52 protein-coding genes, 2 tRNA genes, 2 rRNA genes, 1 pseudogene and 1 riboswitch (1 of these 58 cut by a window edge) are annotated in these 57671 nt (G+C 67.7%); of the genes and pseudogenes, 17 read left to right on the top strand and 40 right to left on the bottom strand.

From position 1 onward, the window contains the following. Nucleotides 1–997, top strand: the 3' portion of a protein-coding gene (locus tag BLV94_RS42855) for a FecCD family ABC transporter permease (RefSeq protein ID WP_072941795.1). Its footprint begins 77 nt before the window's first position; 997 of the gene's 1074 nt are visible here — the last part of the coding sequence; its start codon lies off the left edge, out of view; the stop codon is at nucleotides 995–997. Further along, on the top strand, nucleotides 994–1863 hold the full coding sequence (locus BLV94_RS42850) for a heme ABC transporter ATP-binding protein (RefSeq protein ID WP_072941963.1): 870 nt from the start codon (nucleotides 994–996) through the stop codon (nucleotides 1861–1863). Before BLV94_RS42855 ends, BLV94_RS42850 begins: the two co-directional genes overlap by 4 nt. Before the next feature lie 10 nt (nucleotides 1864–1873). Here BLV94_RS42850 and BLV94_RS42845 read toward each other — a convergent pair whose 3' ends face one another. Continuing rightward, nucleotides 1874–2227 carry a hypothetical protein gene (locus BLV94_RS42845; RefSeq protein WP_072941965.1) on the bottom strand — a complete coding sequence of 118 codons (354 nt, stop codon included), beginning with the start codon at nucleotides 2225–2227 and terminating at the stop codon, nucleotides 1874–1876. Nucleotides 2228–2411: 184 nt separating this feature from the next. Between BLV94_RS42845 and BLV94_RS42840 the strand changes: the two genes are divergently transcribed. The 3 genes from BLV94_RS42840 to BLV94_RS42830 are packed head-to-tail and all read left to right on the top strand — an operon-like array spanning nucleotide 2412 to nucleotide 4743. Then, a complete protein-coding gene (locus tag BLV94_RS42840) occupies nucleotides 2412–3422 on the top strand; it encodes an NHL repeat-containing protein (RefSeq protein WP_072941797.1) in 1011 nt (336 codons plus the stop codon). Further along, entirely contained in the window at nucleotides 3423–3662 is a 240-nt protein-coding gene (locus BLV94_RS42835; protein WP_072941800.1) for a DUF5703 family protein, read from the top strand. A gap of 10 nt (nucleotides 3663–3672) precedes the next feature. Further along, complete coding sequence (locus tag BLV94_RS42830) at nucleotides 3673–4743, top strand: quinone-dependent dihydroorotate dehydrogenase (RefSeq protein WP_072941802.1); 1071 nt, start codon at nucleotides 3673–3675, stop codon at nucleotides 4741–4743. A 75-nt stretch (nucleotides 4744–4818) separates the two neighbouring features. Here BLV94_RS42830 and BLV94_RS42825 read toward each other — a convergent pair whose 3' ends face one another. Continuing rightward, nucleotides 4819–5349, bottom strand: a complete 531-nt coding sequence (locus tag BLV94_RS42825; RefSeq protein ID WP_072941804.1) for a YbhB/YbcL family Raf kinase inhibitor-like protein — start codon at nucleotides 5347–5349, stop codon at nucleotides 4819–4821. A gap of 33 nt (nucleotides 5350–5382) precedes the next feature. After that, nucleotides 5383–6735, bottom strand: a complete 1353-nt coding sequence (locus tag BLV94_RS42820) for a M20/M25/M40 family metallo-hydrolase (RefSeq protein ID WP_072941807.1) — start codon at nucleotides 6733–6735, stop codon at nucleotides 5383–5385. A gap of 111 nt (nucleotides 6736–6846) precedes the next feature. On the opposite strand from BLV94_RS42820, the gene BLV94_RS42815 reads away from it, so the two are divergent. The 9 genes from BLV94_RS42815 to BLV94_RS42775 all read left to right on the top strand — a co-directional run bounded on the left by BLV94_RS42815 (nucleotide 6847) and on the right by BLV94_RS42775 (nucleotide 17365). Continuing rightward, nucleotides 6847–6932 (top strand) — tRNA-Leu (locus BLV94_RS42815). 72 nt (nucleotides 6933–7004) lie between these two features. Then, the gene (locus BLV94_RS42810; protein WP_072941810.1) at nucleotides 7005–8459 is read left to right on the top strand and encodes an SDR family oxidoreductase; all 1455 of its coding nucleotides are present in this window, start codon (nucleotides 7005–7007) and stop codon (nucleotides 8457–8459) included. A gap of 106 nt (nucleotides 8460–8565) precedes the next feature. Continuing rightward, nucleotides 8566–8982 carry a universal stress protein gene (locus BLV94_RS42805; RefSeq protein ID WP_072941812.1) on the top strand — a complete coding sequence of 139 codons (417 nt, stop codon included), beginning with the start codon at nucleotides 8566–8568 and terminating at the stop codon, nucleotides 8980–8982. A gap of 87 nt (nucleotides 8983–9069) precedes the next feature. Further along, complete coding sequence (locus BLV94_RS42800; protein ID WP_072941814.1) at nucleotides 9070–9480, top strand: DUF2784 domain-containing protein; 411 nt, start codon at nucleotides 9070–9072, stop codon at nucleotides 9478–9480. Nucleotides 9481–9515: 35 nt separating this feature from the next. Then, a complete protein-coding gene (locus BLV94_RS42795; RefSeq protein ID WP_072941816.1) occupies nucleotides 9516–10760 on the top strand; it encodes a saccharopine dehydrogenase family protein in 1245 nt (414 codons plus the stop codon). A 262-nt stretch (nucleotides 10761–11022) separates the two neighbouring features. After that, nucleotides 11023–11988, top strand: coding sequence for a sulfite exporter TauE/SafE family protein (locus BLV94_RS42790; RefSeq protein ID WP_072941819.1), 966 nt, complete (start codon nucleotides 11023–11025; stop codon nucleotides 11986–11988). A 133-nt stretch (nucleotides 11989–12121) separates the two neighbouring features. Further along, entirely contained in the window at nucleotides 12122–14302 is a 2181-nt protein-coding gene (locus tag BLV94_RS42785; protein WP_072941822.1) for a malate synthase G, read from the top strand. Between the two features lie 124 nt (nucleotides 14303–14426). Further along, entirely contained in the window at nucleotides 14427–16214 is a 1788-nt protein-coding gene (locus BLV94_RS42780; RefSeq protein ID WP_072941825.1) for a substrate-binding domain-containing protein, read from the top strand. After that, nucleotides 16211–17365, top strand: coding sequence for a metallophosphoesterase (locus BLV94_RS42775; protein WP_072941828.1), 1155 nt, complete (start codon nucleotides 16211–16213; stop codon nucleotides 17363–17365). The genes BLV94_RS42780 and BLV94_RS42775 overlap by 4 nt, the downstream gene beginning before the upstream one ends. 43 nt (nucleotides 17366–17408) lie before the next feature. Here BLV94_RS42775 and gcvP read toward each other — a convergent pair whose 3' ends face one another. From gcvP to BLV94_RS42700, 15 genes are all read right to left on the bottom strand, one after another. Beyond that, complete coding sequence (gene gcvP, locus BLV94_RS42770) at nucleotides 17409–20261, bottom strand: aminomethyl-transferring glycine dehydrogenase (RefSeq protein WP_072941831.1); 2853 nt, start codon at nucleotides 20259–20261, stop codon at nucleotides 17409–17411. 175 nt (nucleotides 20262–20436) lie between these two features. Next, nucleotides 20437–20560: riboswitch (glycine riboswitch) on the bottom strand. Between the two features lie 69 nt (nucleotides 20561–20629). Continuing rightward, nucleotides 20630–21250 carry a MerR family transcriptional regulator gene (locus tag BLV94_RS42765; protein ID WP_012687890.1) on the bottom strand — a complete coding sequence of 207 codons (621 nt, stop codon included), beginning with the start codon at nucleotides 21248–21250 and terminating at the stop codon, nucleotides 20630–20632. A gap of 281 nt (nucleotides 21251–21531) precedes the next feature. After that, nucleotides 21532–22005, bottom strand: coding sequence for a bifunctional nuclease family protein (locus BLV94_RS42760; RefSeq protein ID WP_072941833.1), 474 nt, complete (start codon nucleotides 22003–22005; stop codon nucleotides 21532–21534). A gap of 150 nt (nucleotides 22006–22155) precedes the next feature. Then, nucleotides 22156–22896 (bottom strand): transcriptional regulator FtsR, encoded by a 741-nt coding sequence (ftsR, locus tag BLV94_RS42755; protein WP_012687892.1) that lies wholly within the window; start codon nucleotides 22894–22896, stop codon nucleotides 22156–22158. Continuing rightward, the gene (gene odhI, locus BLV94_RS42750) at nucleotides 22893–23417 is read right to left on the bottom strand and encodes an oxoglutarate dehydrogenase inhibitor Odhl (RefSeq protein ID WP_370183841.1); all 525 of its coding nucleotides are present in this window, start codon (nucleotides 23415–23417) and stop codon (nucleotides 22893–22895) included. Before odhI ends, ftsR begins: the two co-directional genes overlap by 4 nt. 297 nt (nucleotides 23418–23714) lie before the next feature. Next, nucleotides 23715–24119, bottom strand: a complete 405-nt coding sequence (gene gcvH, locus BLV94_RS42745) for a glycine cleavage system protein GcvH (protein WP_072941836.1) — start codon at nucleotides 24117–24119, stop codon at nucleotides 23715–23717. A 42-nt stretch (nucleotides 24120–24161) separates the two neighbouring features. Then, nucleotides 24162–24908, bottom strand: coding sequence for a DUF881 domain-containing protein (locus BLV94_RS42740; RefSeq protein ID WP_072941838.1), 747 nt, complete (start codon nucleotides 24906–24908; stop codon nucleotides 24162–24164). A gap of 7 nt (nucleotides 24909–24915) precedes the next feature. Continuing rightward, entirely contained in the window at nucleotides 24916–25278 is a 363-nt protein-coding gene (locus tag BLV94_RS42735) for a small basic family protein (RefSeq protein WP_072941841.1), read from the bottom strand. 32 nt (nucleotides 25279–25310) lie between these two features. Further along, nucleotides 25311–26174, bottom strand: coding sequence for a DUF881 domain-containing protein (locus BLV94_RS42730; protein WP_072941844.1), 864 nt, complete (start codon nucleotides 26172–26174; stop codon nucleotides 25311–25313). Beyond that, nucleotides 26174–26797, bottom strand: coding sequence for a CDP-alcohol phosphatidyltransferase family protein (locus BLV94_RS42725; RefSeq protein WP_072941847.1), 624 nt, complete (start codon nucleotides 26795–26797; stop codon nucleotides 26174–26176). Before BLV94_RS42725 ends, BLV94_RS42730 begins: the two co-directional genes overlap by 1 nt. A gap of 133 nt (nucleotides 26798–26930) precedes the next feature. Continuing rightward, complete coding sequence (locus BLV94_RS42720; protein ID WP_072941849.1) at nucleotides 26931–27989, bottom strand: SMP-30/gluconolactonase/LRE family protein; 1059 nt, start codon at nucleotides 27987–27989, stop codon at nucleotides 26931–26933. Between the two features lie 41 nt (nucleotides 27990–28030). Further along, nucleotides 28031–28648 (bottom strand): NUDIX hydrolase, encoded by a 618-nt coding sequence (locus tag BLV94_RS42715; protein ID WP_072941851.1) that lies wholly within the window; start codon nucleotides 28646–28648, stop codon nucleotides 28031–28033. 81 nt (nucleotides 28649–28729) lie between these two features. After that, a complete protein-coding gene (locus BLV94_RS42710; RefSeq protein ID WP_072941854.1) occupies nucleotides 28730–30250 on the bottom strand; it encodes an acyl-CoA synthetase in 1521 nt (506 codons plus the stop codon). Nucleotides 30251–30284: 34 nt separating this feature from the next. Then, nucleotides 30285–31406 carry a DUF5938 domain-containing protein gene (locus BLV94_RS42705; RefSeq protein ID WP_072941858.1) on the bottom strand — a complete coding sequence of 374 codons (1122 nt, stop codon included), beginning with the start codon at nucleotides 31404–31406 and terminating at the stop codon, nucleotides 30285–30287. Nucleotides 31407–31449: 43 nt separating this feature from the next. Beyond that, entirely contained in the window at nucleotides 31450–32253 is an 804-nt protein-coding gene (locus tag BLV94_RS42700) for an SDR family NAD(P)-dependent oxidoreductase (protein WP_072941967.1), read from the bottom strand. Nucleotides 32254–32463: 210 nt separating this feature from the next. Between BLV94_RS42700 and BLV94_RS42695 the strand changes: the two genes are divergently transcribed. After that, complete coding sequence (locus BLV94_RS42695; protein ID WP_072941861.1) at nucleotides 32464–33099, top strand: TetR/AcrR family transcriptional regulator; 636 nt, start codon at nucleotides 32464–32466, stop codon at nucleotides 33097–33099. Between the two features lie 6 nt (nucleotides 33100–33105). On the opposite strand, the gene BLV94_RS42690 is transcribed toward BLV94_RS42695, so the two are convergent. Continuing rightward, entirely contained in the window at nucleotides 33106–33546 is a 441-nt protein-coding gene (locus tag BLV94_RS42690; protein WP_072941864.1) for an SRPBCC family protein, read from the bottom strand. Nucleotides 33547–33701: 155 nt separating this feature from the next. Between BLV94_RS42690 and BLV94_RS42685 the strand changes: the two genes are divergently transcribed. Next, entirely contained in the window at nucleotides 33702–35174 is a 1473-nt protein-coding gene (locus tag BLV94_RS42685) for an MFS transporter (RefSeq protein WP_072941866.1), read from the top strand. Nucleotides 35175–35189: 15 nt separating this feature from the next. Here the strand turns inward: BLV94_RS42685 and BLV94_RS42680 are convergent, their stop codons facing one another. Continuing rightward, a complete protein-coding gene (locus tag BLV94_RS42680) occupies nucleotides 35190–36068 on the bottom strand; it encodes a sigma-70 family RNA polymerase sigma factor (RefSeq protein WP_072941868.1) in 879 nt (292 codons plus the stop codon). Nucleotides 36069–36250: 182 nt separating this feature from the next. Here BLV94_RS42680 and BLV94_RS42675 point away from each other — a divergent pair, with 182 nt between their 5' ends. Next, nucleotides 36251–37012, top strand: a complete 762-nt coding sequence (locus BLV94_RS42675) for a L,D-transpeptidase (RefSeq protein WP_072941871.1) — start codon at nucleotides 36251–36253, stop codon at nucleotides 37010–37012. Between the two features lie 65 nt (nucleotides 37013–37077). Here the strand turns inward: BLV94_RS42675 and BLV94_RS42670 are convergent. The 20 genes and pseudogenes from BLV94_RS42670 to BLV94_RS42575 all read right to left on the bottom strand — a co-directional run bounded on the left by BLV94_RS42670 (nucleotide 37078) and on the right by BLV94_RS42575 (nucleotide 57397). Further along, nucleotides 37078–37154, bottom strand: a tRNA-Pro gene (locus tag BLV94_RS42670). 86 nt (nucleotides 37155–37240) lie between these two features. Then, nucleotides 37241–38668, bottom strand: a complete 1428-nt coding sequence (gene der / locus BLV94_RS42665) for a ribosome biogenesis GTPase Der (RefSeq protein ID WP_012687907.1) — start codon at nucleotides 38666–38668, stop codon at nucleotides 37241–37243. After that, nucleotides 38665–39354 (bottom strand): (d)CMP kinase, encoded by a 690-nt coding sequence (cmk, locus tag BLV94_RS42660; RefSeq protein ID WP_072941873.1) that lies wholly within the window; start codon nucleotides 39352–39354, stop codon nucleotides 38665–38667. Before cmk ends, der begins: the two co-directional genes overlap by 4 nt. Further along, on the bottom strand, nucleotides 39351–40403 hold the full coding sequence (locus BLV94_RS42655) for a pseudouridine synthase (RefSeq protein ID WP_072941876.1): 1053 nt from the start codon (nucleotides 40401–40403) through the stop codon (nucleotides 39351–39353). Before BLV94_RS42655 ends, cmk begins: the two co-directional genes overlap by 4 nt. Nucleotides 40404–40419: 16 nt before the next feature. Continuing rightward, nucleotides 40420–41133 (bottom strand): SMC-Scp complex subunit ScpB, encoded by a 714-nt coding sequence (scpB, locus tag BLV94_RS42650; RefSeq protein WP_072941879.1) that lies wholly within the window; start codon nucleotides 41131–41133, stop codon nucleotides 40420–40422. Continuing rightward, nucleotides 41130–41990, bottom strand: coding sequence for a segregation and condensation protein A (locus BLV94_RS42645; RefSeq protein WP_072941881.1), 861 nt, complete (start codon nucleotides 41988–41990; stop codon nucleotides 41130–41132). The genes scpB and BLV94_RS42645 overlap by 4 nt, the downstream gene beginning before the upstream one ends. Further along, entirely contained in the window at nucleotides 41991–42995 is a 1005-nt protein-coding gene (locus BLV94_RS42640) for a ParA family protein (protein WP_072941884.1), read from the bottom strand. Nucleotides 42996–43053: 58 nt separating this feature from the next. Next, nucleotides 43054–43203, bottom strand: a pseudogene (locus BLV94_RS42635) (tyrosine-type recombinase/integrase); the annotation flags it as partial. Nucleotides 43204–43311: 108 nt separating this feature from the next. After that, a complete protein-coding gene (locus BLV94_RS42630) occupies nucleotides 43312–43980 on the bottom strand; it encodes an NUDIX domain-containing protein (protein ID WP_072941887.1) in 669 nt (222 codons plus the stop codon). A 13-nt stretch (nucleotides 43981–43993) separates the two neighbouring features. After that, nucleotides 43994–45766: a CTP synthase gene (locus BLV94_RS42625; RefSeq protein WP_072941889.1), complete on the bottom strand. Its 1773-nt coding sequence runs from the start codon at nucleotides 45764–45766 to the stop codon at nucleotides 43994–43996. A 141-nt stretch (nucleotides 45767–45907) separates the two neighbouring features. Further along, on the bottom strand, nucleotides 45908–46858 hold the full coding sequence (locus BLV94_RS42620) for a copper transporter (RefSeq protein ID WP_072941891.1): 951 nt from the start codon (nucleotides 46856–46858) through the stop codon (nucleotides 45908–45910). Further along, nucleotides 46855–48039 carry a putative cytokinetic ring protein SteA gene (gene steA / locus BLV94_RS42615; RefSeq protein ID WP_072941893.1) on the bottom strand — a complete coding sequence of 395 codons (1185 nt, stop codon included), beginning with the start codon at nucleotides 48037–48039 and terminating at the stop codon, nucleotides 46855–46857. The genes BLV94_RS42620 and steA overlap by 4 nt, the downstream gene beginning before the upstream one ends. 101 nt (nucleotides 48040–48140) lie before the next feature. After that, nucleotides 48141–49913, bottom strand: a complete 1773-nt coding sequence (recN, locus tag BLV94_RS42610; RefSeq protein WP_072941895.1) for a DNA repair protein RecN — start codon at nucleotides 49911–49913, stop codon at nucleotides 48141–48143. A gap of 2 nt (nucleotides 49914–49915) precedes the next feature. Continuing rightward, nucleotides 49916–50878, bottom strand: coding sequence for an NAD kinase (locus BLV94_RS42605; protein ID WP_072941897.1), 963 nt, complete (start codon nucleotides 50876–50878; stop codon nucleotides 49916–49918). Beyond that, nucleotides 50875–51705, bottom strand: coding sequence for a TlyA family RNA methyltransferase (locus tag BLV94_RS42600; RefSeq protein WP_072941899.1), 831 nt, complete (start codon nucleotides 51703–51705; stop codon nucleotides 50875–50877). The genes BLV94_RS42605 and BLV94_RS42600 overlap by 4 nt, the downstream gene beginning before the upstream one ends. A gap of 1 nt (nucleotide 51706) precedes the next feature. Beyond that, on the bottom strand, nucleotides 51707–51934 hold the full coding sequence (locus tag BLV94_RS48960) for a hypothetical protein (RefSeq protein WP_043943807.1): 228 nt from the start codon (nucleotides 51932–51934) through the stop codon (nucleotides 51707–51709). Nucleotides 51935–52011: 77 nt separating this feature from the next. Then, on the bottom strand, nucleotides 52012–53007 hold the full coding sequence (locus BLV94_RS42590) for an HAD-IIA family hydrolase (protein WP_072941901.1): 996 nt from the start codon (nucleotides 53005–53007) through the stop codon (nucleotides 52012–52014). Further along, complete coding sequence (locus BLV94_RS42585) at nucleotides 53004–53948, bottom strand: tetratricopeptide repeat protein (protein WP_072941904.1); 945 nt, start codon at nucleotides 53946–53948, stop codon at nucleotides 53004–53006. The genes BLV94_RS42590 and BLV94_RS42585 overlap by 4 nt, the downstream gene beginning before the upstream one ends. A gap of 60 nt (nucleotides 53949–54008) precedes the next feature. Further along, a 5S ribosomal RNA gene (rrf, locus tag BLV94_RS42580) occupies nucleotides 54009–54125 on the bottom strand. Between the two features lie 136 nt (nucleotides 54126–54261). After that, nucleotides 54262–57397, bottom strand: a 23S ribosomal RNA gene (locus tag BLV94_RS42575). Nucleotides 57398–57671: the final 274 nt, after the last annotated feature.

Here is a 57671-nt window from a genome sequence, read left to right as displayed (position 1 = left end):
GATCGCCCTCGCCGTCGCCGCCGTGTTCTCGGCCTGCATCGGTCAGGTGCCGACCGGCCCCGGGGAGGTCGTCGGAAGCATCCTGCACCGCGTCGGACTGGATCTCGGGCCGATGCCCGCGCACCCCAGCGGTGAAGTGACGCTGTGGGAGGTCCGGTTCCCCCGCGTGATCCTCGCGATCCTGGTCGGGGCGGCACTGGGATGCGCGGGAGCGCTGCTGCAGGGTGTGTTCGCCAACCCGCTCGCCGAACCCGGCGTCATCGGGGTGTCCGCGGGCGCCGCGGTCGGCGCCAGCGCCGCGATCGTCGTCGGCGGCGCGTTCGCGGCCGGGTGGACGGTGGCCGCGGCCGCCTTCGTCGCCGGACTGGTCACGACCGTCGCCGTGTATCTCCTCGCCCGGCACGAGGGCCGCACCGAGGTCGTCACCCTCGTCCTGACCGGTGTCGCGGTCAACGCGTTCGCCGGCGGACTCATCGCCTTCTTCACGTTCGTCGCGTCCCCTGCGGCGCGCGATCAGATCGTCTTCTGGCAACTGGGCAGCCTCAACGGGGCCACCTGGAGCGCGGTCGCGGTGGTGGCGCCGATGACGGTCGCCGGGATCGCCGCCACGATGACGATCGCCGGGAAACTCGACCTGCTCTCGCTCGGCGAGAACGCGGCACGTCACCTCGGCCTCGACGTCGAACGGCTGCGTCAGATCGCGGTGCTGATCGTCGCCCTGCTCGTCTCGTCCAGCGTGGCCTTCACCGGCATCATCCTGTTCGTCGGGCTGGTGGTCCCGCACCTGATGCGGATCGCCGTCGGTCCGGGCCACCGAGCCCTGATTCCGGCGAGCGCGCTGTGCGGTTCCCTCGTGCTGCTGCTCGCCGACCTGGGCGCCCGGTCGCTCGTGGCCAACGCGGACCTCCCCCTCGGCATGCTCACGGCCCTCGTCGGCGGGCCCTTCTTCTTCTGGTTGCTGCGCCGCACCCGGGCCAGTCAGGGCGGATGGGCATGAATCCGTCGTTCCGCACCCGCGTCGGCGAGGCCCTCGAGCAGAACCTGTTCCGGCGGACCGATCCGGTGCCCCCGCCGCGACCCTCGGGGGCCGTGACGCTGCGCGCGGACGGCATCGCCGTCACCCGCGGCGGCAGACCCGTCCTCGACGACGTGTCCGTGGACGTGCGGATCGGGGAGGTCCTCGTTCTCGTCGGCCCCAACGGGGCGGGCAAGTCGACGCTTCTCGCGGCGCTGTCGGGTGATCAGGACGTCCACGCGGGCAGCGTGCACCTCGACGACCGGGACCTCGGCGAGTGGACGGCGCTCGAGATGGCCCAGCGACGGGCGGTCCTCCCCCAGCAGAACACGGTCGGATTCTCGTTCACCGCACGTCAGGTGATCACGATGGGCCGGTCCCCGTGGGCGCGCACACCCCGCACCGACGACGACGCCGCCGCGATCGCCGAGGCCATGCGGATCTGCGACGTGGTGGCGTTCGCCGACCGGCCGTTCACCGCGCTGTCGGGTGGCGAACGCGCCCGCGTGGCGCTGGCCCGGGTGCTGGCGCAGCGGACCGAGACGATCCTGCTGGACGAGCCCACCGCCGCCCTCGACCTCGGCCATCAGGAGACGGTGATGCGTCTCGCCCGCTCCCGCGCGGAACGGGGCACCGCGGTGGTGGTCGTGCTCCACGACCTCGCACTCGCCGCCGCGTACGCGGACCGGATCGTGGTCCTCGAGCAGGGCCGCGTCGCGGCCGACGGGCCTCCCCGCGACGTCCTGTCCGAGGACCTGCTGACCCGGGTGTACGGGCACCCCGTCGAGGTCATCGCGCACCCGGTGACCGGCGCGACCCTCGTCCTCCCCCGCCGCGACCACCGCTAGCGGCCGGCGGTCACAGTCCGTCGATGACCGCGCCCAGGCGGCTGAGGACCGCACGCACGGTGATGCCGTCCTCCGTCCCCACCACCAGGGAATCGGGATCGGACACGGCGTCCCGCACGACGGCGACGATGCTGCGCTCGTCGGTCAGGTCGATCTCCCGGACCGAGCGCCGCGCCGACGCCACGATGTCGTCCGGGTCCGGGACCTCGGTTTCCACGTCGGCGCGGTAGACCTCGACGTGCATCGTGCTCTTGCGCACGCGGAATGCGTAGGAGTTGCCTTCGGCGGTCCGGCCGAAGCCGTGCGCGTGCGGTCCGACCGAGATGTCTTCGACGGTGAACGTCGGCGTTTCGGGTGTTTCCACGGTCTGCTCCTCGATGACCTGGGCCGGCGGTCGGGAAACCACCGGGCGCGGGGTCGATGTTTCTCACGGTATCGCCTCGGCACCCGCTCGGCACCGACCGAATTCGTGGGCGTTTCGCGGATCAGGGATGCTAGTGGACAGTTGTGCAGGTGTAGGTCGTTGAGAGAACCCCGAGGAGCAGCACATGGGTAGACCGGGAGCGCGCGTCGTCGCCTCGTGTATCGGAGCGGCATTTCTACTGGTCACGGGTTGTTCGTCGAACTCCGACGAGGATCAGGCGATCACGATCGCGCCCGCGACTGCCGCGCAGTCCCCGGCGCAGAGCACCGCGCCCGCGGGTGTCGTCCACCCCGTCGGCGTGCCGATCGATTCGACCACCTTCGACCCCGAGACCCGCACGACCGTCGTCCTCGGCGGCGAAGGCAACGAGATCCTGCTGTTCCCGGCCGGCGATTTCACGGCGGCTCCGCGCACGATTCCGCTCGACGGGGCCGTCGCCCAGGTCTCCCTCGCTCCCGGCGGCGTGGCCCTTCTCGCGATGAACACGCAGGTAGGACGGCTCGACCTGCGCACGGGCGAGGTGACGTTGGTCCCCGCCGACGGCGACGTCCGTTCGGTCGCGCAGTTGCCCGACGGCCGGCTGGCGATGGGCCTGGGCAATGGCGAGATTCACATCGTGAACACCGAGACGAACGAGTCACAGGTGATCGACGGCCTCACCTCCGTCGACGGGCTGGCCGTCGTCGGCGACTCGCTGACCGCCCTCGACCGCGGTCAGACGTCCGTCACCGCCGTCGACGTCCCGGGTTCCGCGCTCGGCGTCGCGCTGCGCGCCGGTGAAGGTGCGACGCAACTCACCACCGACCACTACGGGCGCATCCTCGTCACCGACACCACCGGCGACGAACTGCTCGCCTACACCACTGACACACTGATGCTCCGTCAGCGGTTCCCAGCCGGACTTGCGCCGTACGCCGTCGCCTACGACGACTCCGCCGACCGGGCGTGGGTCACGCTGACCGGAACCAACGAGGTGGTCGGATTCGACCTGTCCAGCGGTGTCGGCGTGGAAACGGCCCGGTATCCCACCGTCCGGCAGCCGAACTCTGTCAGTGTGGATACCGTGAACGGTGACCTCCTGATCGGTTCCGCGACGGGAGACGGCTTGCAGCAGATCCCGACGAGGAGTTCGTAGATGGCATCGCATTCACGTCGACTCCCCTCCGGGTGGGAGATCGAATCCGAGGACTACGAGTACGTGCCGCTTCGGCTGCCGCCCGACGTCACCCGCGTCAGCGCATCGATGCGCTTGGCCATCCAGGCGGAATTCGGCGGCTGGGAGCTGTCGCGGGTCCGTCTGTACTCCGACGGAAGCCGCCGAGTTCTGCTCAAACGAAGGAAGACCGCTCACCATGTCCCCGACCCCGCAATCTAGGGAGACCTCCTTGTACCACCTGCTCTTACGGGTGATGTTCTGCCTTCCTCCGGAGCGCATTCATCACCTGGCCTTCGCTGCGATGCGCCTGGTCACGCGGTTCTCGCCGCTGCGCCAACTCGTCGCCAGGGTTCTCGTGGTGGACGATCCGATACTGCGGAACACCGTGTTCGGACTCGACTTCCCGGCGCCGCTCGGGCTGGCCGCCGGGTTCGACAAGGACGCCACCGGTGTCGACGCTTGGGGTCCTCTCGGATTCGGGTTCGCCGAAGTGGGCACCGTCACCGCCCAGGCGCAGCCGGGCAACCCGGCTCCCCGCCTGTTCCGGCTGCCCGCGGACCGTGCGCTGATCAACCGGATGGGGTTCAACAACCACGGCGCAGGCAACGCGGCCAATCACCTGCGTCAGCGCCGGGCCGGCGTCCCGATCGGCGCGAACATCGGCAAGACCAAAATCGTGAATGCCGCGGACGCCCCTGCCGATTACACGGCGAGCGCGCAACTGCTCGGCCCGCTCGCCGATTTCATGGTGGTCAACGTCAGCTCACCGAACACCCCGGGACTGCGCGACCTGCAGGCCGTCGAATCCCTCCGGCCGCTGCTGCGTGCGGTACTCGACACCGTGACCGTGCCCGTGCTGGTGAAGATCGCCCCGGACCTGTCCGACGACGACGTCGACGCGGTCGCGGATCTCGCCCTCGAACTCGGCCTCGCCGGCATCGTCGCGACCAACACCACCATCCGGCGAGACGGCCTGAACACCCCGGACGACGAGGTGACGGCGATCGGCGCGGGCGGGTTGTCCGGCCCTCCGGTCGCCGAACGATCCCTCGAGGTCCTGAACCGCCTGCACGCGCGGGTCGGGGATCGCCTGGTGCTGATCTCCGTCGGCGGCATCGAGACGCTCGACCAGGCGTGGGAACGCATCCTGGCCGGGGCGTCCCTCGTGCAGGGGTACACCGGCTTCATCTACGGCGGCCCGTTCTGGGCTCGCCGCATCCACAAGGGCCTGGCCCGGAAGGTGCGCGAGGCCGGCTACTCCTCGATCGCCGATGCGGTCGGCGCCGGCGCCGTGCGCTGACGCAACCCGCGCCGAGACCGGTGGCCGGAGAATCCCGAGGATTCGCCGGCCACCGGTGTTTCCGAAACACCGGAGTTACTGCTCGTACGTCCCCTGGATCTTCGCGCGGGCGATCGCGTGGGAGAACAGGTTGAACCCCAGGAACGCGGGCGTCGACTCGGCCGTGACGCCGTCGAGGGTCTCCACGTCGACCGCGTGGACCACGATGATGTAGCGGTGCGGCCCGTGACCTGCCGGCGGGGCGGCGCCGAGGAAACGACTCAGTCCGGCGTCGTTCTTCAGCGTGATCGCACCGGTCGGGAGCCCGGTTCCCTCGTCGTCGCCTGCGCCGCTCACCAGCGTGGTCGTGTCGGCCGGGATGTTCGCGACCGCCCAGTGCCAGAACCCGGACACCGTCGGCGCGTCGGGGTCGTACACCGTCACCGCGAAGCTCTTGGTCTCGGCGGGGAACCCCGACCACGACAGCTGCGGTGAGTTGTCGTGGCCGCCGGCGCCGAAGATTCCGCTGACCTGTTCCTTGTTCAGCGGCTGCCCGTCGGTGACGTCGGTGGAGGTCAGCTCGAAACTCGGCAGGTCGGGAAGTGCCTCGTACGGATCGTGTGACATGCGGTTCCTCTCTTGTCGCGTATCGGTTTTCGATCAGCTGTGGAGCAGAAAATGTTCCAGCACGCGTGTACCGAACAGTAGTGCGTCCACGGGTACCCGTTCGTCGACGCCGTGGAACAGCGCACCGAAATCCAGGTCCGCAGGCAACTGCAGCGGTGCGAATCCGAAGCACCGGATGCCGAGCTTCGCGAACGCCTTGGCGTCGGTTCCGCCCGACAGCATGTACGGCACGGTGCGGGCGCCGGGGTCGTGGGCAAGGATGGCGTCGTTCATGGCGTCGACCAGATGCCCGTCGAAGGTGGTCTCGTAGGAGTCGAGCTTCGTGATCCATTCGCGCTGGACGTCCGGTCCGATGAGTTCGTCGATCGTCGCCTCGAACTCGGCCTGCCTGCCGGGCAGGATCCGGCAGTCGACGACGGCCTCCGCGGTCTGCGGGATGACGTTGGCCTTGTAGCCGGCGGACAGCATGGTCGGGTTCGCGGTGTCACGGAGCGTGGCACCGAGGATGTTGGCGATGGAGCCGAGTTTCGCGAGGGTGCCGTCGAGGTCGGGCGACGTCGGGTCGAAGTCGAGTCCGGTCTCCTCGCCTGCCGCTTCCAGAAATTCGGCCACCGAATCGGAGATGACCAGCGGGAACGTGTGTGCCCCCAGCCGGGCGACCGCCTGCGCCAGGATGGTGACGGCGTTGTCGCCGTGCAGGAACGAACCGTGTCCGGCCCGGCCCTTCGCGGTCAGCCGCATCCATCCGAGACCCTTCTCCGCCGTCTCGACGAGATAGAGCCTGCGGTCCGTGCCGTCCGGGCGGGCAACGGTCAGGGAGAAGCCGCCGACCTCGCCGACGGCCTCCGTAACCCCCTCGAACAGATCGGGACGATTCTCGACCAGCCACTGGCAGCCGTACTTGCCACCGGCCTCCTCGTCGGCGACGAACGCGAACACGAGGTCGCGGGGCGGAACGATGCCCTCCGCCTTGAACTGGCGGGCGACCGCCAGGATCATCCCGACCATGTCCTTCATGTCGACGGCGCCGCGACCCCACACGTACCCGTCCTCGACGGCTCCGGAGAACGGGTGGACGCGCCAATCGGCCGGTTCGGCGGGTACGACGTCGAGGTGACCGTGCAGCAACAGCGCGCCGCGGTCGGGGTCCGAACCCTTCAGCCGCGCGAACACGTTGCCGCGACCCGGTGCGCCCGACTCCACGTATTCGGTCTCATAGCCCACTTCCTGCAGCTGGGACGCCACCCACTCCGCACACTCGCGCTCGCCCTTCGTCGTCGCGAGCTCTCCGGTGTTGGACGTGTCGAAGCGGATCAGTGAACTGACGAGATTCACGACTTCGGCTTCGGCGCGACCCTGGCCTGGGGTTTCCTGTGTAGTTGGCACTCCACTTTCCTACCATCGGGCAGGCGGAAACGCTCAGGTGAGAGGGGCGATTTGGGCCGTGGCGGTTCATCGGTTAATCTTTTGCAGCACCCAGGAAATGGGGGCAGGCAAGTCCGAGTGGCGGAATGGCAGACGCGCTAGCTTGAGGTGCTAGTGTCCTATTAACGGACGTGGGGGTTCAAGTCCCCCCTCGGACACTCTGAGTTGAGACAGACGAAAAGGCCCCGGTTCACTGAACCGGGGCTTTCTTCGTGAGAGGGCGAAGTTCGATGGGTGAAACAACGACGACGATCGATCCGGCGGATCTCGAGATCTGCCTGAAAGTTCTCGATCTGGCGGCAGACCTCGACGACGCGGATCCCGATTCCGTCACGGTCCAGCGTGCTGTCGGTCACCTTTTCAAGAAGTTGAAGAAGCGCAGGCGGATCGCGGCCCGCGACGCCGTCTCCGAGGCCGACCGTAAGATCGTCGCCGCCACCGCGACGGGTTCCCCCGACCGGATCGACGACGAGACCGCGGGCATCCTGCTGACGTCGAACGCCGACGGCGCGTCCGCGGGCACCCTGATCCGGCCCCGCCCGTGCTACATCTGCAAGCAGCGCTACACCCGGGTCGATGCGTTCTACCACCAGTTGTGCCCCGAGTGCGCGACGAAGAGCCGCGCCAAGAGGGACGCGCGCGCCGACCTCACCGGACGCCGGGCGCTGCTGACCGGTGGTCGCGCCAAGATCGGCATGTACATCGCGCTGCGGTTGCTCCGCGACGGCGCCCACACCACCATCACGACCCGTTTCCCCAACGACGCCATCCGCCGCTTCAAGGCGATGGAGGACAGCAGCGAGTGGATCCACCGGCTGCGGGTGGTCGGTATCGATCTGCGTGACCCGGCGCAGGTCGTCGCGCTCGCCGACTCCGTCGCCGCGCAGGGCCCGCTGGACATCCTGATCAACAATGCCGCGCAGACGGTGCGACGCTCGCCCGGCGCCTACAGCGCGCTGGCGGACGCCGAATCCGGTGCGCTTCCCTCCGGCGACCTTCCCGACGTCCTGACGTTCGGCAAGACGAGCGACGCCCACCCGGCGGCGCTCGCCGGGTCGCTGTCCGACGTGTCCGTGATGGCGGGCGCCGCGCTGTCCCCCGACGCGGTGAGTTCGCTCGCGCTGGTCGCGAAGTCGGCGTCTCCCGATCGGATCGATCAGGGTCTCGCGATCGACGCCGGCGGTCTGCTGCCCGATCTGGCGCACTCGAACAGCTGGGTCCAGACGGTCGAGGAAGTCGACCCGATCGAGCTGCTCGAGGTGCAGTTGTGCAACTCGGTCGCCCCGTTCATCCTCGTGTCCCGGCTGCGGCCCGCGATGGCGGCGGCAGGTGCGCGCCGCAAGTACGTGGTGAACGTCTCCGCGATGGAAGGCCAGTTCAGCCGCGCGTACAAGGGTCCCGGGCATCCGCACACCAACATGGCGAAGGCCGCGCTGAACATGCTCACCCGCACCAGCGCGAAGGAGATGCTCGAGGACGGCATCCTCATGACCGCGGTGGACACCGGGTGGATCACCGACGAGCGGCCGCACTACACCAAGATGCGCCTGGCAGACGAGGGTTTCCACGCCCCCCTCGACCTCGTCGACGGCGCCGCCCGCGTCTACGACCCCATCGTCCAGGGCGAGCAGGGCGTCGATCTGCACGGCTGCTTCCTGAAGGACTACGAGCCCTCACCCTGGTGATCGAGCACCACACAAACCCCCGTTTCGAGAGCATCGACACAGCCGGAGCACTGTCCGGCGTGGGGATAATGGACGTGGTACCGATCCCTGAATATGGAGGCGCTTCATGGCGATAGCCGTTGTCCACCGAGACAGCCCGGAAGGCCGGGCGGCCATCGTCCACGCCGCCCGCGAGGCTGTGCAACGACGGGAACAGCTACTCGTCCTCCACGTCCTCGACGACGACCCCGGACAGGATGCGGAGTCCGACCGGTCCGCTCTGCGCGCCGAGATCCAGGCGACGCTCGAGAGCGGCGGGGTCGGCGAGTCGTCGTGGGAACTGCGCACCAGCGAACACGACGGCGATCAGGTGAGCGCACTGCGCACGCTGGTCGACAGCAGCGGCGCGGACCTGCTCGTCGTGGGCACCCGGCGCATGTCCCCGGTCGGCAAGTTCCTCCTGGAACGATGGCTGCAACGCCTCCTGCTCGAGGTCGATATTCCGATCCTGGTGGTCAAGGAAGAGGCGCGCGGCCCCGCCTGATTTCGTTCCGAGCCCGTTCCCCCGTGGACCCGGCAGCCCGCGCCTACGATGGCGTAGGGGGACGCTTCGGAGGTCAGGGGTGCATCGATGGGGAGCGTGGTCTTCTACGAAGTCGTCGCCGACGCGACGGTCGTCGCACACCTGATCTTCATCCTCTACGTCGTGTGCGGTGGTTTTCTCGCCTGGCGGTGGCCGCGGACCATCGCCCTCCACCTGGCGGCGGTTGCCTGGGGGTTCACCGGCCTGATCGTCGGCATCGACTGCCCGCTGACGCATCTGGAGAGTTGGGCCCGCGTCCGCGCAGGGCAGGACCCGCTCCCCTCGTCCGGGTTCATCGCCCACTACCTCACCGGCGTGGTCTACCCGGAATCCGCCGCGGGAGCGATCCAAACCCTCGTGGCGCTGGGCGTCGTCACGTCGTGGGCCGGTTATGTCGTCCTGCGGGTCCGCACCCGTGCACCCCTCACACCGACCCGCCCCGGCGGCGCCGGACTCTGACCTCACCCTTCCCTACCGACGAGTAGGGTCGTGTCATGACAGACAGCACACGTGAATTGGATCTCGTCGTGTACGGGGCCACCGGCTTCGTCGGCAAACTCCTCGCCGACTATCTCGCACAGCACGCCCCGGACGGTGTCCGGATCGCGCTCGCGGGGCGGACGGCCGCCAAACTGGAAGCGGTGCGGTCCGCGCTCGGTCCGCGCGCGGCGGACTGGCCCCTCATCGTCGCGAATTCCGACGACGCCGCGTCGCTCGCCGCCCTGGCGGGACGCACCCGCGTGGTCGCGACGACGGTCGGCCCCTACGCCAAATACGGACACGCACTCGCGGCGGCCTGCGCCGAGGCGGGCACCGACTACGTCGACCTCACCGGAGAGGTGCTGTTCGCCCGCGAGAGCATCGACGCCAACCACGAACGGGCCCGCGAGACCGGCGCCCGGATCGTCCATTCCTGCGGTTTCGACTCCATTCCGTCCGACCTCGGGGTGCACGTCCTCCACGCGAAGGTCCGTGAGGACGGCGCGGGTGAACTCACCGACACCACCCTGGTGGTCACGTCGCTGCGCGGCGGCGTCAGCGGCGGCACGATCGATTCGCTCCGCACCCAGGTTGACGTGTCCAAGAAGGACGCGGCGTCGCGCCGTCTCGCGGCCTCGCCGTACTCGCTGAGCCCCGACCGGTCGAAGGAACCGGATCTCGGCAAGCAGTCCGACATGGGTGTGGTCGACGGCAAGACCATCGCGCCCGGGGTCAAGGGCTGGAAGGCGCCGTTCTTCATGGGCCCCTACAACACGCGGGTCGTGCGGCGCAGCAACGCGCTCCGCGATTGGGAGTACGGCCGGGAATTCAAGTACCGCGAGGTCATGAGTGTCGGCAGTTCCCCGATCACGCCGGTGATCGCGGGTGCGGTGACGGTCGGCCTCGGCGCGTTGATCGCCGGCATGGCCCTCCCTCCCACCCGGTACGTCCTCGACCGCGTTCTGCCCTCACCGGGCGACGGTCCCAGCGAGGAGGCGCAACGCAACGGCCACTTCACCGTCGACCTGTACACGACCACCACCACGGGCGCGCACTACACGTCGCGGGTGAAGGCGAAGGGCGACCCCGGCTACCGCGCCACCGCGGTGATGCTCGGCGAATCCGCGTTGAGTCTCGCCCTCGGCGGCGACGCGCTCCCGGACGCGGCAGGTGTCCTCACTCCGGCGACGGCACTCGGCGACGTGCTGGTCGCACGGCTGCGCGACGCGGGCATGGAGATCTCCGCGCGAAAGCTGTGAACGGGTGGGCGCGTGTGAAGATGACACGCGCCCACCCCTCCCGCTAATGTCGATCCTTGTGCGCGGATGGCTGTGCACACGACGCGAGACACGGGAGTTCGAGTGAACGGCACGAGCGCGCAGGCAGGCCCCGCGGCCTCGCTCGCCCTCATGCCCTTCTGGCCCTCCCGCCGAGGCCATGCCTTCGACCAGGGATGTTGCTGACCAGCCTGCTCGCTGGTCTTTGCTGCCCTGACGGTTCGCTCTCTCGGTCGGAGTCTCGATGTTCAAGCTCTTGATTTTCACGCTGGTCGGCGTGGGTGCCCAGCTGGTCGACGGCGCCCTCGGCATGGCGTTCGGCGTGACTGCGACCACCCTGCTCGTGTTCAGCGGCGTCGGGCCCGCCCACGCCAGCGCGGCGGTGCACTTCGCCGAGGTCGGCACGACGCTCGCCTCCGGGGCGTCGCACTGGCGGTTCCGCAACATCGACTGGCCCCTCGTGCTCCGCCTGGGCGTCCCCGGCGCCATCGGCGCGTTCCTCGGCGCGACGGTGCTGTCGCAGTTGTCGACGGCCGCCGCCGTCCCCGTGACGTCTACGATCTTGCTCGCGATCGGCGTGTACGTCCTCCTCCGCTTCTCGATCCGTCCTCCCGCCGTCAACGACGCGCGGACGTCACCGCACACGGCGAAGTTCCTCTCACCGCTCGGACTGTTCGGTGGATTCATCGACGCGAGCGGTGGCGGCGGCTGGGGGCCGATCACCACCAGCACGCTGCTCTCGCGAGGCAAGACCGCGCCGCGCACGGTCATCGGCTCGGTCAGCGCGTCGGAGTTCCTGGTGTCCGCCGCGGCCAGCATCGGATTCATCTTCGGGCTCGGCAGCGACTTCTTCGACAACATCCCCATCATCGCGGGTCTGGCGCTCGGCGGAATCATCGCCGCACCGGTCGCCGCGTGGCTCGTCAGCCGGGTGCCTGCGACCCTGCTGGGCACCGGTGTCGGCGGCATCATCATCATCACCAACGCGCAGAAGCTGTTCAAGACGTTCGACGTGACCGGCGTCCCCGCCGCCCTCGGCTACATCGCCCTCGTGGCGGGGTGGGCCGGACTGCTCGTGGTTGCGTGGCGCCGCTCGCGTCTCAGCGCCGCGGAGGCCGCGGGCGATCTGCACCGGATCGACACCGAGATCGACACGCTCGGTGAGCCGGAAGCGCAGTCCCTGGAGCCGTCCACCGGCGACAAGGCCTGAGCTCACCTCACACCTCCGCCCGGATCGAGAAGCCGCCGGACATCTGCCACACCGCATCCTTACCAGCGGGTAACATTGGTCGCGGTTCATGGCACCCGTCCGGTGCTCCGATAGCGGAACAGTGAGGCTTTTCATGACTGAGCGTGTTGAGGTCGGCGGTCTGCAGGTCGCGAAGGTGCTCTACGACTTCGTGAACGAGGAGGCGTTGCCGGGGACCGGGATCGACGTCGACGGTTTCTGGTCGGGTGCGGTGAAGGTGATCGAGGACCTGGCGCCGAAGAACCGGGCCCTGCTCGCCACCCGCGACGATCTGCAGGCGCAGATCGACCGGTGGCACCGCGACCACACCGGCACCCCCGACCCGGCCGAGTACCAGCAGTTCCTGACCTCGATCGGCTACCTGGTGCCGGCACCGGCCCCGTTCGCGGTGTCCACGGCGAACGTGGACGCCGAGATCACCTCGACCGCCGGCCCGCAGCTGGTGGTCCCGGTCCTCAACGCCCGCTTCGCCCTGAACGCCTCCAACGCCCGCTGGGGGTCGCTGTACGACGCCCTGTACGGCACCAACGCCATCCCCACGGATGGCGGCGCCGAGCCGGGCGACTCCTACAACACGGTCCGCGGCGACCGGGTCATCGCCTGGGCCCGCACGTTCCTCGACACCGCCGCCCCCCTCACCGAGGGCTCGCACGCCGACGCCACCGGCTACACCGTCGACGGGGACACCCTGCGGGTGGAGTTGGTCGACGGCACGATCACCGGGCTGGCCGAGCCGGGCAAGTTCGTCGGCTACCTCGGCGACCCGGCCACCCCGTCGTCGATCCTGCTGCGCAACCACGGCCTGCACGCCGAAATCCAGATCGACCCCACCTCCCCGATCGGGTCCACCGACCGGGCCGGGATCAAGGACGTGGTGCTCGAGTCCGCGGTCACCACCATCATGGACTTCGAGGACTCCGTCGCCGCCGTCGACGCCGACGACAAGGTCATCGGCTACCGCAACTGGCTCGGCCTCAACCGGGGTGATCTGACCGAGGAGATGACCAAGGGCGGCACCGCGTTCACCCGCCGGCTGAACCCGGACCGCACCTACACCGCCCCCGACGGCACGCACCTCACCCTGCACGGGCGGTCGCTGCTGTTCGTCCGCAACGTCGGGCATCTGATGACCACCCCGGCGATCCTGCACCCGGACGGCACCGAAATCCCCGAGGGCATCCTCGACGCCCTGCTCACCTCCCTCTGCGCCGTCCACGGGCTCGGCACGTCGGAGGCGTCGGGACCGTTGGTCAACTCCCGCACCGGGTCGATCTACATCGTCAAACCCAAACAGCACGGCCCCGACGAGGTCGCGTTCACCACCGAACTGTTCGGCCGCGTCGAACAGGTCCTGAACCTGCCCGCCAACACGTTGAAGGTGGGGATCATGGACGAGGAGCGGCGCACCACCGTCAACCTCGCCGCCTGCATCCACGAAGCCCGCGAGCGGGTGGTGTTCATCAACACCGGGTTCCTCGACCGCACCGGCGACGAGATCCACACCTCGATGGAGGCCGGGCCGATGATCCGCAAGGCCGAGATGAAGCAGCAGACCTGGATCACCGCCTACGAGGACTGGAACGTCGATGTCGGTTTGGCCGCCGGCCTGCAGGGCAAGGCGCAGATCGGCAAGGGCATGTGGGCGATGACCGAACTGATGGCCGAGATGCTCGAGCAGAAGATCGGCCACCCGAAGGCCGGCGCGAACACCGCGTGGGTGCCGTCGCCGACCGGGGCCACCCTGCACGCCACCCACTACCACCAGGTCGACGTGTTCGCCGTCCAGGACCGGTTGAAGGGGGCCCCGCGGGCCACCCTCGAGCAGATCCTCACCATCCCCCTGGCCCCGGACACCGACTGGACCGCGGAGCAGAAGCAGCAGGAACTCGACAACAACTGCCAGTCCATCCTCGGGTACGTGGTCCGGTGGATCGACGCCGGCGTCGGCTGCTCCAAGGTCCCCGACATCCACGACGTCGCCCTGATGGAGGACCGCGCCACCCTCCGCATCTCCAGCCAACTGCTGGCGAACTGGATCCGGCACGGCGTCGTCACCGCCGACCAGGTCGTGGCCTCGCTGCAACGGATGGCGCCGGTGGTGGACCGGCAGAACCAGGACGACCCCACCTATCGGCCGCTGGCCCCGGACTTCGACACCAACATCGCGTTCCAGGCCGCCAAGGAACTCATCCTCGACGGCACCGCCCAGCCCTCCGGCTACACCGAACCGATCCTGCACCGCCGCCGCCGCGAATACAAAGCCGCCAACGCCTGACCCCCACGTGAGCGGCAAAGCGTCCCCCCACACACTTCGCCGCTCACGTATCGGGGGTTGACACCGCGCATCACTACACTGCGAGGGTCAACGTCGAACTCGTCGAACAGGGGCTGGAAAGCACGTGGGGCAGCATCGCGGCGAATCGCGCGCCAGGGGTATCAGCAAGGGGCCTTTGATCGTGCTCGGTCTCGTCGTCGTGCTCGTGCTCGGCGTGCTGGGCTGGTTCCAACTGCGTGACCGGATCAACGATCAGGGAGTGGCGGCCGCCGGCGCCTGCGTCGAAGGCGAATCGGTGCTCGCGGTCGCGGCGGATCCCGACATCGCACCCCAGCTGCAGACTCTCGCCGAGCGCTACACCGAGACGGCCCCGGTGATACGCGACCAGTGCGTGTCGGTGACGGTCACTGCCGTCGCGTCCGACACCGTGCGCGACGCCCTGTCCGCGGGCCCCGACGGCCCGTGGGACGCAGCGACATTCGGCCCCCGCCCCGCGCTGTGGATTCCGTCCAGCTCGCATTCCGTCAAGCAGGTGTCGGCGACCGGGGTCATCAGCGGTGAGGCACGTCCGCTGGCGACCAGCCCGGTGGTCCTCGCCGTCCGGACCGCGTTCGCGAACGCGCCGGGCACGGCGGCGCTCGGCTGGAAGGAGTTGCCGTCCCTGCAGTCGGGCCGCGATTCCCTCGCGACTCTCGGTCTGCCGGGCTGGGGCAGCCTGGGCTTGGCTCTTCCCGTCGGTCCGGGCGGCGAGAGTACGGAGATGGCCGTCGAAGCGGTCGCTGCCGCCGTCACCGGAAGCAGCACCGGCCCGGTGACGGAAGAGCAGGCGCGTTCCGTTCCCGTCACGTCGGCACTCACCGATCTGGCGCTCGGCTACGAGGCGTCGACGGGGACGAAACCCGCGACGACGCGGGAGGCGCTCACCGCGCTGGCTGCGCAGGGAGACCCCGCCTCTTCCGCCATCCATGCGGTCGCGACCACCGAACAGCAGGTCTATCAGGCCCTGCGCGACGCACCCGGAGCAGACATCACCGCGACGATGCCGAAAGGCCCGACACCCGTGGCAGATCACCCGGCGGCCGTCCTGGCGGGCCCGTCCGTCGACGAGACGCAGAGCCGCGCTGCCGCGCAGTTCGCGGAATTCGTCCGTCGACCCGAACAGGCGCAGGTCCTGGCCGACGCGGGTTTCCGGGTCGAGGGGCTCGCCCGCCCCGACGACACCACGCTGGCCTTCCCCGGCTTCGAATCCACCCTGGTTCCTGCGGACGCCGCCGCTGCGGCCGAGTTGATGCAGGTGATCCGGAATCCGATCTCGCCGCGCACGTCCACCATCCTGCTCGACGTCTCCAGTTCGATGGGCGAACGCGAGGGGACGGCGACGCGACTGGCGAACACGACGGCGGCGCTGGCCGGCCAGGTGGATCGTTCTCCGGACTCGTCGAGCCTCGGGTTGTGGGAGTACAGCACCACCCTCGACGGGTCCCGGCCGTACACGACCGTGGTCGCCACCGGTCCGCTGTCTGCAGGCGGATTCACCGAGGGCACCCGCAGGCAGGCCCTCGACGCCCGGCTCGCCAAGGCGACACCCGCCACCGGATCCTCGACCTACACGTCGCTCGAGGCCGCGTACAAGAGTGCGGTCGACGGATACACGCCGGGCCGCACCAATTCGGTGCTGCTCGTCACCGACGGCGCCAACGACGACTCCGTCGCGCGCGCGGATCTGTTGTCCGCCATCGCCGCAGCCTCGAGCACGTCGAAGCCGGTCCGCATCGACGTGGTGACGATCGGCGAGAATCCGGACCTCAACACGTTGCAGGCACTCGCCGATCGCACCGGCGGGTCCCTGGAGAAGGTCACGTCTTCGGACGGAGCGGCGTTGCCGACCGCGATCAGCAAGCTGCTGTCGTGACGAGACTCCTGGTCTTCGCGGTCTTCCTCGCGCTCGTCACCTGGTGGCTTCATCGGCGGCTGGTCCGGGCCACCGGTGTGGGGCGCCCCTGGTCGGTGGTCGTCGACGTGACCCTCGTCGCCTTGTGGGTTCTCGCCGTGATCGGCGTGGGCAGCGGCGAAGCCTTCGACCCGGGGTGGGCGCGTCCACCGGGCTGGGTGGGCTGGGTGTGGCTCGGTGCGATGTTCTATCTGGTGCTCGGACTTCTCCTGGTCGCCCTGGTGTCGCTGTTCACGCGGCTGTTCGCTCGCCTGCGCGGCAGCGGGCGCGACGAACAGGTCGATCTGTCGCGTCGACGTGGTCTGCGCATCGCCACCGCGGTCGTGGTGGTGGGTGCCGTCGGCGCTGCCGGCTACGGGGTGCGGGAGGCCGCTCGTCCACGGATCGTGCGGGTCCGGGTTCCGCTGCAGCGCCTCCCCGCCGGGTTCGAGGGTGTGCGCGTGGCGCTCGTCTCCGACCTGCACGTCGGCCCGGCGCGAGGGGTCGATTTCACGCGCCGTGTGGTCGATCTGGTGAACGCGGAGCGGCCGGATCTCGTCGCGATCGCGGGCGACCTGGTCGACGGGACCGTCGCGAAGGTTGCGCCCGACCTACAGCCGCTCGGCGACCTCGACGCCCCGCTCGGGGTGTTCGGAGTCAGCGGCAACCACGAGTTCTTCGCCGACGACGGTGGCCGGTGGCTCGATGTGTGGGACCGACTGGGCATCCGGACGCTGCGCAACGAGCACGCGACCATCACGCGGGGCGGCGCCGCCATCGACATCGCGGGCATCCACGACTATTCGTCGCCGGCGCCGTACGAACCGGACCTTCCCGCCGCGCTCGCGGGACGCGATCCGTCGACGTTCGTCGTGCTCCTCGCGCACGAACCGCGGCAGGCCCTGGAAGCGTCGGATCTCGGTGTGGACCTGCAACTGTCGGGGCACACGCACGGCGGCCAGATGTGGCCGCTGAATTATCTGGTGCCGTTGCAGCAGCCGTCGGTGGCGGGACTCGACCGCATCGGGAACACCGTCCTGTACACGACCCGCGGCGTCGGCGCGTGGGGCCCGCCCGTGCGGGTGGGCGCCCCACCGGAGATCACGATCCTCGAACTGGTGCGCGCGGACTGACTGCGGAGGGCCCGCCCCGTCGAAGCGGGACGGGCCGCCCGTGTCAGTCGCCTTCGAACGCGGAGATCGGCGGGCAGGAGCACACGAGGTTGCGGTCGCCGTGCGCGCCGTCGATGCGCCGCACCGCAGGCCACACCTTCGGCCGGGCCTTGCCGCGGGGGAACACCGCCGTCTCACGGGTGTAGGGGTGGTTCCACTCCGCCGCCAGGCAGCCTGCCGTGTGCGGGGCACCGCGCAGCGGGTTGTCGTCCACCGTCCACTCCCCCGAGCCCACGCGGTCGATCTCGGCGCGGATCGCGATCATCGCCTCGCAGAAGGCGTCGATCTCTTCGAGGTTCTCGCTCTCGGTGGGCTCCACCATCAGCGTGCCCGCCACCGGGAAGCTCATCGTCGGGGCGTGGAAACCGTAGTCGGCGAGGCGCTTTGCGACGTCGTCCACGGTCACACCGGTGTCCTTGGTGATCGGCCGGAGGTCGAGGATGCACTCGTGGGCCACCATTCCGCCCTCGCCGGTGTAGAGGACGGGGAAGTACTCGTCCAGGCGGCGCGCGATGTAGTTGGCCGACGCGATGGCGGTCAGGCTGGCGCGGCGCAGTCCGACGGCGCCCATCATCCGGATGTACGCCCACGTGATGGGCAGGATCGACGCGCTGCCGTAGGGGGCCGCGGAGATCGGGCCCGCGGTGCCGAGTTCCGGCGCGAGCGGATGTCCGGGCAGGAACGGTGTGAGGTGCGACCGCACACCGATCGGACCGACACCGGGGCCGCCGCCGCCGTGCGGAATGCAGAACGTCTTGTGCAGGTTGAGGTGGCTGACGTCGCCGCCGAACCGGCCGGGCCGGGCCAGACCGACCAGGGCGTTGAGGTTGGCGCCGTCGACGTACACCTGGCCGCCTGCGTCGTGGACGGCAGCGCAGATGTCGGCGATCTCGTGCTCGTACACCCCGTGGGTGGACGGGTAGGTGATCATGATCGCCGCGAGGCGCTCGGCGTGGTCGGCGATCTTCGCCCGCAGGTCGTCGAGGTCTACGTCACCGTTCGGGCGGCACGCGACGACCTCGACGCGCATCCCGGCCATGACCGCCGATGCGGCGTTGGTGCCGTGGGCACTCGACGGGATGAGGCAGGTGTCCCGGTGATCGTCGCCGCGGCCGAGGTGGTAGTTGCGGATCGCGAGCAGCCCGGCGTACTCGCCCTGGCTGCCGGCATTCGGCTGCAGGCTGACGGCGTCGTAGCCGGTGACGGCGACGAGCCAGTTCTCGAGGTCCTTGATGATGCGGAGAATGCCCGGGGTGTCTCCGGTGGGCGCGAACGGGTGCAGTCCGGCGAACGCGGGCCAGGTGATCGCTTCCATCTCGGCGGTGGCATTGAGCTTCATCGTGCAGGAGCCGAGCGGGATCATGCTGCGGTCGAGTGCGATGTCCTTGTCGGACAACGCACGCAGGTAGCGCAGCATCGCGGTCTCGGTGCGGTATCGGGTGAACGCCTCGTGCTGCAGGTAGTCGGATCCGCGGAGCTGCGCGTCCGGGACGGACGTGCCCGCCTCGGGGGCCACGGCGCCGTCGCCGCCGAACGCCGCCAGCACGTGGGCGATGTCGTCGTCGGTGGTGGCCTCGTCGCAGGCGACGGCGACATGATCGGCGTCGACGAGCCGCAGGTTGATGCCGGCGTCCTTCGCCTTCGCCACCACGTCCGCCGCCCGGCCGTCGACGCGCACGAGGATCGTGTCGAAGAAGTGCTCGTGCACGACGACGGCCCCGGTCTTGCGGAGTGCGGCGGCCAGGGAGTGTGCCGTGTTCGCCACGCGCAGGGCGATCGCCTTCAGGCCCTCGGCGCCGTGGTAGCTGGCGTACATGGCCGCGAGAATCGCGAGGAGCACCTGCGCGGTGCAGATGTTCGAGGTCGCCTTCTCACGGCGAATGTGCTGCTCGCGGGTCTGCAGCGCCAGCCGGTACGCCTTGTCGCCGTCGGCGTCGACGGACACGCCCACCAGACGGCCGGGAAGCTGGCGTGCGTGCTTGGTGTGCACGGCCAGGTAGCCGGCGTGCGGGCCACCGAAGCCCATGGGGACACCGAACCGCTGGGTGGTGCCGAAGCAGGCGTCGGCCCCGATCTCGCCGGGCGGGGTGAGGAGAGTCAGCGCCAGCAGATCCGCCCCGACCGCGACCAGTGCGCCGCGCTCGTGGGCCGCGGCGATCACGTCGGTGTAGTCGGCGATGCGGCCGGTCGCGCCGGGCATCTGCCCGAGGACGCCGAAGAAGTCGCCGTCCGGCAGGCCGGCGGACAGGTCGGCCACCACGATTTCGATGCCGAGCGGCTCGGCCCGGGTCTCGACGACGGCCAGCGTCTGCGGGAACAGGTCGGCGTCGACGGCGAACCGCGGAGACTTGCTCTTGCTCGCCCGGCGCAGCAGGGTCATCGCCTCGGCGGCGGCGGTGGCCTCGTCGAGCATCGACGAGTTGGCGACCTCCATGCCGGTCAGGTCGGCGACCATCGTCTGGAAGTTGAGGAGGGCCTCGAGGCGGCCCTGGCTGATTTCGGGCTGGTACGGCGTGTAGGCCGTGTACCAGGCCGGGTTCTCGATGATGTTCCGAATCAGAACCGGCGGGGTGAGGGTGTCGTAGTAGCCGAGCCCGATCATGGACGTCGCCACGGTGTTCTGCGCGGCGAGTGCGGACAGTTCGGCGAGCGCCTCGTGCTCGGAGACCGGTGCGGGCAGGGCGTCGAGGCCGTCGGCGATGCCGCCCGTGACCCCGTCCAGGATGACGGCGGGAACGGCCTTCGACGCGAGGTCGTCGAGCGAATCGGCTCCGACCAGTTCGAGAATGTGCGCGAGTTCCGCAGCGTTCGGGCCGACATGACGATCGGCGAATGTACGGCTTCCAGCGTCGATCACGACAACTCCCAAGCAGTTCGGAGGATCAGGACACGCCCCGCTCTGCGGAACGCCCCTCCCCCTCTGTCGCCTGCTCGGGTCGAGCGCCTGAGAGATTCGGTACCGTCGTTCGCGTGCGAACGACGGCCCTTTCCCCGTGGGCGGGTGGGTGCTCCCACCGCTTTCCAGAGGCGTCGGAGCCCGCACGGTCCTGTTTGCCTGAGAGATTGACGGGGAGGTGTTGCTCCTTCGGCGCCCGAACTCCCGCACGCACGATGCTGCTGTGCATGCAGTGCCCGGAACTCTCCCGCACGGCGTCGACGCACCGCCAGTCTATGCCACGAGCACAGGCAGCGGCGCCACCAGCGCCGTGCTCCTGGGGTTGCGGTCTAGCCGGTCTTGCGGCTCGCGCGGTTCTTGCGCCGCGACGCCAGCTCGTCCTCGGGGCTCTGCTCGCTCTCGCCGCCGTCGGCGCGCTCCGCCGGGAAATCGGCGATGGTGCCGGTCAGTTCGCGCATTGCACCACTGACCGCGATACCGAACACACCCTGCCCGCCCTGGAGCAGATCGACGACTTCCTCGGCCGACGTGCACTCGTAGACCGTGGTCCCGTCCGAGAAAAGTGTGATCTTGGCCAAGTCCCGCACCCCGCGCTTACGGAGGTGGTCGACGGCCACGCGAATGTTCTGCAAGGATATTCCGGTGTCGAGCAGGCGCTTGACGATCTTGAGGACGAGGATGTCTTTGAACGAGTACAGCCGTTGGCTGCCCGACCCGGCCGCGCCACGGATGGACGGCACCACGAGAGATGTGCGAGCCCAGTAATCGAGCTGACGGTAGGTGATTCCCGCGATCTGGCAGGCGATGGGGACGCGGTATCCGACGAGGTCGTCGGGCACGGAATCGTCCGGGAAGAGGCCCGGCTGGATCTCCTCGGAGCTGAACTCGGGCTCGGCAACGTTGTCGCCGGGCGCAAGATTCAGCGCATTCTCCTGCGGCCGATCTCCCACTGACTACTCCCTCTCGCATGTTGCACTGAACCCGACGATCAGTGCGCCTGTGACGCGCGTCGCCAGTGTCCACGGCAATCCGCAGCACATCGACCGGCGCAAGCGCCACCAGTGACATCGAGCTAGTCCGTACCCTGAACCTACTCAGCGTACGCCCGATACAATCTGCAGGGCAGAAAATCACTGCACCGAACGCTATGACTCCGAGGAGACCGGGTCAACGCAACGCGCCGGAAGAACCTCAACCATTACTGCGCCGGCGGCTATTCCGCTGGGGAAACCTAGCCGTCGGTGGCCTTGAAATCGTCCGGCGACACGGACTCGAGGAATTCCTTGAACTTCTCGACCTCGTCCTCACGCTCGTCGGGCATGACCAGACCGGCCTCCGTGAGCACCGATTCCTCGGCGAAGATCGGGACCCCGATGCGCAGTGCGATCGCGATGGAGTCGGACGGGCGGGCCGAGACGCGGGTGTTCTGGTCGAACACCAGGTCGGCGTAGAACGTGCCCTCGCGGAGGTCGACGATGCGAACTTCCTTCAAGGTGCGACCGAACGCTTCGATCAGGTTCTTGATCAGGTCGTGGGTCAGCGGACGCGCCGGCTCGACACCCTGCTGCTCGAGTGCGATGGCCGTGGCCTCGGTCTGTCCGATCCAGATGGGCAGGTACCGTTCGCCGTCGGTTTCCCGCAGCAGCAGGACAGGTTGATTCTGGGGCTGCTCGACACGAACTCCGATCACGTGCATTTCGCTCATCGCGTCTGCCTCCACCCTGCAATGGTCCGTCCGCGGCACACAATGCCGTACCAGGATTCTATTCGATTCGTGTCTGCTCTTCGACCGTACAGCCGTTCGAGCGCAGCGTCGTTGGGAAGTTCCCGAGGTGGGACCGCCGGCGAACTCACCTCACCGATCGAGCGCACCTCGGACTGCCGACTTCACCAGGCAGGTGTGCAACGTCAGAGACAACGCGGCCAGTTCGCGCACCATCTCCTCGGCGCGATCACGCGCGCCCGCGTCGCGGCCCTTGGCCACGGGCCCGGCGATCTGCGCGACCAACCCGGCCTCGCGGTCGGCGGCCAGCTTGAACGCCCTCAGGTGCCGCACCTCGAGTCCGAACTCGGACATCGCTCTCGCGGTGCGCGCCAGCGTCACCGCGTCCTCGTCGAAGAACCCCGCAGGCCCGGGAACGACCAGGCCGCCTCGCGTCAGCTCGACGAGGAACTTCTCGTCGATCCCTGCCCGGGAGATCAGATCGTCGCGGCTGATCCGCACCTCGCGGTCGGTGCGGAATTCCTCCGGGGACACCTCGCCCGGGGCCACCGTGAGCGCGCGCGGCCGGCGCGGCGAAGAATCGCCTGCGCCGACCGTGGCCACACCTCTGTCGATGGCCTCGAGCTGCTCCTTGATGACCTTCAGCGGCAGATACTGATCGCGCTGCGCAGTCAGGACGTAGCGCAGTCGTTCAGTGTCGGCGATCGAGAATCGCCGATACCCCGAGGGAGTGCGCTGCGGGCTGATGAGACCCTCGGCTTCGAGGAATCGGATCTTCGAGATCGTCACATCAGGAAAATCGGGGCGCAGTCGATCCAGCACGGAGCCGATCGACATCCCCGAGTGCGCCTGCTGCTGCCGCACCGCGGTCATTGGCTACCCGCACCAGCTGACGTCTCACCGATCTGCGAGCCACCGGCCGTGGTCCGGGGTCCGGTCAGGAAGACCAGCCGGAACTTGCCGATCTGCACCTCGTCGCCGTTCGCGAGGACTGCCGAGTCGACCGGCTCGCGGTTGACGTAGGTGCCGTTGAGGCTGCCGACGTCGACCACCTGGAACTCGTCGTCCTCCTGACGGAACTCCGCATGACGACGGCTGACCGTCACGTCGTCGAGGAAGATGTCGCTGTCGGGATGCCGTCCCGCGGACGTCGTCGGCTGGTCGAGCAGGAAGCGCGACCCTGCGTTCGGTCCACGCTTGACGACGAGCAGAGCAGAGCCCGCGGGCAGTCCCTCCACACCCGACACCGGAGCTTCCGGAGCCTGGGTTGCCGAGGAGTTGTCGAGCTCATTGAGAAAGTCCGCGCGGAAGACCGACGTGGTTTCCGCCGGCGTCTCCCCATAGACCGCGTCGTTGCCGTTCTCGCTCACCGTTTCTCCTCCTAGTTCGATCATCCAGCAAGATTCGCTGGACTACGCAATGCCACTCGGTACTACATAATTCGGTTCCCGTGCACATTAACTTCTGTGCAAACTCCCACGATCACATTCAAACTACGGACCTGCGCCCCGACACGGCACATGCGTTCAACATTGACCGTACCCTGCGCACGCCGGTGCGTGTAGTGAGACAGGCCGCCAGTACATTACGAACCGGTATTCCGACAGCGGATTTCCCCGGCAACCCCGTTTTCCGGGCTGTCGGCACCTTCCAAAACTATCCGATTTCCGCTTCGCGTGTTCGGCGGGAAATTATCCTGCCGTGATGTCTGCATACCCGGCGGCGTCCAGCATTTCGGCCAGTGCGGCGTCGAGGGCCGCCTCGTCGTCGACGCCGAGTTCCACCAGCCACCCCTGCCCGTAGGGCGCGGAGTTCACGAGTTCCGGGTTGCCGTCCAGATCAGCGTTGGCGGCAACGACTTTCGCCGTCAGCGGGGCGAAGATGTCGGAGACGCTCTTGGTGGATTCCACCTCGCCGAACGACTCTCCCGCCGCCACGTCCTCGTCGACCGCCGGAAGCTGGACGAACACGACGTCGCCGAGCTGGGACTGCGCGAAATCGGTGATGCCGACGCGTACCGTCGTGGGCCCCGTCCGCTCGACCCACTCGTGTTCGGCGGTGTACCGACGATCGGCGGGGATTTCGAGCTCACTCACAGTGGCGTCCTTTCGATGGCAATCCGCGGGCGGATGCGAAGATCAATTTCCGGGCTGAGCGTATTGGCGAGGTTTCGCCTCCCGCAAGGCGGAGATCGTGACCTGCTGCGATTGTTCGATCGTCAACTGCCCACCGCTGCGCGCGACCGTGTCGACCACCCCGCCGGGAATGTTCAGGGCCGCCGCCAGAGTCGGCGGATCACCGATGGCGACAACTCCGTAGGGGGCGTTCACCTTGCGGCCGTCCACCGACACGCCGCCTGCCGAACCGGACACCCAGGAGTCGACGCCGATCCGGATGGGCGGGCCGTCGGCCCCCTGGATCTGCACGGCCTCGGCGCCCGCGGCGCGCAGTTCCTGGACGAGGTCGAGCAGGACCTCGGATCCGACGCCCTTGTTGGGGTCGGTGATGCGCATCGTCACGCCGGGGCCGGTGGCCGGTGCGCTCCCGACCTGGATCGACAGGGCCGTCAACCGGGCCTGCGCCTCGTCGAGTGCCGCCCCGGAACTGCCACTCTGTTGCAAGGTTGCCAAGGTCTGTTCCAGCGATGCGATCTCCTGCCGCAGGGCCGCCTCCCGCTGATTCAGCGTGTCCAGGACGACCAGCAGATCCGCGGGGCTCGCCGAGTCGAGCGTGTCACCGGACCCGGTGTTCTTCACCTGCGTCACGATCGCGATTCCCAGCCCGCCGAGCAGGAGCGCGGCCAGCAGCGCGAAGACGACGTGTGAGCGCCGCGACGTCGTGGGTTCGTTGCCGTGCAGTTCGTGTCTGCCCTCGTGCCCGCTCACGTCGCGATCACGCCCCGAACAGACGACGCCGCAGTGCGGCCGCGTTGCCGAAGATGCGGATGCCGAGGACGACGACGATCGCGGTGGACAGCTGGGTTCCGACACCGAGTTGGTCGCCGAGCCACACGATCAGCGCCGCCACGAGGACGTTGAAGACGAACGAGACGACGAACACCTTCGAGTCGAAGATCTCGTCGAGGTATGCGCGCAATCCGCCGAACACCGCGTCGAGCGCGGCGACGACGGCGATGGGCAGGTAGGGCTGCACTGCGTCGGGCACTTGCGGGCTGAACACCACCCCCAGCACGATTCCCACGACCAGGGCGAGCACCCCGTAGATCGCGGATCCGCCCTTCAGTGCTGCCTTCATTCGTGTGACGCCTCCATCCGACTCCGCCGTTGTCATCGTGTTCCTGCTTCCCGGGCTGCCCGCACTTCCCGCGCCGGGGCGGCGGGCAAGTGGAGATCGTCGGCCTCCGCGACCGCGAATCCGATGCCGTACAACTGCGCCACGCTCGACATCCGCAGGTAGGCGTCGCTCACCACGAATCCGGTCTGCATCGGCCCTTGCGGGCCGATGGCGGAGACCACATACGGCGAGAACACCGGCTGATTGTCCACGAGCATCGCGCCACCCGCCTGCCGGATCGTCACCGACGGGCCGATCCGCACGTCGCCGACCGCAATGGCCTCGGCGCCGCCCGCCCACAGCGAGTTGACCACCGACTGCAGGTCGCGATCGAGCACCACCGCCTTCCCCCCGACACTGCGCTGGGACGAGTCGGACAGGTTGGGTTTGGCTGCGGGGTCGGTGAGCGTCACGGTCAGTCCGGGACCGTGCACGGCCTCGACCCCGGCGTCCCCCTCGAGCCCGTGTAGCTCGTCGAGCAGTGCGTCACCGCGGGCGTCGCCGGCCAGCGCGGCGGCGCGGGCGTCGTCGGCCTGTGCCGACAACGTGTCCCGGGTTGCCGCGAGGGCGCCCGCCCGGTCCTCCGCGTCCTGCACCTTGCTCAGGAGTTCGGTCCGCACCTGCTCGGTGCCCGGGATGCGTTCGGTGGCCTGCCGGTAGGCGACCGACAGCACCAGGCCCACGAGCAGTGCGCCGATCGCGATCCACACCTGCCGGCCGACCCGCGTCTGCCGCGAATGTCCGTGCTCGCGATCCTCGGCCGCGCCCTCGTAGCCGGGGTCCAGATGATCGTTCATCAGAGACTGCAGCAGGGACGGCACCGGATTCCTGCGGACGCCGGACTCGGTGCGTGTCATCAGCGGACCTCGCGTTCGTCGCCGCCCGATCCTCGCGCGGGAACGGTGCGCGCGACGGTCAGCGCGTTGACGGTGTAGAGCAGCCCGGTCCACACGTACAGCACCGTGCCCCAGATCAGCAGTGCAGCGCCGAGCGGCTCCGCCACGGCGGCGATGCTCCAGTCGCCCTGCGCCGCGAGGGTTATCGGCAGTGCGAACATGAGCAGGAACGTGGCCCCCTTGCCGAGGTACATCACGTCGGGGGGTGGCAGTCCGCGCCGCCGGTAGATCAGCAGTGTCAGCGCGAGAACGGCGTCGCGGCCGATCAGGATCGCCGCCACCCACCACGGGATGAATCCGCGCACGACGAACGTCACCAGCGTCGTGACGACGTAGAGGCGATCGACGAACGGGTCGAGCAGCGCACCCAGCTTCGACGACTGGTCGAGGATCCGGGCCAGCTTGCCGTCGAGCCAGTCGGTGAAGCCGCTGATCATGAGGATCGCGAGGGCCCACCCGTCGGAGTGCGTGACGAGAAGCAGGTACACGAACAGCGGCACTCCGAGCAGGCGCACCACGCTCAGGAGATTCGGGACGGTCACGATCCGGTCCGACCGCACAGTGTCCCGGTCCACCGAATTCACCAATATCTCCCCAGCGTCGAGTGCGGACCTGTTCTCGGGCGCTCGTCGCACCGCTCTCGCCACTCTTCCACAACCGCGGCGGTGGTCCGCCGATCGTCCCCCGGAGAATCCATCGGAGCAGGTCAGGCCCTTCTCACTCGCCCGCAGCGATGTCCGGTCGTGGCGGGAGCGGAACCCGCGCGACGGCGTCCGCGGTCAGACTTCCCAGGTACAGCCACCCGTCGTGCTCCCGCACACCGGTGACGGGTGCGTAACTGCCCTTGCCGCCGCGCAGGCTGTGCACGATCTCGCCACGCTGATCGAGGGCGACCACCCAGCCCGCGTGCACCGGGTTCGGCTGGACGGCTTCGGGCAGGTTCGCCGCGACGATGCGCAGCGCGGGGTACGGCGCGAGCAGATCCAGCAGCCGCATCCGCGGGCTGTAGAGCGCCACCCAGAACAGCCCGTCGTCGGTCTGCGACGTCATGTTGTCCGGGATGCCGGGCAGATTCTCGGCCCACACGGACGTCCGGCCCTGCGACGGTCCAGTCAGGTCGACGCGGGAGATCTGGTACGAGCCGGTCTCGGCGACGAGGACGAACGATTCGTCCGAGGCCAATCCCACGCCGTTGGCGAACTGCAGTCCCTCAGCGAGGAGGTCGGTCTCCCCGGTCCGCGGGTCGAGCCGCAGCAGGCGACCGGTCCCCCGGTGTTCGAGGAGGTCGTAGCGGTGGTCGGCGATCGTGAAGTGCGCGGAGGAGTCGGTGAAGTACACGACGCCGTCGCGGCCGACAGCGGAGTTGTTGCACGCCACGAGCGGGCGCCCGACCGCGGTGTCGGCGAGCACGTCGACGCGCCCCTTCTCGTCCACCCTCAGCACGCCGCGCTCGGCGTCGCAGATCAGGTACCGGCCGTCGTCGAGGACCTCGACCCCGAGGGGCCGCCCACCCGTGTTCGCGAGTTCGGTGGCGTCGCCGCGGCTGTCGAACCGCCAGATCCGGCCGTCGTTGCCTCCGGTGACCACTCGGCCGTCGTGATCGACGGCCACGTCCTCCGGTCCCTCTCCGGTGGGCAGGGCCCAGCGGTGCACGCCGTCGAGCACTCCGTTGGGAGCGAGCACTCCCGTGAGCGGAGGGGGCGGCGGGGCGTGCCAGACGACGGGGTCGACACCGGTGCGGTCGAGTTTGCGGGCGAGAGACTCGAAGAAGGTCACGGACTGTGAGATTAGTCGCGTATCCCGGTGAGCGTGGCCGCCTACCGCCAGGCGAAGACGGGTTGGTCGAAACCGTCGATCCGGGTGTGCCGGTCGTGCAGTGCGACCTCCCGGAACTGGTACACGACCGCGCCCGTCGGGGCGTGCACGAGGTGACGCCGGAACGGCCACTGGATCACCGGTTTCGACGATTCGGGGATCTCCACGAATCGCGGCTCGGCGTCGATCTCGGCAACGCCCACCGAGAACACTTCCGCCACTTCCTCGTGGTTGGGGACGAGCGAGGTGATCGACTGCTCCGACCACACGACGAAGGGCGTGATGACGTACCCGGAGCGGGTGACGTAGTCGTCGAGTCTGCCGAGCACCGCGGACGGCTCCACGTCGAGGCCGAGTTCCTCGTGCAGTTCGCGCCGGGCGGCGTCCTCGCCGGTCTCCCCCGGATCCACCCCGCCACCGGGCAACGCGAACTGCCCCGGATGCGCGCGCATCTTGCTCGGGCGCCTGGTCAGCGGAACGGCCTGACCGTCCGCGCCGTCGTTCATCACGGCGATCACGACCGCCGCGGACCGCCGGTTCGCCGGGTCCACGATCCGTGGTTCGAAGCGGGCCAGCGCGTCGGCGAGCCGTTCCCTGCTGAGTACGTGCCCATTCACCATCACCCGACAGTATCGCCACTCGCCGCGAAACCCACGTTCCGGTCCCCCGCGTTTCGAGGCCCGCGTGCCGGGCGTCCGCCGTCACCCGAGCAACTGCTGTTTGATCTCGTTCTTCAGGACCTTCCCGAGTTTCGAACGAGGCAGATCGGGCCAGACCAGGATCTCCTTCGGCGTCTTCACGCTGCCGATGCGCGCCTTCACGAACGCCGTGAGCGCGTCGGCCTCGATAGGCTTTCCGGTTCGCGTCTGGACGACGGCGACGACGCGTTCGCCCCATTTCTCGTCGGGGAGCCCGATCACCCCGCAGTCCTGGATGCCCGGGTACGCCATGAGCGCCTGTTCCACTTCGACGGAATAGACGTTGAATCCGCCGGTGATGATCATGTCCTTGGCGCGGTCGACGATGTACAGGAAGTTGTCCTCGTCGAGGTACCCGATGTCGCCTGTGTGATGCCAGCCGTGTGCCGACGCCTCCTGCGTCGCAACGGGATTCTTGTAGTACCCCGTCATGACGAGTGAGCTGCGCACGACCACTTCGCCTCGTTCCCCGGCCGGCAGCAGGGTTCCCTGCCCGTCCATGATCGCGACCGTGACCAGCGGGGAGGGTCGGCCCGCGGAACTCAACCGGGCGGTGGCCACCGAGCCGTTCTCGTCGAAGTGGTCTTTCGGCGCCATCGTCGCGATCATCATCGGCGCCTCGCTCTGCCCGAACAGCTGGGCCATCACCGGCCCGATCCGGGTCAGCGCCTCGCTCAGCCGCGTCGGCGAGATCGGCGCCGCGCCGTACCAGAAGCATTGCAGCGAACCGAGGTCCGTCGTCTCCAGGTCGGCGTGGTCGAGCAGCATGTAGATCAGGGTCGGCGGGAGGAACGTGTGGGTGACGCGGTCCCGCTCGATGTGCGCGAGGAACTGCCCGAGGTCGGGCGCGGGTAGGATGACCACCTGCCCGCCGAGAGTGAGGATCGGAAAGCACAGGACACCCGCCGCGTGGGTCAGCGGCGCGAGGGCGAGGTACACCGGTCTGCCGTCGAACGGGTAACTCATCAGGGTCAGCGCCGACATCGTCTCGATGTTCCGGCCGGTGAGCATCACCCCCTTCGGACGTCCCGTCGTCCCGCCGGTACCGACGATCAGCGCGAGGTCGTCTACGGGCTCGGCGTCGAGGCGTTCGGCACCCAGCCAGGTGTCGAACGAGTCGGCGTACGCCTCGTCGCCGTCGAGACAGACGAGCGTCGTGAGCAGCGGTAACTGCTGCCGGATCCGATCGACCAAGGGCGCGAACGCTTTCTGGAAGATCAGGCAGCGACAGTCGAAGAGGTCGAGCAGGTCCCTGTTTTCCGCGGCTTCGTTCCGCGGGTTGATCGGGCACCACACCGCCCCGGCCCGGCTGATCCCGAACACGCAGGAGAATGCGGTCGGGTCGTTGCCGGACAGGACGGCCACCTTGTCGCCCGCGGCGATCCCCGACCGTGCCAGCGCCGCGGCGACCCGCCGGCTGAGGTCCTGGACGTCCGCGTACGTCAGCGTCCGCTCGCCCATCGTCAGGCACGGCGACGACGGTCCGAGCGAGGCGCCCTTGTCGAGGTAGTCGGTCAATCGCATGGTGCTGTCCTCCTGACGGTCGCGGCCGGGACGATCAGCTCTGCACGGTGAGCACCGGCTCCATCACGAGGCCGAAACTGCGCAGGGCTCCGAGGAGTTCGCGATGCCCGAATGCCTGACACGCCGATGCGAGGCCGGTTCGCTTCGGGGGCTGCTGCAACAGGGAGTGCGCGGCGTACGCCTGCAGGAGTCCCGTCTGCTTGTAGTTGCAGTTTCCGTGGATGACGCAGTGCGCCCGGCCGAGCGGACCCGACGCGTACACGGAGTCGAGCGACGTGTTGACGCGGGGGTTCTCCCTGGGCGGCATCCCTGCCTGCACGGAGCCGGCGATCTCCGCGAGCGCCGCGTCCTGCTCGTCCGCGGGGAGGGTCTTGATCTGCTCCTCGACCATCTTCTGGGTCGCGACGACGCCCTCCATCACGGAGCGGTCGAACACGCCGCCGGCCGCCTTCACGTTCGCCACCCGCGGATCGTCCTTGAACCACACGGGGTGGCAGGTGCCGCCCCACGGCAGCGCGAGGGCCATCTGGTGCTGTCCCGGCACCACGACGTCGAAAGTGGTACCTGGGTCCCACTTCACGTACCGGTTCTGCTCCAGGTAGTACCAGTCGGCCTTGAGGATCGTGAAGATCGTCTGCGTGGACGCGTAGGTGGGAAAACCCTTCCACAGCACCAGAATGTCGAGTGTGTCCAGCCCCGGCGTCTCGAGCGCGATGTTCGCCGCGATCTCGCCGGTGGTGTACATCTGGGCGACGCCGGGAGACAGCAGCAGCCCCTTCTCCGCGAACTGGTCGCCGAACTTCGCCTGCACGTCCAGAACCCAGTCCTGCTCCCCGGTCGTGTCGGTGTAGTGGCATCCCGCGGCGAGGGCCGCCTCGACGACGACGGCGCCGTGCTTGATGAACGGGCCGACCATGTTGCTGACCACCCGCGCGCCGCTGAACAGCTCCGTCAGCGCCGGAACGGTGTGTTCCACCTCGACGACCTCGTGGTCGACGGTGTCCAGGCCGGGGATCCGGTCGACCACTTCCTGAATTCGCTTCTTGTCCCGGCCGGCGGCGATGAACGGAATGTTGAACTCGCGCAGGTATTCACACACGAGCCGTCCGGTGTAACCGGAGACTCCGTAGACGATGACGGGCTTCTTGTCGGTCATGACGTGCCTTTCGGTGAATGCGGGGAGAGCCGGAGCGGTCGAATTACATGCCCATGCCACCGTCGACCGGCAGGCCGATTCCGGTGACGAAGCGGGCGGCGTCGGAAGCCAGGAAGACGACGGTGTCGGCGATGTCCGCGACCTCACCGAGCCGCCCGAGCGGGGTCAGGCCGATCACGTCGGCGACCGCGGCGTCGGCGCTGGGCCACAATCCGAGCCGCTCCATGTCGGCGGCCAGCCCGAGTCCCATCTCCGTGGCGACCAGCCCGGGGTACACACAGTTCACGCGGACGCCGTACCCCAGTTTTCCCGCTTCCTGCGCCGCGACCCGGGTGAGCCGGTCGACGGCGGACTTGGTGGCGGAATAGCCGGCGATGCCGGGGAACGGGATGGTGGCGGCCACCGAGGAGACGTTGACGATCGACCCTCCCGCGCCCGCGGCACCGCCGGGACGCATCGCGCGCAGACCGTGCTTCAGGCCGAGCGCGACACCGAGGATGTTCACGTCGCACATCCGGCGGACGTCGGCGGGGTCGATATCGACCACGAGTGACGAGATCTCGATGCCGGCGTTGTTGACGAGGAGGTCGAGTCCGCCGAGTTGCTCCACGGTGGCAGCGACGGCGCGCTCCCAGTTGCCGTCGTCGGTGACGTCGAGGGTCACGAATCCGGTGTCGACACCGGACTTCCCGAGCGAGTCGGCGGTCGCGCGTCCCTCGTCCTCGAGGACGTCGCCGATCACGACCGCCGCACCGGCTTCGGCGAGAGCGGCGGCCATTCCGGCCCCCAGACCCTTCGCACCACCGGTGACCAGCGCTTTTCGTCCTGCAAGATCACGCACGCTCATTCCGACCTGCCTTCGCACCGAGACGATTCGCGGAAACCACGTCACGAGACACTGTTCGCATTGTGGTGTGGATCACAGCGTATTCGACTTTGGACGACTGTCAAGAATTCCCTTGACGATTGTCAAGCTTTTGTTACACAGTCGTCAAGGAACGCGGGCTAGACTGATGCTCACCGTGCTGGACTCCGCGAGCCGAACAGGAAGAATGCCGTGACACCCGTCGCCGAGAAGAACGCCGACCGGGTCTCGCGCCGCCAGGTCGACAAATTCGCCGAGCGCCGGGATCAACTCGCCGAAGCCGCGTTGCAGACCCTCTCGGAACTCGGCTACGCCCGCACCAGCCTTCGGGAGATCGCCCAGAACTCCGAGTTCTCGCACGGCGTTCTGCACTACTACTTCAGCGACAAGGTCGATCTGATCACGCACTGCGTCCGCCATTACAAGGCGCGCTGCGTCACGCGCTACGACGGCGTGGTCGCCACGGCGCAGACGCCCGAGGAGTTGAAGGCGGGATTCGGCCGGGTACTGGTGGATTCGCTCCGCGGCGAGGCCTCGATGCATCGCCTCTGGTACGACCTCCGCTCGCAGTCGCTGTTCGAGGAGTCGTTCCGCGCAGACGTCGCCGCGATCGACAAGAGTCTCGAAAACATGATCTGGCGCATCGTGTCCCGGTACGCGGAACTGGCGGGACGCACGATCACGATCGCCCCGCCCACCATGTACGCCGTGTTCGACGGGCTGTTCCAGCAGAGTCTCGCCCGGTATCTGTCCGGCGACGACTCGGCGGCGGACGCACTCGCCGAGGGCGTCGATCAGATACTGGCGCTCGTCATTCCGGCACGGTAGATCCAGTCACTTCTCCGCGGCAGCCTTGATTCGCTGTGCGAATGCGGGCGCGTCCTTGCGGGCTGCTCGAAGCGCGAGGGGCGCGATCAGTTTCCCGATTCCGTGACCCTCCAGCACATTGAAGATCGTCACCTTGGTGCCCGCGCCCGACGGTTCGAGGTCGTAACCGCCCTCTTTCGCGATCACGGAATTCTTCGATCGCTCCGCCCAGCGAATCTTCCGCGGCGCCTCGAATTCGGTGAGTTCGAACTCACGCTTCGTGGTCATCCCCGCGTCCTTGACGGTGCTGACGAAGACGGTGCCGACTCCGGGAGGACCGTCCGTCTTCTTCACGATCTCCTGGACCCGCGGGCTGAACTCCCGGTCGTTGACCCCGGCGGCGAGGTACTCGAACACTTCCTCGATGGGGCGATCGATCACCACAGTGCCTTCGAACCGTCCAGCCATGCCAGCCTCCCGTTTCCGTGACCTGCCGGGTTCCGACAGTACTCGCGCCGCGGCCTGCGCGCGGTCACATCGCCGCCGGGCCGTCGGTCATAGAAGTGACGGCCGACGGCGCCGCACCGCCCGCACGAAACCCGAGAGCACAGGAAGGCTTCGACATGGACACCTCGATCACCGGCACGTCCGGATCGCGACAATCGACTGCGGCACCCCCGCTTCTCTCCACCGCCCGCGGCAGACTCACCCTGACGTTGTTGTGCGCCGTGGCCTTTCTCGACTTCGTCGACGCATCCATCGTCAACATCGCGCTGCCCGACATACGCGGCGACCTGGACTTCTCTGTGCAGCAACTGCAGTGGGTGCCCAGCGGCTATCTCGTCACCTACGGCGGGTTCATGCTGCTCGGCGGTCGCCTCGCCGACCTCCTCGGCCGCCGTCGCGTTCTCGTCACCGGCACGGTCGTCATCGGATTGTCCTCGCTGGCCGGTGGTTTCGCGGGCAACGCGGAGATCCTGATCGGCGCCCGGCTGACACAGGGTGTGGGTGCGGCGCTGATGCTTCCGGCCGCGCTGTCGATCCTGACGACGACATTCGAGGAAGGGCCCGAACGCCATACCGCGCTCGGTGTCTGGGCCGGCGTGGGCGGTCTCGCGTCCGCCGTCGGCGTGTTTCTCGGTGGTGTGCTCACCGAGGGCCCGGGCTGGCGATGGGTGCTGTTCGTCAACCCGGTGGCATGTGCTCTCGTGCTTCCCGCGGTCTACGCGCTGATTCCCGACGACCGCCGCCGCGCCAGGCTCGCGGACTTCGACCTAGTGGGTGGCGTGCTCGGTACCGGCGGCATGCTGATGTTCGTCTACGCCCTGGTCGAGGCGCCCGACCAGGGGTGGGGGTCGGCCCGCACGATCGGCGCGCTGGCCGGAGCGTTCGTCCTGATCGCCGCGTTCGTGGTGAACGAGCAGCGCAGCCCCGATCCACTGCTGCCGCTGTCGATCTTCCGCATCAAGGGCCTGGCGGCGGCAAATGTCACCGGGCTGATCGCGTTCGCCGGTCTGCTCGCGATGTTCTTCTTCCTCACCCTCTACATGCAGAATGTTCTGGGCTACTCCCCCATGCAGACCGGGGCGGCGTACCTTCCGCTCTGTCTGGGCGTCGGCGTCGCAGCCGGACTCTCCTCCCAATTGCTCACGCGAATCGGAACCCGCCCGGTCACCGTCGTGGGCGCGCTGGCGGCGGCGGCGGGCCTGTTCTATTTGTCCCGGATCCCGGTCGACGGCTCCTATCTCGCCGATCTGTTCCCGGGGCTGATGATCGTGTCGCTGGGCCTCGGCGCCGTCTTCGTCGGCGTCACCACCGCAGCCAACGCGGGGGTGCCTGCCGACGAGGCCGGGCTCGCGGCGGCGTTGCTGAACGCTTCGCAGCAAGTCGGCAGCGCGCTCGGTCTGGCGATCTTCGCCGCGATCGCCACCTCGTATTCCCAGCGTCTGCTCGCGGCGAATTCGCCTGTGCCCGAGGCGCTCACCTTCGGGTTCCAGCGAGCGCTGCTGACCGGCAGCATCTTCCTTGCTGCCGCAGCCCTGATCGCCTTACGCACCGGCAACGCCCACGGAGACGGTGAGCGACGCACGGAGTGACCCCGACCGGGCTCGTCAGTCGAGATTCTCGACGACGAGCCCGGCGAGGCGCTCGCGGTCGGCGAGGATGTCGATCTCCACGATCACGCCCTGCCGGATCGTGACACCCAGGACCGACAGCAGCTGCCCCTCGGAGATCGCGACCACACCGGCGGTACCGTTGACGAGTGCCGGGTGCGCGAACCGGGCCAGCCGCGCGAACCCGAGAACCCGGCCCGCGACGGTCTCCGCGCCGCGCACCATCGTGGAGGCGCCAGCAGGAAACGCACCCGTGTCGGCCCGGAGCACGACCTCCGGATCCAGTACCGCCACGAGGGCGTCGAAGTCGCCGCCCCTCGCTGCCGCCAGGAACGCGTCGACCACTGCGCGCTGCCGGACGGGATCCGTGTCGGGAACGGGTGCTCCCTGCAGTCGGCGGCGTGCGCGGCTGGCCAGTTGCCGGGCGGCCGCCGGGGATCGCTCGACGATCGGGGCGATGTCCTCGAACGGCACGGCGAACATGTCGTGCAGCACGACCGCCAGCCGCTCCGACGGGGTGAGCGTGCCCAGGACCACGAGCAGAGCGAGACCCACCGAATCGGCGAGCACCGCCTCCTGCTCCGGGGAGCTTCCGTCCGTCAGCGTCACGATCGGGTCGGGCACCTGTCCATCCAGGGGCTCTTCCCGCCGCGACCTGCGTGACTGCAGCATGTTCAGGCACACGCGGGCCACCACCGTCGTCAGCCAGCCGCCCAGGTTCTCCACGGAATCGGTGTCCGTGCGGCTCAGCCGCAGCCAGGATTCCTGCACCGCGTCCTCGGCCTCGGTGAGCGAGCCGAGCATCCGGTAGGCCACCGCCCGCAGGTGCCGGCGATGCGTCTCGAACTGCTGCGCCAGCACGTCGTTCTCGTTCATCGGTCACATCCCTCCGTCGCCGTCTGTCACCTATGTGACCGGCGAAACGCGGCCGATGTGACGACGACGCGTCGCCCGTGGCCCTCTGATGCGCGTAATGCATCCAGTTTCCCCGGTTCCGCTGTCGGATATCGCCGTGGTTAACTGAAATGACGCTCACAGTCTCTGAAGGGCTGGACGGCATGTGGAAAGCTCAGCAGGTCGGACGTCTGTTCCTCGTCTCGGTACTCGCGGCACTCGCCGTGTGCGGAGTGAGCGCCGCCGCGTCGGCGGCGCCCCCGGCCGTCACCGGAAAGATCCTCGCGCCGGCACTCTCCCCCGCGAGCGGTCAGGTCGTCGGCATCGCACATCCCGTCGTCGTCCGGTTCACGTCTCCGGTGCCCGATCGCGCGCTCGCCGAGCGTGGTGTCCGGATCACCCCGTCGACACCGGTGCCCGGGCAGTTCTCCTGGATCGACGACCGCACCCTGCAATGGAGCCCGGACCACTTCTGGCCGGCGCACACCGGGGTGACCGTCGAAGCGGCGGGAGCGAAGTCGCAGTTCCAGGTCGGTGACGCACTCGTCGCCGTCGCGAACACGACGACGCACCAGTTCACGGTCAGCATCAACGACCAGATCGTGCAGACCATGCCTGCGTCGATGGGCAAACCCGGATACGAGACACCACTCGGGACGTTCCCCGTCATCGAGCAGTTCCGCGACATGATCATGGATTCGTCGACGTACGGTGTCCCGATCGACGACGAGGAGGGCTACCGCCTCTACGTCGAATACGCCACCCGCATCACGTGGGGCGGGATCTTCGTGCACGCCGCACCGTGGTCGGTGGGTTCGCAGGGCTTCGAGAACGTCAGCCACGGCTGCATCAATCTCAGCACCGAGAACGCGCGGTGGTTCTACGACAACGCCAAGATCGGCGACCCCGTCATCGTCACGGCGTGAGTCCCGCGCCCGAGACACAGAAAAGGCGGCTCCCCGTTTCCGGGAAACCGCCTTCGCCGATCATCTGGTCGGGCTGACAGGATTTGAACCTGCGACCACTTGACCCCCAGTCAAGTGCGCTACCAAGCTGCGCCACAGCCCGTCCACACCCTCGTTCAGGTGCTCGATGAGATTACATCAGCGGCCGTCCGTAACGCTAATCGCCTGGTCAGAGCACATTCTGTCGGATCAACGACTCCGCCGCTCACGCTTTTCCCGCACCCGCACCGAGATGCGGACGGGGCTGCCGTCGAAATTGAACTCCTCACGCAGGCGCCGCTCCAGGAACCGGCGGTAGCCAGCCTCGAGGAACCCGGTCGTGAACAGCACGAACGTCGGCGGACGCGTCCCGGCCTGCGTGGCGAACATCACGCGAGGCAGCCGGCCACCGCGCATCGGCGGCGGCGTCGCCGCCACGACTTCCTTGAGCCACGTGTTGAGCCGGCCCGTCGGAATGCGCTTGTCCCACGATTCCAGCGCCGTGTCGAGGGCGGGCACCAGCTTCTGCACCGCGCGTCCCGTCTGCGCCGAGATGTTGACGCGCTGCGCCCACGGCACCCGCACCAGGTCCCGATCGACTTCGCGGTCGAGCTGAAGTCGCCGGTCCTCGTCGACGAGATCCCACTTGTTGAACGCGATGACGAGAGCCCGGCCGGCGTCGGCCACCATGCTCAGCACGCGCAGGTCCTGCTCCGAGATCGGCTCGGACGCGTCGATCAGCAGAATCGCGACCTCCGCGGCCTCGATAGCGCTCTTCGTCCGCAGCGACGCGTAGAACTCGGCGCCGCTGGCGTGGCTGACCCGCTTGCGCAGACCGGCGGTGTCGACGAAACGCCACGGCCGGCCGCCGAGTTCCACGATCGAGTCGACCGGGTCGACGGTGGTGCCCGCGACGTTGTGGACCACCGAACGCTCGTCGCCCGACAGCTTGTTCAGCAGGCTCGACTTCCCGACGTTCGGCTTCCCGACCAGGGCCACACGACGCGGTCCGCCGCCGGGGATGCCCTCGCGCGGGGTCTCCGGGAGGGCGGCGAGCACCTCGTCGAGGAGATCGCCCGTACCGCGGCCGTGCGTCGCACTCACCGAGTGCGGCTGCCCGAGCCCCAGCGACCACAGTGCGGCCACCTCGGATTCGGTGCGGCCGTCGTCCACCTTGTTGGCGACCAGCAGAACCGGCGTCTTGGACCGGCGCAGCACCTTGGCCACGGCCTCGTCGGTCGCGGTGGCGCCGACGACGGCATCGACCACGAGCAGGATCGCGTCCGCGGTCTGCATCGCCAGCTCCGCCTGCCGGGCCACCGACTGCTGCAGGCCCTTGGCGTCGGGTTCCCAGCCGCCGGTGTCCTGCACCATGAACCGGCGTCCGCTCCAGTTCGCCTCGTACGAGACACGGTCCCGGGTCACACCGGGAATGTCCTCGACGACGGCCTCGCGGCGGCCGATGATCCGGTTGACGAGCGTCGACTTACCGACGTTCGGGCGTCCGACCACGGCGAGGGTGGGAACCGGGACGTGGGCCTCCCCGTCGCCGCCGTCTTCGAGGTCGAGGACCTCCCAGTCGGATTCCTCACTCCAGGTTCCGTCGCCTGCGAACTCGGTGGTGAATTGTTCGGTCACTGCCCTGCTCCACTTCTTTCGCTTACCACCAGCAGCAACCTGCCGATCACGTCGTCGATTCCGAGTTCGCTGGTGTCGACCAGCACGGAATCGTCGGCCGGCCGCAGCGGCGACACGGCGCGCGTGGAGTCGAGGTGGTCACGGCGCTGCACATCGGCCAGCACGGCCGCGTAGTCGTCGCCTCGTCCTTCCGCGAGATTCTGCGCATTCCTGCGCTGGGCCCGGGCTTCCGCCGAGGCGGTCAGGTAGATCTTCACGTCGGCATCGGGAAGCACGACGGTGCCGATGTCCCGGCCCTCGACGACGATCCGTTCGGTCTCGCCCGTGAGACGACGCTGCGCCGCGACGAGCAGTTCGCGCACCGCGGGAACGGCGGAGACAGGCGAGACGGCCTTGGTCACCGCGTCGCCGCGGATCTCCTCCCCCACGTCCTCGCCGTCGAGCAGGACCTGCTCGCCCGCCGGGTCGGTTCCGATCGACCACGGCAGACCGACGGTCGCGTCGGCGATCGCGGCGGGATCGGTGAGGTCCACGCCCTTGCGCAGCACATGCAGCGTCGCGATGCGATACATGGCTCCGGTGTCGAGGTACCGGGCGTCGAGTCGCTGCGCCAGCATCCGCGAAACGCTCGACTTCCCGGTTCCGGACGGGCCGTCCATCGCGACGACCAGCGACGAGGCACTCACAGGCCCACCGCCCCGTAGAGACCGCCGACCTCGCCACGACCCAGGACGCGCAATGTACCGGGCCGCTGGTCGCCGAGCGCGACCGCGCCGATGTCCGTCCGGACGAGCCGGATGACGGGGTGCCCCACGGCGTCGAACAGGCGACGAACGATGTGCTTACGGCCTTCGTGCAGCGTGACCCGGACGAGCGACTTGCCCTCGTTGATGTCGAGGAGCGTGAACGTGTCGACCTTCGCCGGTCCGTCCTCGAGTTCGACACCCTCCTTCAGCTTCTTACCGACGCCGCGCTCGAGAGCACCCGACACGGTCGCCAGGTACGTCTTCGACACCTCGAACGACGGGTGCATCAGCCGATGCGCCAGGTCACCGTCGTTGGTGAGCAGCAGCAGTCCCTCGGTGTCGGCATCGAGCCGACCGACGTGGAACAACCGCTGACCGGCGGCGACCCGCTCGGAGACGATGTCGCCGACGCACGGGCGGCCCAGGTCGTCCGACATCGTCGACTGCCAGCCGCGGGGCTTGTTGAGGGCGAGGTGGACCAGGTCCTTCTGGACGACGACGCGGACACCGTCCACGCGCACCACCGCGTTCTCGGGGTCGATGCGCAGTCCCTGTTCGATGACGATGCGGCCGTCGACCTCGACACGACCCTGCGAGATCAGTTCCTCGGCCGCACGACGCGACGCGACACCGGCCTGAGCGAGAACCTTCTGCAGGCGCATGCCGTCGCCCTGCGGCGGGCCGACGGGCCGATCGGCGTCGGCGTACTGGTGCCGGGCCGGCTTGGCGTTGCTGATCTTGGGGGCCTGCGCCTGCGCGCGCTGCGGCTTGGCCGACTTGGGCTTGCCACGCTTGTTCTTCGCGGCAGGGTCGGGCCTGCCAGGTTTGCCCTTCGCGGCGTCGGGCCGGCCTGATCGATGACCGGCCTCGGCCCTGTCCGGACGCCCTCCGGCCTCCGACCTGGTGCGCCCTCCGGCCTCCGACCTGGTGGGGCGCTGCTTCTTGTTGTTGCGATCCGGTGTGCCATCTCGGCGAGCGGGTTTCTTCACTTTTGTACTATCCCTGTCAGTCTTCGGTGTCCAGCCCGGTGTCCAACTCTTCTGTGGAAGCCGTAGCTTTATTCATTCTCGCAAATCGTGGGTCAGATTCCAGACTGTCACTGATGTCATCTATCAGATCCACATCCGGCAACAACGGAGCCAACGCGGGAAGATCGGCCAGAGACGCCAAGCCGAGCCGTTCCAGGAAGAGTTCCGTCGTCGAGTACTGCGTGGCGTTGGTATCGGGATCGACGCCGGCTTCGGCGATCAACCCGCGAGCGAGAAGTGTGCGCACCACACCATCCACGTTGACGCCGCGCACCGCACTGATCCGTGCGCGGGTCAACGGTTGACGGTATGCCACCACGGCCAGAGTTTCCAACGCCGCCCTCGTCAGTTTGGAGCGGGCTCCGTCGAGCAGGAGCCGTTCCACGTAGGGCGCGTACGCGGTGCGGGTGTAGAGACGCCAACCGTCACCGGCATATCGGAGGTCCATCCCGCTTCCCCGGGCGGTGAGCTCGGCGGACATGCGGTTCAGCGTCTCCGTGATGCGATTCACAGAAGCACCCGTCGCGGACGCGAGCTGCTCCGCACCGGCCGGAGAGTCGACGATCAGCAGCAACGACTCGAGAACCGCAGCGAGTTCGGTGTCCGACAACTCGGGTTCCGTGTCCGACAACTCGGGTTCCGCGTCGACGGCGCCCTCGTCGTCCGGCTCGTCGAGCGGGGCCGAACTCATCCGTAATCCTCCTCGGTCACCGGGGCGTCTGTGCGTTCCCCGGTCCAGCTCACCAGCAATTCCCCGAGTGGCTCGGGCTGTTCGAACAACACCGACTGCTCGCGGTACAGCTCGAGCAGCGCGAGGAATCTTGCCACGATCAGGGCGGTGAGTTCGCACTCCGAGACGAGGTCGCCGAAGGTCGCCCACTCCCCGGCGCCTCGCTCGCGGAGCAGTTCCAGCATCCGCGCCGCCTGGTCGGGGACCGACACCGCGTGCATGTCGTGCAGGTGGTCGAGTCCCACAGTGGGCTTCGGGCGGGGTGTGAACACGGTCGCGGCGATCTCCGCGAACCGCTGCGGGTCGACGCCGAGCAACACTTCCGGCAGCAACTGGGTGAACTGGTCCTCCAGTGCCGCCGACCGCGGATACCGGCGCAGCGCGGCCGCCTCGAGCTCACCGAACAGTTGCGCAACCTGCTTGTACGCGCGGTACTGCAGCAGCCGGGCGAACAGCAGGTCGCGCGCCTCGAGAAGCACCAGGTCCTCGGCGTCCTCCACCTGCCCCGCCGGGAGCAGACGCGCCGCCTTCAGATCGAGCAGCGTCGCGGCGACGACCAGGAATTCCGTCGTCTGGTCGAGTCCCATCTCCGCGCCGAGCGTGCGGGTGTAGGCGATGAAGTCGTCCGTCACCTGGTGCAGCGCGACTTCCGTGACGTCCAGCTGTCGCTGGTTGATCAGGGTGAGGAGCAGATCGAACGGTCCCTCGAAGTTGCGCAGCGTCACCCGGAAGCCGGGCTTGACGGCGGGCGCCTGCGGGTCCTCGCTGTTCGAACCCTCGGTCTGCGGTGGTGCCGGAATGTCTTGCGTATTCACCACTTACCGGCCGGACCGGTGAATGACCTCGCGTGCCAGCGCACGGTACGCCTCGGCGCCGGTCGACTTGGGCGCCCAGGTGGTGATCGGTTCCCCGGCGACGGAGGTCTCGGGGAATCGCACGGTCCGGTTGATCACGGTGTCGTAGACCAGATCCCCGAACACCTCCACCACGCGAGCCATCACCTCGCGCGCGTGCAGGGTACGCGAGTCGAACATCGTCACGACGATGCCGGCGAGTTCGAGACGCGGGTTGAGCCTGTCGTGGACCTTCTCGACCGTGTCGTTGAGCAGCGCCAGGCCGCGCAGGCTGAAGTACTCGCATTCCATCGGGATGATCACCGAGTCCGCGCAGGCCAGCGCGTTGACCGTGAGCAGACCGAGGGACGGCTGGCAGTCGATGAGGACGTAGTCGTAGCGGTCGAGCACGGGATGCAGCACGCGACCGAGCGTCTGCTCACGGCCCACCTCGGTGACGAGCTGGATCTCCGCCGCCGACAGGTCGATGTTGCTCGGCAGAAGGTCGAGGCCCTCGACGCGCGTCCGCATCAGGACGTCGTCGATGGAGACGCGCGGTTCGACGAGCAGATTGTGGACGGTCAGTTCGAGGTCGTTGTGCGCGACTCCGAGGCCCGCGGACAGCGCCCCCTGGGGATCGAGGTCGACGAGCAGGACCCGCCGGCCGTATTCGGCCAGCGACGCACCCAGATTGATCGTCGACGTCGTCTTGCCGACGCCGCCCTTCTGGTTGCACATCGCGACGATCTTGGCCGGGCCGTGCGAGGGCAACGGGGCGGGTTCCGGTACCTCACGCGTCGGCCGACCCGTGGGGCCGAGTTCCTCCTCCACGACCACGGCAGCGTCGTCGAACAAGTCTGCGGTGTCGGTTTGCCGCACGTCGAACATGTCGCCCTCCGGTTGCGAGTGCTCTGACTCCGCCGCTGGCGGCTGCGGTGTCACCACGGTCCGATGATCCCCTGTTCTCTCGATGATCGCTGTCGATCCCACATCGTTATACGAACGCTACCGCCTCGTACCGTGAATTTTCCCCTCGACACGCTTTCCGCTACCGCGCCAGGGGGTGCGCTCCCGCCCACACCTCGCGCAGCGCACCCACTGTCAGCAGCGTATATATCTGCGTGGTCGTCACCGACGCGTGTCCCAGCAACTCCTCGACGACGCGGACGTCGGTGCCGCCGTCGAGCAGGTGGGGCGCCGGCCTCGGAGATGCGGGCCCCCGGCGAACAGCGCCCGGGCCACCGAACTCGCCGCCAGCGGCGGCAGTTCACGGTTCGGATCACCCGTCCGCAGGGCGATCACCACGTCATGTCCGCGCGGCTTCGTCCCCAGCGGCACGTGCGCGCTTCCGCTCGCTGAACCGTTCGGGGCGATCGACCCAGGGGGCGCTCACGTCGCGGAGTTCGCCGAGACCGCCCGGCCGGGACCGGGCGGCGGCGAGGGCCATGACGCCGGATGCGGCCGTGGCGTTGACGATGGTCCCGTTCAGCACCATCGACACGACCTCGTCGAACGGAATCCGCTCGATCTCGAGGTCGGCTTCCTCGTCCTCCGGGTCGGGCCGGTCCACCTCGTACAGGTCCTCGGCGAGGAACACGCGCACCGACTCGTCCGTGAACCCCGGCGAGAGAACGACATCCACGAGGACGGACCAGCGCCGGGCCGCGAGGCCGGTCTCTTCCGCCAGTTCGCGTCGCGCGGCGTCGACGGGGTCCTCCCCCGGCTCGTCCAGCAGACCCGCCGGGATCTCCCACAACCGGCGCCCCACCGGGTGCCGGTACTGGTGGATCAGGACGACCCGGTCCTCCTCGTCGAGCACCACGACTGCGACGGCGCCGTGGTGCTCGACCACCTCACGTTCGGCGGTCCGGCCGTCCGGCATTGCGACGTGATCCACCCGCAGCGCGAGGATCGCGCCGCTGTAGACGGCGCGCGAGTCGAGGGTCTCGAATTCGTGCCGGCCGATGTCGGGCATGGTCCGTCTCGCCCTATCCCGCGCTGTCGACCGACGCGACCTCGTCGCGGTCGGCGGAATCGGCGATCTCGGCGTCGGCGGCCGCCGCACGCTCCTCGCCGTGCACGTCGACGGGGAGGCGCTCCTCGAGCTTGTGCCTCAGCGCCGCGTCGACGAACGCCGCGAACAGAGGATGCGGGCGCGTCGGACGGCTCTTCAGCTCGGGGTGGGCCTGCGTGGCGACGAAGAACGGGTGCTGGTCGGCCGGGTACTCGACGAACTCGACGAGGTGACCGTCGGGAGAGGTGCCGCTGAACCGGAGTCCGCTCTTGGCGATCCGGTCCCGGTACGCGTTGTTGACCTCGTAGCGGTGACGGTGCCGCTCCGACACCTCTTCGGTGCCGTACGCCCGCGCCACGACGGACCCCTTCGCCAGGACTGCGGGGTACGCGCCGAGGCGCATCGTGCCACCGAGGTCGGCCTCACCGGCGATGACGTCTTCCTGGTCGGCCATCGTGGAGATCACGGGGTGCGTGGTCTCGGGTTCGAACTCGGCGGAGTTGGCGTCGTCCAGACCCACGCTGCGCGCGGCCTCGATCACGACGCACTGCAGACCCAGGCACAGTCCGAGCAGGGGGATCTTCCGGTGGCGGGCGTACCGGATCGCGCCGAGCTTGCCCTCGATGCCGCGGATGCCGAAGCCACCGGGGATCAGCACGCCGTCGACGTCGCCGAGCGCGGCCTGCGCGCCCGCCTCGGTCTCACATGCGTCGGACGGCACCCACGAGATCTCCACCTTCGAGCGGTTCGCGAACCCGCCTGCACGCAGCGCCTCGGTGACGGACAGGTACGCGTCCGGCAGGTCGACGTATTTTCCGACCAGGGCGATCCGCACGGTCTCGCGCGGCTGGTGGACGCGCTCGAGCAGGTTTCCCCATACGGTCCAGTCCACGTCGCGGAACGGCAGTCCCAGCTGACGGACGACGTACGCGTCGAGGCCCTCGCTGTGCAGCACCTTCGGGATGTCGTAGATCGACGGCGCGTCGGGGGTCGAGATGCAGCCGTCGACGTCGACGTCGCACATGAGCGCGATCTTGTTCTTCAGCGCCGGGGGGACCTCGCGGTCGCAGCGCAGGATCAGCGCGTCGGGCTGGATGCCGATGTTCCGCAGCGCGGCGACCGAGTGCTGGGTGGGCTTCGTCTTGAGCTCACCCGACGGCGCCAGGTACGGGACCAGGGAGACGTGGAGGAAGAAGACGTTGTCCCGGCCGACGTCGTGGCGCACCTGACGGGCGGCCTCGAGGAACGGCTGCGACTCGATGTCGCCGACGGTGCCGCCGATCTCCGTGATGACGACGTCGGGGCGGTGTCCCTGCAGATCCGGCCCGCTCATCGCGAGTATCCGGCTCTTGATCTCGTCCGTGATGTGCGGAATGACCTGGACGGTGTCGCCGAGGTATTCGCCGCGCCGCTCCTTGGCGATGACCGTCGAATACACCTGGCCGGTGGTCACATTCGCCTGACCGGACAGGTCGCGGTCGAGGAAGCGCTCGTAGTGGCCGACGTCGAGGTCGGTCTCGGCGCCGTCCTCGGTGACGAAGACCTCACCGTGCTGGAAGGGGTTCATCGTGCCCGGATCGACGTTGAGGTACGGATCCAGTTTCTGCATGGTCACGCGCATTCCCCGCGCGGTCAGCAATTGCCCGAGGCTCGAGGCTGTGAGGCCCTTGCCGAGTGAGGAGGCGACGCCGCCGCTCACGAAGATGTGCTTGGTGGCGGTACGCGAATGAGTGCGTGACTGTGGCAAAGGGGCTCCCGTGACGACTGTGCAGGGCTTGGTCTGTTCGAGCAATGCTGGGGCCTGCCGACCCACGGGACTTCACGGTAACACCTCGGCGGACGTCCCGGAAACAACGCGCCGCGATTGCCCGCCCCGATGTGACGCGCGCTACGCCGGGGTGGCCCCCACGGTGACTCCGGTGGTGCCGGGTCCCGTGCCGTACCGGCCTGCGCCGCCGTTCAGTTGCTCCTGCAGCGCCAGCGGAACGGTGATCTTGCCCGCTTCCCGGTCGATGTTGTCGATCGTCGTGAGCGCCGCCGAGAGGGCGGCGTCGGCGCGTGCCACGGCGACCGCGCCGTTACCCTGGGCGGAGGCCGGACGTCCGGCGAGCACCGCCCCGGCACCGCGCGAGTCCAGCGCGCCCGCGAACCGAGCCACGACCGCACCGCGGTTGCCGCTGGCACCGTCCTCCACGTCCCGATCTCCGGTCAGCACCACCGCGACCTGCGCAGGCTGGACGGCCCCGTCGTCGTAGCTGACGAATCCGGCGCCGCGCAGGGTCTCGAGGGCAAGCGCCATCTCCTGGGCGGAACTCTGCGGCTGACCCGTCTCCTTGCCGAGCATGAGGACCGAACCCAGCAGGTCGCCTGCGAGGCTGCCCTGGTCGACGGCCCCGGTCTTCAACGTGACGCCCGCGGGGATCACATTGTTGACGACCGTCCGCAACCGGTCGCCGCCGGTGGCGTCGACGAACGAGTCGGTCAACGACACCCGCCCGGTCACCGAACCTCCTGCTTGCGCGATCATCCGGTTGACCCCGTCGAGGTCGGCGGGGTCGGCATCGGGGGTCGTCACGACCATCACGGTGCGCTGCGCGAGCGAGTCGGCGACCACGCGGCCGCCCACCGCGGAATCGAATCCGTCGGCCGAGTTCAACTGCTCGGTCAGTTGGTTGTTGCGTTCTGTCGCGTTCTCCATGTCGGTCTGCAAGTCGGCCTTGTCGTCGCGCAGCCCCGACACGAGACCACTCGACAACAGGCCGGAGCCCATCACCACGCCGATTGCCAGAGCCAGAAAGATCGCCGCTATGGAAATGGCATGTTGACGCAGAGAAATCACTTGAAGAACCCCTGCACCCACAACGCGAAGCTGTTCCACGTCGCGACAGCCCAATCGAGTGCCTCACCACCCACGTTGGACACGACCAGAGCCACGATTACCGCCACGAGAGCTGCGAGGACGAGCAGCGCGATCGCGCCGCCCGACACCCGGCTGCGGTACAGGGTCGCGACAGCCTTCGCGTCCACCAGTTTCGGCCCGACCTTCAGGCGGGTCATGAACGCCGACGGATTGCTGTCGCGGCGGCCGCGGTCGAAGAACTCGTCGAGGGAGACGGTGCTCCCGACCGTGACGATCAGCGACGCGCCGTGATGATCGGCCAGCAGCAGCGCCAGGTCGGACGGGGATCCGGACGCGGGGAACGTCATCGCTCCGATGCCGAGGTCCTGGATGCGCGACAGACCGGGTGCGTGGCCGTCCTGATCGGCGGGGAGAACCACCTCGGCGCCCGACTTCAACGTGGCGCTCGTGATGTCCTCGGGGTCGCCGACGATGAGATCCGGGCGATAGCCCGCCGACTTCAGGACGTCGGCACCTGCCCCGACACCGATGAGGATCGGCGAGTACTCCTTGATGAACGGCTTGAGGTTCTTCAGGTCGGACGCGTGGTCCGGGCCGTCGGACACGATCACGACGTGCCGTTCCTTCATGTCGACGTCGACGTCGGGGACCCCGACACCGTCGATCAGCAACGGACTCTCGGTGCGGATGAACTCGATGGTGTTGCCGGAGAACGCCTCGAGGTGGTCGACCAGACCGGTCTTCGCCTCGATCATCCGGTCGGAGATCTCCGCCTCGGTCTGTTCGTCGCCCTTGGCGATGCGCCGTTCCCCGGAGTAGACACCTCCCCCGTTCACCCGGACCTTGCTGCCGTCCTTGATGCTCTTGAAGATCTCGGCGCCTGCCGAATCCACCAGGAGGATGCCGTTGGCGACGATCACCTCCGGACCGAGGTTGGGATAGCGCCCCGAGATCGAGGGTGACGCGTTGATCACTGCGAGAACGCCGGCCTTCACCAGGGCATCCGCGGTTCCACGATCGAGGTCGAGCTCGTCGAGAACGACGATGTCACCGGGTCCGACGCGGCGCAGCAACTTGGCCGTGTTGCGATCCACCCTGGCGATGCCGCTGACCCCAGGCAAAGTTTCGGTGTTACGTGACAGCAGTGCCGGCATCTTCATGGATTCGATGATGGACCGGAAGCCGGACCGACCTGTGGAGGCGCGCCGAACCGTTTACCACATCAGTCACACCATTACCACGGACGGCCCGCCGGGCCGGGTCAGGCGGAACGCTCGGCGCTGGCGGTCGCCAACAGCTCCTCCGCGTGGGCGCGTCCGGTCTCGGTGTCGTCGAGGCCGGCGAGCATCCGGGCCAGTTCCACGACCCGTTCGTCGTCGGTGAGTGTGTGCACGCCACTGCTGACGACGCCGTCCTCGTCGTCGACCTTGTCGACCACCAGGTGGGTGTCCGCGAACGCCGCGACCTGCGGCAGGTGCGTGACGACGATGACCTGGTGCGTGCGGGCCAACCGGGCCAGCCGCCTGCCGATCTCGACCGCTGCCCGTCCGCCGACACCGGCGTCGACCTCGTCGAACACCATCGTCGCGCCCGAGTCGGACCCGGCGAGCACCACCTCGAGGGCCAGCATCACGCGTGAGAGCTCACCGCCGGACGCGCTCTTGCTGATGGGCAGCGACTGCGCGCCGCTGTGCGCCGACAGCCGGAACTCCACTTCGTCGACGCCGGACGATCCCGCATGGAGTTCGGTGCCGTCGACGGTGAGCGGGGCCGTGTCCTGGGGTCCGGCGATCCGGGGCCGGACCGTCACCTCGAGCGCCGCCCGGCCCATTGCCAGACCGGCGAGTTCGGAGCTGACGGCCTTGGCGAGTTTGGTCGCGGCCTTGACGCGGGCGGCGGTCAGTTTGGACGCGGCCTCCGCGGTCGACGCCGCCGACTCCTCCACCTGTTTCGTCAGCGCGGCCAGCGCGTCGGAGGACACGTCGATCTTCTCGAGCCGCGCACGGGCGTTGTCGGCCCATTCCAGGACGCCGTCGACGTCGGCGGCGTACTTGCGGATGAGGTTCTTCAGCTCCGCCTGCCGGGACAGCAGGGAGTCCAGTGCCCCCGGGTCCGCGGGCAGTCCGGCGAGGTATGTGGTGAGGTCGGCGGAGACGTCGGTGACCACCGCGATCACCTCGGCGAGGCGGGGTCCGAGTCCGTCGAGTTCGGGGTCGGTGGCCGATTCGATCCGGGCCCGCGCCTCGGACAGCAGGTCCAGCGCGGGCGCGGCCACACCGTCGCCGTCCATGTCGTCGCCGCCTGCGAGCGCGGCGTGTGCTTCCTCCGCCGCCGACCGCAGCGAGTCGAGTTCGCTGAGCCTGCGGACCTCGGAGACGATCGACTCGTCCTCGCCGGGGGCCGGGGCGACGCCGTCGATCTCGTTGAGGGCGAATGTCAGTTGGTCGGCTTCCTGCGCGAGTTCCCGCGTACGACCGGTCCGTTCGATGAGTTCGGATCGCGCGGTCATCCACTCGTCGCGGTGCTTGCGGTACCGCGCGACCAGCGGACCGACCGTCTTGTCCGCGAATCGGTCGAGTGCGGCGCACTGCTGGTCCGGGCGGAGCAGCCGCAGCTGGTCGTTCTGCCCGTGCACGGTGAGCAGCGGATCGGTGAACTCGGACAACACGCCCGCCGGAACGCTGCGCCCACCCAGGTGGGCACGGGACCGGCCGTCGCTGCCGACGGTGCGGACCGCGATGATGGTGCCGTCCTCGTCGCGCTCGGCACCGGTCGATTCGAGCAGCCGGGACACGGCGCGTTCGACGTGCTCCGAGCCTTCGTCGGTCATGAACCGGCCCTCGACGACGGCGCGGGGCGCACCGAGGCGAACCCGTCCCGCGTCTGCTCGCGCACCGCTGAGCAGGTGCAGGCTCGTCACCACCATCGTCTTGCCCGCACCGGTCTCACCGGTGAGCACCGTCAAACCTTCGTGGAATTGCGCCGACGCCTCGGAGATCACACCGAGGTTGTCGATCCTGATCTCTGCCAGCACGTCTAGGGCTTCCTTCCTCGCCACCCGGTGACGGGCAGCTCGAACTTTCGCACCATCCGGTCCGCGAACGGCGCCGAATCCAGTCGTACCCAACGAACGGGTTCCTTGCCACGCACCACTTCGACGCGGGCGCCCGCAGGCAATTCGAGGGTCCGGCGACCGTCGCAGAACACCAGGCCGTCGTGGCTGCCTGCCACCGTCTCCACCGCGATCAGCGATTCCGGGCTCGTCACGAGGGGGCGCGCGAACAAGGCATGCGCGTTGCTAGGGACGACCAGCAGCGCCTCGAGCTCCGGCCACACCACAGGGCCACCCGCGGAGAACGCGTATGCCGTCGACCCGGTGGGTGTGGAGATGAGCACGCCGTCGCAGCCGAACGCCGACACCGGCCGCCCATCCACCTCGAGCACTACCTCGAGGACACCGAGCCGGGACCGGTTCTCGATGCTCGCCTCGTTGAGCGCCCAGCCTCGTTCGATGATCTCGTCGTCCACCCGGACGAGCACGTCCAGCGTCATGCGGTGTTCGATGCGGTATTCCCGGCGCACCACCTGGCCGAGCGCCTCGTCGAGGTGCTCGGCCTCCGTTTCCGCGAGGAACCCGATCCGGCCCAGATTGATGCCGAGGACCGGAATGGACGCAGCCTGGGCGAGTTCCGCCGCCCGGAGAAACGTCCCGTCCCCACCGAGGACGAGCACCATCTCGCACCCGAGGGCCGCGTCTGGCCCTGCCTGCACGATGGTGACTTCGAGCCCGGGAACCAGGAATTCGTCGGCCGCCATGCCGTCCATCGGTTCGATGCGAGTGCTGTCGACCTCGTCGACGAGGACGCGCAGTCCGATCCCGGCCCGCTCGAAGATCTTGCCGACGCGCCGCGCCGTCTCCGTGATCTCGGCGCGACCCGGGTGCGCCACGAGCAGGATCTCCCGCTCGCGTTGCTGGGCGCCGCTGCTTCCCCCGCTCACTGTGGTCCCTCCTGCACCGCGGTGCGGATCAACTCTTCTACCGACTCGACCGGTACATCATCCGTCCCGGGTGTGACATCCGCGCGGAGCCACAGGAAGTATTCGACGTTCCCCGACGGTCCCGGCAGCGGGCTGGCCACCGCACCGACGGTACGCAGTCCGAGCGAGGCCGCCGTCTTCGCGACATCCAGTGCCGCGGCGACCCGCAACTCCGGGTCACGCACCACCCCACCGGAGCCCACGTGATCCTTGCCGACCTCGAACTGCGGCTTCACCATCGGAATCAGGTCTGCGCCCTCGCCCACGCAGGCGACGAACGCCGGGAGAACCAGCTTCAGGGAGATGAACGACAGGTCCGCGACCACCAGTTCGACCGGGCCGCCGATCTGCTCGGCATCGATGGATCGCACGTTGGTGCGGTCCACGACGTGCACGCGGTCGTCGGACTGCAGCCGCCACACCAACTGTCCGTACCCGACGTCCACCGCCACGACCTCCCGCGCGCCGTGGTGCAGCAGCACATCGGTGAAGCCGCCGGTCGATGCGCCGGCGTCGAGGCAACGCTTGCCGTCGACTTCGAGTCCGCGGGGGCCGAACGCCTCGAGAGCGCCGAGGAGTTTGTGCGCGCCACGGGATGCCCAGGACACTTCGTTGTCGACCTCGACGACCCGCAACGGGGTTCCCGCTTCGATGGCGGTGGCCGGTTTGGTCGCTGCCGCACCCGAGATCAGCACTCGGCCGGAGGCGATGAGTTCTTGCGCGTGTTCTCGGGACCGGGCCAGCCCCCGCCGAACGAGTTCGGCATCCACCCGTGCTCGACGGGCCACGTCAGATCTTGTCCACGGTGGCCAGGGCCTCCACCAGCACGTCGTGCGCCTTCTCGAGAAGGTGGGCTTTGCGTGGAATGACCCCGACGCCGTGCTCGTCGTCGGGATCAGGTTCGACGGCTCCGAGCCGCGACAACAATCCGTCGACCTCCGTGTGGATCTTCTCGGGGTCGACACTCTGAGGAGGCCCAGGTAGATGGGCTCCCGGGCGCGGTATTGGCGTGCTCATCGGGCACAACGCTAGTCCATCGCGTTCCGATACGCATACAGCGAATCGCGTGACGAACAACGCGGGTCGGGCGGCTTTCAGGCACCCCAGCCGGACACGACCGCGCTCACCGCGGGCGTCGTCGATGTGATCCGCACGAAGTCGGGGAATTTCCACGCACCGACGGCCACCACTCGCAGCAACTCAGTCGAATCCACCGGCTCGGTCGAATCCGCGGTCGGTTCGATCACCAGATCGGTGCCGTCGAAATCGACGGACCACCGGCTGTCCTCACCGACCAGCGACTCGTCGGCGGGCCGGTTGAGTGCGTCCAGTGCGGATGCCAGGTAGGTGGGGCGCTGCTCCGGGGCGGCACGCAGGACGTCGATCGCGGTGCTCACGCCGGTGAGGACCAGTAGCGAGTCGAGACCGACGTTGCTGGCGCCTTCGATGTCGGTGTCCAGCCTGTCGCCGACCACCAGGGGCCGCACACAACCGCTGCGGCGCATCGCGTCTTCCATCAGCGGTGCTGCCGGCTTGCCCGCCACGAGTGGTTCGCGGGATGTCGCCGCGCGCAGGGCCGCGACCATCGAACCGTTGCCGAGGACGAGACCCCGCTCGGTGGGGAGGGTCGAGTCCAGGTTCGCCGCCACCCAGACGGCGCCCGCACGGATCGCGAGGGTCGCCTCGGCGAGGATCGCCCAGTCCGTGGTCGGCGAATGTCCCTGGACGACGGCGGCGGGTGCGTCCTCGAACGACCGCACCGGACGCAGTCCGACGTTCCGGACCTCGTCGGCGAGCGCTTCCGTGCCCACGACCAGCACCGCCGAGCCCGGTGCCACGTTCTCCGCGAGGAGCCTGGCCGCGGACTGCGAACTCGTCACCACCGTCGACTCGTCGGCGGCGAAGCCGAGTTCGGTCAGGTGCTCCGCGACGTCGCCGGGACTGCGACTGGCGTTGTTGGTCACGTAGTAGCAGGGCTGCGTCCCGGTCGCCAAAGCCTCACGCGCACCGGGGATTTCCTGCGGCCCCTGGTACAGCGTGCCGTCCAGGTCGAGCAACAGAGCGTCGTAATTCTCCCGCAGGGTCGTCACTGATCGTCTCCGGTCAGCTCGGCCACACGCTCCTCCGCGTCGGTGTCACCCTCGAGATCCGCCGCAGCGGCGTTGAGGAACCACTTGAGTCCGTCCTCGATGCGACCGGCCGCCACCAGCGCATCGGCATACGCGTAGAACAGACGGGCGGCACCGGGACCGGTCCGCGCGGCGTCGAGATCGGGGGTCTGCAGCGTGACCACGGCCTGATCGAACTGACCGAGGTCCATGCGCGCTCCGGCGACCACCATGCGCAGTTCGGCAGCCTCGTCACCGGACAGCGCAGCAGCTTCCTCGCTTCGCCCGAGTTCGATCGCACGCTCCGGGCGACCCAGTCCACGTTCGCAGTCCGCCATCACCGCGAGCAGTCCGGGACCGCCTGCCATGCGACGAGCAGCGCGCAACTCCGACAGCGCCTCCGCCCATTCGCCGGCGTGGTACGCGGTGATACCCGCGGCCTCACGGACGATGGCGATGCGGCCCGCACGCTGGCGCGCCGCTCGCGCATGCGCGAGCGCAAGTCGCGGATCATCGTCGACGAGTTTGCCGGCCATCACCAGGTGGCGCGCAACCGTGTTCGCGTTCGTCTTGTCCAAGCTCAGCAGATCGCGACGTACCGCGGGATCGAGCTCACCGGCCTCGACGTTCTCGGGCAGATCCGGTTCGTCCGGACGGGCCTGCTGCCGCTGCGGACGGTCACCTTCACGTCCGCGAGGCGCGAAGCCGCCCTCACCGCCACGACGGGGTCCGCCACCGCGACGATCGCCGCCGGCACCGCCACGGTTGTCGCGCGAATCGCGACGGGGACCACCGGACGAGCCACCACGACCCGAACCGCCGGCGCCGCCACGGTCGCCGCTGGACGCACCGCCACGATTGCTGTTGGAGGCATTGCCTCCGCGGAAGGACCGACGTCCGTCGTCACTCTCCGACACAGTCATTCCTTTCACACAAACCACGAAAGGGGACCCAGTATATTGGGTCCCCTTTCGGTAACGGATGTTCGGCGGTGTCCTACTCTCCCACACCCTGTCGGGTGCAGTACCATCGGCGCTGGAGGGCTTAGCTTCCGGGTTCGGAATGGGACCGGGCGTTTCCCCTCCGCTATGGCCGCCGTAACTCTATGAAACTGTCACACGGAACATCAGCGAAGACACAACCACACATCGTTGGACCGATGGTGGTGTGGTTCTTCTTCTTCAGTTCCGAAACGTGTGTTGTTTCAGATACTGCACAGTGGACGCGTAGCTTCTTTGTGGTAAGTCCTCGGCCTATTAGTACCAGTCACCTACATCCGTTACCGGACTTCCAGTTCTGGCCTATCAACCCGGTGGTCTGCCGGGGGCCTTACCCCCTCGAGGGGGTGAGAAACCTCATCTTGGAACAGGCTTCCCGCTTAGATGCTTTCAGCGGTTATCCCTTCCGAACGTAGCTAACCAGCGGTGCTCCTGGTGGAACAACTGGCACACCAGAGGTTCGTCCGTCCCGGTCCTCTCGTACTAGGGACAGCCTTCCTCAAGTTTCTAACGCGCGCGGCGGATAGAGACCGAACTGTCTCACGACGTTCTAAACCCAGCTCGCGTGCCGCTTTAATGGGCGAACAGCCCAACCCTTGGGACCTACTCCAGCCCCAGGATGCGACGAGCCGACATCGAGGTGCCAAACCATCCCGTCGATATGGACTCTTGGGGAAGATCAGCCTGTTATCCCCGGGGTACCTTTTATCCGTTGAGCGACACCGCTTCCACTTGCCGGTGCCGGATCACTAGTCCCGACTTTCGTCCCTGCTCGACCTGTCAGTCTCACAGTCAAGCTCCCTTGTGCACTTGCACTCGACACCTGATTGCCAACCAGGCTGAGGGAACCTTTGGGCGCCTCCGTTACATTTTGGGAGGCAACCGCCCCAGTTAAACTACCCACCAGGCACTGTCCCTGAACCAGATCATGGTCCGAGGTTAGAGGTCCAATACGATCAGAGTGGTATTTCAACAACGACTCCACACTCACTGGCGTGAGCGCTTCACAGTCTCCCACCTATCCTACACAAACCGAACCGAACACCAATACCAAGCTGTAGTGAAGGTCCCGGGGTCTTTTCGTCCTGCCGCGCGTAACGAGCATCTTTACTCGTAATGCAATTTCGCCGAGTCTATGGTTGAGACAGCTGAGAAGTCGTTACGCCATTCGTGCAGGTCGGAACTTACCCGACAAGGAATTTCGCTACCTTAGGATGGTTATAGTTACCACCGCCGTTTACTGGGGCTTAAATTCTCAGCTTCGCCACCGAAGTGGCTAACCGGTCCTCTTAACCTTCCAGCACCGGGCAGGCGTCAGTCCGTATACATCGTCTTACGACTTCGCACGGACCTGTGTTTTTAGTAAACAGTCGCTTCTCACTGGTCTCTGCGGCCCCACCCAGCTCACACTGCAAGAGTGATCACCGGACGAGGCCCCCCTTCTCCCGAAGTTACGGGGGCATTTTGCCGAGTTCCTTAACCATAGTTATCTCGATCGCCTTAGTATTCTCTACCTGACCACCTGTGTCGGTTTGGGGTACGGGCCGTGTGAAAGCTCGCTAGAGGCTTTTCTCGGCAGCATAGGATCACTGAATTCGCCTCATTCGGCTATGCGTCACCTCTCAGGCTGTGTGAATGGCGGATTTGCCTACCATTCGCCCTACAGGCTTACACCAGTATTACCACTGACTGGCTCAGCTACCTTCCTGCGTCACCCCATCGCTTGGCTACTACCAGATCAGGTCCCATGCATCCACATCCAGGGCCCCCGAAGGGACGTAAGGACGCTTCAGGATGGTTAGTATCACTGATTCACCAGGGGCGCGTTCACACGGGTACGGGAATATCAACCCGTTGTCCATCGGCTACGCCTGTCGGCCTCGTCTTAGGTCCCGACTCACCCTGGGCGGATTAACCTGGCCCAGGAACCCTTGGTCATTCGGCGGACGAGTTTCTCACTCGTCTTTCGCTACTCATGCCTGCATTCTCACTCGTGTGGCCTCCACGGCTGGGTCACCCCGCCGCTTCCATGGCCACACGACGCTCCCCTACCCATCCACACCACTGCCCACGACTCCGCAGAATCGCAGGGGTGCATTGTGTGAATGCCGCAGCTTCGGTGGTGTACTTGAGCCCCGCTACATTGTCGGCGCAGGATCACTTGACCAGTGAGCTATTACGCACTCTTTCAAGGGTGGCTGCTTCTAAGCCAACCTCCTGGTTGTCTTCGCGACCCCACATCCTTTTCCACTTAGTACACGCTTAGGGACCTTAGCTGGCGATCTGGGCTGTTTCCCTCTCGACTACGAACCTTATCGCCCGCAGTCTCACTGCCGCGCTCTCACTCACCGGCATTCGGAGTTTGGCTGATTTCGGTAAGCTTGTGGGCCCCCTAGACCATCCAGTAGCTCTACCTCCGGTGAGAAACACGCGACGCTGCACCTAAATGCATTTCGGGGAGAACCAGCTATCACGGAGTTTGATTGGCCTTTCACCCCTACCCACAGCTCATCCCCTCAGTTTTCAACCTAAGTGGGTTCGGTCCTCCACGACGTCTTACCGTCGCTTCAACCTGGCCATGGGTAGATCACTCCGCTTCGGGTCTAGAACATGCCACTAAAAACGCCCTATTCGGACTCGCTTTCGCTACGGCTACCCCACACGGGTTAACCTCGCGACATGCCACTAACTCGCAGGCTCATTCTTCAAAAGGCACGCCATCACCCCCCACACCGAAGTGTGCGAAGGCTTTGACGGATTGTAAGCGCACGGTTTCAGGTACTATTTCACTCCCCTCCCGGGGTACTTTTCACCTTTCCCTCACGGTACTAGTCCGCTATCGGTCACCAGGGAGTATTCAGGCTTATCGGGTGGTCCCGACAGATTCACACCAGATTTCACGGGCCCGGTGCTACTTGGGTTTCCATCACGACAGTCATCATGTTTTCGTGTACGGGACTCTCACCCTCTACGACAGGCCGTTCCAGACCACTTCCACTAACACAATGATTTCTTACTGTCGGCCAACACGGCAGCATTGACAAGATGAACCCCACAACCCCACGAATGCAACACCTGCCGGCTATCACACATCCATGGTTTAGCCTCTTCCGCTTTCGCTCGCCACTACTCACGGAATCACTATTGTTTTCTCTTCCTGTGGGTACTGAGATGTTTCACTTCCCCACGTTCCCTCCACACACCCTATATATTCAGGTGCGGGTAACACGACATCACTCGTGCTGGGTTTCCCCATTCGGACATCCTCGGATCTCAGCTCGGTTGACAGCTCCCCGAGGCTTATCGCAGCCTCCTACGTCCTTCATCGGCTCCTGGTGCCAAGGCATCCACCGTACGCTCTTCATTACTTACAACAAAGATGCTCGCGTCCACTGTGCAGTTCTCAAACAACACACAACCAACCATGTTCTTGTCGTCACCGAACACCGGGAAAACCCGGCCGGTATGACCACCATGATCGCTTGTCGTTCTTACCTGGAAAAAACACTCGCGTGTTCTCTCAGGACCCAACAGTGCATCGATATATCACCCGCCGGTCGATCATCTGATCGACCGATACGCGGGAAAGTTTGTCAGTGTTCCACCCATGAGCGCCCGCAGCCCTACTGATGAGGACTAAACGGTCTC

The organism is Rhodococcus koreensis (assembly GCF_900105905.1).
GTDB classification, from domain to species: Bacteria; Actinomycetota; Actinomycetes; order Mycobacteriales; family Mycobacteriaceae; genus Rhodococcus_F; species Rhodococcus_F koreensis.
Note: the sequence above shows the minus strand (reverse complement) of the source record. Positions and strands in the feature narration are given on the sequence as shown.

Excerpts from the sequence above, each read along its gene's own strand:
- BLV94_RS42760 (WP_072941833.1), bottom strand. The coding sequence starts at position 22,005 with ATGAGCGAAATGCACGTGATCGGAGTTCGTGTCGAGCAGCCCCAGAAT.
- BLV94_RS42680 (WP_072941868.1), bottom strand. The coding sequence starts at position 36,068 with ATGAACGAGAACGACGTGCTGGCGCAGCAGTTCGAGACGCATCGCCGG.
- BLV94_RS42735 (WP_072941841.1), bottom strand. The coding sequence starts at position 25,278 with ATGAAGGCAGCACTGAAGGGCGGATCCGCGATCTACGGGGTGCTCGCC.
- BLV94_RS48960 (WP_043943807.1), bottom strand. The coding sequence starts at position 51,934 with ATGAGCACGCCAATACCGCGCCCGGGAGCCCATCTACCTGGGCCTCCT.
- odhI (WP_370183841.1), bottom strand. The coding sequence starts at position 23,417 with ATGATCGAACTAGGAGGAGAAACGGTGAGCGAGAACGGCAACGACGCG.
- BLV94_RS42710 (WP_072941854.1), bottom strand. The coding sequence starts at position 30,250 with ATGCGATTGACCGACTACCTCGACAAGGGCGCCTCGCTCGGACCGTCG.
- BLV94_RS42730 (WP_072941844.1), bottom strand. The coding sequence starts at position 26,174 with ATGACACGCACCGAGTCCGGCGTCCGCAGGAATCCGGTGCCGTCCCTG.
- BLV94_RS42700 (WP_072941967.1), bottom strand. The coding sequence starts at position 32,253 with ATGAGCGTGCGTGATCTTGCAGGACGAAAAGCGCTGGTCACCGGTGGT.
- BLV94_RS42840 (WP_072941797.1), top strand. The coding sequence starts at position 2,412 with ATGGGTAGACCGGGAGCGCGCGTCGTCGCCTCGTGTATCGGAGCGGCA.
- BLV94_RS42850 (WP_072941963.1), top strand. The coding sequence starts at position 994 with ATGAATCCGTCGTTCCGCACCCGCGTCGGCGAGGCCCTCGAGCAGAAC.
- BLV94_RS42835 (WP_072941800.1), top strand. The coding sequence starts at position 3,423 with ATGGCATCGCATTCACGTCGACTCCCCTCCGGGTGGGAGATCGAATCC.
- BLV94_RS42585 (WP_072941904.1), bottom strand. The coding sequence starts at position 53,948 with ATGACTGTGTCGGAGAGTGACGACGGACGTCGGTCCTTCCGCGGAGGC.
- steA (WP_072941893.1), bottom strand. The coding sequence starts at position 48,039 with ATGAAGATGCCGGCACTGCTGTCACGTAACACCGAAACTTTGCCTGGG.
- BLV94_RS42805 (WP_072941812.1), top strand. The coding sequence starts at position 8,566 with ATGGCGATAGCCGTTGTCCACCGAGACAGCCCGGAAGGCCGGGCGGCC.
- BLV94_RS42690 (WP_072941864.1), bottom strand. The coding sequence starts at position 33,546 with ATGGCTGGACGGTTCGAAGGCACTGTGGTGATCGATCGCCCCATCGAG.
- BLV94_RS42785 (WP_072941822.1), top strand. The coding sequence starts at position 12,122 with ATGACTGAGCGTGTTGAGGTCGGCGGTCTGCAGGTCGCGAAGGTGCTC.
- BLV94_RS42795 (WP_072941816.1), top strand. The coding sequence starts at position 9,516 with ATGACAGACAGCACACGTGAATTGGATCTCGTCGTGTACGGGGCCACC.
- ftsR (WP_012687892.1), bottom strand. The coding sequence starts at position 22,896 with ATGACCGCGGTGCGGCAGCAGCAGGCGCACTCGGGGATGTCGATCGGC.
- BLV94_RS42825 (WP_072941804.1), bottom strand. The coding sequence starts at position 5,349 with ATGTCACACGATCCGTACGAGGCACTTCCCGACCTGCCGAGTTTCGAG.
- BLV94_RS42705 (WP_072941858.1), bottom strand. The coding sequence starts at position 31,406 with ATGACCGACAAGAAGCCCGTCATCGTCTACGGAGTCTCCGGTTACACC.
- BLV94_RS42810 (WP_072941810.1), top strand. The coding sequence starts at position 7,005 with ATGGGTGAAACAACGACGACGATCGATCCGGCGGATCTCGAGATCTGC.
- scpB (WP_072941879.1), bottom strand. The coding sequence starts at position 41,133 with ATGAGTTCGGCCCCGCTCGACGAGCCGGACGACGAGGGCGCCGTCGAC.
- BLV94_RS42685 (WP_072941866.1), top strand. The coding sequence starts at position 33,702 with ATGGACACCTCGATCACCGGCACGTCCGGATCGCGACAATCGACTGCG.
- BLV94_RS42675 (WP_072941871.1), top strand. The coding sequence starts at position 36,251 with ATGTGGAAAGCTCAGCAGGTCGGACGTCTGTTCCTCGTCTCGGTACTC.
- BLV94_RS42715 (WP_072941851.1), bottom strand. The coding sequence starts at position 28,648 with ATGGTGAATGGGCACGTACTCAGCAGGGAACGGCTCGCCGACGCGCTG.
- BLV94_RS42630 (WP_072941887.1), bottom strand. The coding sequence starts at position 43,980 with ATGCCCGACATCGGCCGGCACGAATTCGAGACCCTCGACTCGCGCGCC.
- BLV94_RS42790 (WP_072941819.1), top strand. The coding sequence starts at position 11,023 with ATGTTCAAGCTCTTGATTTTCACGCTGGTCGGCGTGGGTGCCCAGCTG.
- BLV94_RS42800 (WP_072941814.1), top strand. The coding sequence starts at position 9,070 with ATGGGGAGCGTGGTCTTCTACGAAGTCGTCGCCGACGCGACGGTCGTC.